At 68.1% G+C, this 55078-nt stretch carries 55 protein-coding genes and 1 tRNA gene (2 of these 56 only partly in view); 27 read left to right on the top strand and 29 right to left on the bottom strand.

Annotation, left to right across the window (positions count from 1 at the left end):
* The 3 genes from JCM7685_RS05825 to JCM7685_RS05815 form a co-directional block, all read right to left on the bottom strand.
* Positions 1-567, bottom strand: the 5' portion of a protein-coding gene (locus tag JCM7685_RS05825) for an SCO family protein (protein ID WP_074965951.1). 54 nt of this gene lie to the left of the window's left edge; the window shows 567 of its 621 coding nt (coding positions 1-567); it begins with the start codon at positions 565-567; the stop codon falls past the left edge of the window.
* Positions 554-1525, bottom strand: a complete 972-nt coding sequence (locus JCM7685_RS05820; RefSeq protein WP_074965950.1) for a DUF1775 domain-containing protein — start codon at positions 1523-1525, stop codon at positions 554-556. The genes JCM7685_RS05825 and JCM7685_RS05820 overlap by 14 nt, the downstream gene beginning before the upstream one ends.
* A gap of 74 nt (positions 1526-1599) precedes the next feature.
* The gene (locus JCM7685_RS05815) at positions 1600-2001 is read right to left on the bottom strand and encodes a hypothetical protein (protein WP_074965949.1); all 402 of its coding nucleotides are present in this window, start codon (positions 1999-2001) and stop codon (positions 1600-1602) included.
* A gap of 214 nt (positions 2002-2215) precedes the next feature.
* Between JCM7685_RS05815 and pdxY the strand changes: the two genes are divergently transcribed.
* On the top strand, positions 2216-3046 hold the full coding sequence (pdxY, locus tag JCM7685_RS05810; RefSeq protein WP_074965948.1) for a pyridoxal kinase: 831 nt from the start codon (positions 2216-2218) through the stop codon (positions 3044-3046).
* 76 nt (positions 3047-3122) lie between these two features.
* Here pdxY and JCM7685_RS05805 read toward each other — a convergent pair whose 3' ends face one another.
* The 5 genes from JCM7685_RS05805 to JCM7685_RS05785 all read right to left on the bottom strand — a co-directional run bounded on the left by JCM7685_RS05805 (position 3123) and on the right by JCM7685_RS05785 (position 10234).
* A complete protein-coding gene (locus tag JCM7685_RS05805) occupies positions 3123-5423 on the bottom strand; it encodes a Tex family protein (RefSeq protein WP_074965947.1) in 2301 nt (766 codons plus the stop codon).
* 214 nt (positions 5424-5637) lie between these two features.
* Complete coding sequence (locus JCM7685_RS05800) at positions 5638-6081, bottom strand: hypothetical protein (RefSeq protein ID WP_231964690.1); 444 nt, start codon at positions 6079-6081, stop codon at positions 5638-5640.
* A 325-nt stretch (positions 6082-6406) separates the two neighbouring features.
* Positions 6407-7588, bottom strand: a complete 1182-nt coding sequence (locus tag JCM7685_RS05795; RefSeq protein ID WP_074965945.1) for a calcium-binding protein — start codon at positions 7586-7588, stop codon at positions 6407-6409.
* A 785-nt stretch (positions 7589-8373) separates the two neighbouring features.
* Positions 8374-8458: transfer RNA gene (locus tag JCM7685_RS05790), tRNA-Leu, on the bottom strand.
* A gap of 48 nt (positions 8459-8506) precedes the next feature.
* Positions 8507-10234, bottom strand: a complete 1728-nt coding sequence (locus JCM7685_RS05785; RefSeq protein WP_074965944.1) for an NAD(P)H-hydrate epimerase — start codon at positions 10232-10234, stop codon at positions 8507-8509.
* Positions 10235-10390: 156 nt separating this feature from the next.
* On the opposite strand from JCM7685_RS05785, the gene JCM7685_RS05780 reads away from it, so the two are divergent.
* From JCM7685_RS05780 to gap, 7 genes are all read left to right on the top strand, one after another.
* On the top strand, positions 10391-10729 hold the full coding sequence (locus JCM7685_RS05780; protein WP_074965943.1) for a P-II family nitrogen regulator: 339 nt from the start codon (positions 10391-10393) through the stop codon (positions 10727-10729).
* A gap of 72 nt (positions 10730-10801) precedes the next feature.
* On the top strand, positions 10802-12208 hold the full coding sequence (gene glnA, locus JCM7685_RS05775) for a type I glutamate--ammonia ligase (protein WP_074965942.1): 1407 nt from the start codon (positions 10802-10804) through the stop codon (positions 12206-12208).
* Between the two features lie 263 nt (positions 12209-12471).
* A complete protein-coding gene (locus tag JCM7685_RS05770; protein WP_074965941.1) occupies positions 12472-13002 on the top strand; it encodes a hypothetical protein in 531 nt (176 codons plus the stop codon).
* A gap of 149 nt (positions 13003-13151) precedes the next feature.
* Complete coding sequence (gene purB / locus JCM7685_RS05765) at positions 13152-14468, top strand: adenylosuccinate lyase (RefSeq protein WP_074965940.1); 1317 nt, start codon at positions 13152-13154, stop codon at positions 14466-14468.
* 60 nt (positions 14469-14528) lie between these two features.
* The gene (locus tag JCM7685_RS05760; RefSeq protein WP_074965939.1) at positions 14529-15572 is read left to right on the top strand and encodes a flagellar motor switch protein FliG; all 1044 of its coding nucleotides are present in this window, start codon (positions 14529-14531) and stop codon (positions 15570-15572) included.
* 154 nt (positions 15573-15726) lie between these two features.
* Positions 15727-15870: a hypothetical protein gene (locus JCM7685_RS19825; protein WP_170848878.1), complete on the top strand. Its 144-nt coding sequence runs from the start codon at positions 15727-15729 to the stop codon at positions 15868-15870.
* Between the two features lie 249 nt (positions 15871-16119).
* Positions 16120-17121: a type I glyceraldehyde-3-phosphate dehydrogenase gene (gene gap, locus JCM7685_RS05755; RefSeq protein WP_074965938.1), complete on the top strand. Its 1002-nt coding sequence runs from the start codon at positions 16120-16122 to the stop codon at positions 17119-17121.
* Positions 17122-17190: 69 nt separating this feature from the next.
* On the opposite strand, the gene JCM7685_RS05750 is transcribed toward gap, so the two are convergent.
* Positions 17191-17505: an antibiotic ABC transporter gene (locus JCM7685_RS05750; RefSeq protein ID WP_074965937.1), complete on the bottom strand. Its 315-nt coding sequence runs from the start codon at positions 17503-17505 to the stop codon at positions 17191-17193.
* Between the two features lie 125 nt (positions 17506-17630).
* On the opposite strand from JCM7685_RS05750, the gene pyrC reads away from it, so the two are divergent.
* From pyrC to JCM7685_RS05710, 8 genes are all read left to right on the top strand, one after another.
* Positions 17631-18674 carry a dihydroorotase gene (gene pyrC, locus JCM7685_RS05745; RefSeq protein ID WP_074965936.1) on the top strand — a complete coding sequence of 348 codons (1044 nt, stop codon included), beginning with the start codon at positions 17631-17633 and terminating at the stop codon, positions 18672-18674.
* Positions 18671-19342 (top strand): orotate phosphoribosyltransferase, encoded by a 672-nt coding sequence (locus JCM7685_RS05740; RefSeq protein WP_074965935.1) that lies wholly within the window; start codon positions 18671-18673, stop codon positions 19340-19342. Before pyrC ends, JCM7685_RS05740 begins: the two co-directional genes overlap by 4 nt.
* 235 nt (positions 19343-19577) lie before the next feature.
* Positions 19578-21077, top strand: a complete 1500-nt coding sequence (locus tag JCM7685_RS05735) for a replicative DNA helicase (RefSeq protein ID WP_074965934.1) — start codon at positions 19578-19580, stop codon at positions 21075-21077.
* A complete protein-coding gene (locus JCM7685_RS05730; protein ID WP_074965933.1) occupies positions 21074-21436 on the top strand; it encodes a DMT family protein in 363 nt (120 codons plus the stop codon). Before JCM7685_RS05735 ends, JCM7685_RS05730 begins: the two co-directional genes overlap by 4 nt.
* A gap of 49 nt (positions 21437-21485) precedes the next feature.
* Positions 21486-22694, top strand: coding sequence for a multidrug effflux MFS transporter (locus JCM7685_RS05725; RefSeq protein ID WP_074965932.1), 1209 nt, complete (start codon positions 21486-21488; stop codon positions 22692-22694).
* Positions 22695-22755: 61 nt separating this feature from the next.
* The gene (locus JCM7685_RS05720; RefSeq protein ID WP_074965931.1) at positions 22756-24150 is read left to right on the top strand and encodes a helix-turn-helix domain-containing protein; all 1395 of its coding nucleotides are present in this window, start codon (positions 22756-22758) and stop codon (positions 24148-24150) included.
* A gap of 421 nt (positions 24151-24571) precedes the next feature.
* Positions 24572-25861, top strand: a complete 1290-nt coding sequence (locus tag JCM7685_RS05715) for a M23 family metallopeptidase (protein ID WP_074965930.1) — start codon at positions 24572-24574, stop codon at positions 25859-25861.
* Positions 25851-26360, top strand: a complete 510-nt coding sequence (locus JCM7685_RS05710) for a bactofilin family protein (protein ID WP_074965929.1) — start codon at positions 25851-25853, stop codon at positions 26358-26360. The genes JCM7685_RS05715 and JCM7685_RS05710 overlap by 11 nt, the downstream gene beginning before the upstream one ends.
* A 57-nt stretch (positions 26361-26417) precedes the next feature.
* Here JCM7685_RS05710 and JCM7685_RS05705 read toward each other — a convergent pair whose 3' ends face one another.
* The 4 genes from JCM7685_RS05705 to JCM7685_RS05690 all read right to left on the bottom strand — a co-directional run bounded on the left by JCM7685_RS05705 (position 26418) and on the right by JCM7685_RS05690 (position 29358).
* Positions 26418-27269 carry a DUF2189 domain-containing protein gene (locus tag JCM7685_RS05705; RefSeq protein ID WP_074965928.1) on the bottom strand — a complete coding sequence of 284 codons (852 nt, stop codon included), beginning with the start codon at positions 27267-27269 and terminating at the stop codon, positions 26418-26420.
* A 54-nt stretch (positions 27270-27323) separates the two neighbouring features.
* A complete protein-coding gene (gene coaD, locus JCM7685_RS05700) occupies positions 27324-27821 on the bottom strand; it encodes a pantetheine-phosphate adenylyltransferase (protein WP_074965927.1) in 498 nt (165 codons plus the stop codon).
* Between the two features lie 106 nt (positions 27822-27927).
* Positions 27928-28365 carry a CBS domain-containing protein gene (locus tag JCM7685_RS05695; RefSeq protein WP_074965926.1) on the bottom strand — a complete coding sequence of 146 codons (438 nt, stop codon included), beginning with the start codon at positions 28363-28365 and terminating at the stop codon, positions 27928-27930.
* A 99-nt stretch (positions 28366-28464) separates the two neighbouring features.
* Positions 28465-29358, bottom strand: a complete 894-nt coding sequence (locus tag JCM7685_RS05690) for a LysR family transcriptional regulator (protein ID WP_074965925.1) — start codon at positions 29356-29358, stop codon at positions 28465-28467.
* Between the two features lie 107 nt (positions 29359-29465).
* Here JCM7685_RS05690 and JCM7685_RS05685 point away from each other — a divergent pair, with 107 nt between their 5' ends.
* From JCM7685_RS05685 to JCM7685_RS05665, 5 genes are all read left to right on the top strand, one after another.
* On the top strand, positions 29466-30965 hold the full coding sequence (locus JCM7685_RS05685) for a CoA-acylating methylmalonate-semialdehyde dehydrogenase (RefSeq protein WP_074965924.1): 1500 nt from the start codon (positions 29466-29468) through the stop codon (positions 30963-30965).
* Positions 30966-31080: 115 nt separating this feature from the next.
* Complete coding sequence (locus tag JCM7685_RS05680; RefSeq protein WP_074965923.1) at positions 31081-32229, top strand: acyl-CoA dehydrogenase family protein; 1149 nt, start codon at positions 31081-31083, stop codon at positions 32227-32229.
* Complete coding sequence (locus JCM7685_RS05675; RefSeq protein ID WP_074965922.1) at positions 32226-33233, top strand: enoyl-CoA hydratase/isomerase family protein; 1008 nt, start codon at positions 32226-32228, stop codon at positions 33231-33233. Before JCM7685_RS05680 ends, JCM7685_RS05675 begins: the two co-directional genes overlap by 4 nt.
* On the top strand, positions 33230-34105 hold the full coding sequence (mmsB, locus tag JCM7685_RS05670; RefSeq protein WP_074965921.1) for a 3-hydroxyisobutyrate dehydrogenase: 876 nt from the start codon (positions 33230-33232) through the stop codon (positions 34103-34105). Before JCM7685_RS05675 ends, mmsB begins: the two co-directional genes overlap by 4 nt.
* Before the next feature lie 79 nt (positions 34106-34184).
* A complete protein-coding gene (locus tag JCM7685_RS05665) occupies positions 34185-34514 on the top strand; it encodes a hypothetical protein (protein WP_074965920.1) in 330 nt (109 codons plus the stop codon).
* Here the strand turns inward: JCM7685_RS05665 and recN are convergent.
* From recN to murB, 8 genes are all read right to left on the bottom strand, one after another.
* Positions 34511-36154 (bottom strand): DNA repair protein RecN, encoded by a 1644-nt coding sequence (gene recN / locus JCM7685_RS05660; protein ID WP_074965919.1) that lies wholly within the window; start codon positions 36152-36154, stop codon positions 34511-34513. The genes JCM7685_RS05665 and recN overlap by 4 nt on opposite strands.
* A 30-nt stretch (positions 36155-36184) precedes the next feature.
* Positions 36185-37027 carry an outer membrane protein assembly factor BamD gene (locus tag JCM7685_RS05655; RefSeq protein WP_074965918.1) on the bottom strand — a complete coding sequence of 281 codons (843 nt, stop codon included), beginning with the start codon at positions 37025-37027 and terminating at the stop codon, positions 36185-36187.
* A gap of 129 nt (positions 37028-37156) precedes the next feature.
* Positions 37157-38098 (bottom strand): UDP-3-O-acyl-N-acetylglucosamine deacetylase, encoded by a 942-nt coding sequence (lpxC, locus tag JCM7685_RS05650; protein WP_074965917.1) that lies wholly within the window; start codon positions 38096-38098, stop codon positions 37157-37159.
* Positions 38099-38324: 226 nt separating this feature from the next.
* On the bottom strand, positions 38325-39959 hold the full coding sequence (gene ftsZ / locus JCM7685_RS05645; RefSeq protein ID WP_074965916.1) for a cell division protein FtsZ: 1635 nt from the start codon (positions 39957-39959) through the stop codon (positions 38325-38327).
* Positions 39960-40173: 214 nt separating this feature from the next.
* Positions 40174-41508, bottom strand: a complete 1335-nt coding sequence (gene ftsA, locus JCM7685_RS05640; RefSeq protein ID WP_074965915.1) for a cell division protein FtsA — start codon at positions 41506-41508, stop codon at positions 40174-40176.
* 21 nt (positions 41509-41529) lie between these two features.
* On the bottom strand, positions 41530-42549 hold the full coding sequence (locus JCM7685_RS05635; protein WP_074965914.1) for a cell division protein FtsQ/DivIB: 1020 nt from the start codon (positions 42547-42549) through the stop codon (positions 41530-41532).
* The gene (locus JCM7685_RS05630; protein ID WP_074965913.1) at positions 42537-43460 is read right to left on the bottom strand and encodes a D-alanine--D-alanine ligase; all 924 of its coding nucleotides are present in this window, start codon (positions 43458-43460) and stop codon (positions 42537-42539) included. Before JCM7685_RS05630 ends, JCM7685_RS05635 begins: the two co-directional genes overlap by 13 nt.
* Before the next feature lie 116 nt (positions 43461-43576).
* Positions 43577-44497 (bottom strand): UDP-N-acetylmuramate dehydrogenase, encoded by a 921-nt coding sequence (gene murB / locus JCM7685_RS05625; RefSeq protein ID WP_074965912.1) that lies wholly within the window; start codon positions 44495-44497, stop codon positions 43577-43579.
* Between murB and JCM7685_RS05620 the strand changes: the two genes are divergently transcribed.
* The gene (locus JCM7685_RS05620; protein ID WP_145981072.1) at positions 44496-44933 is read left to right on the top strand and encodes a hypothetical protein; all 438 of its coding nucleotides are present in this window, start codon (positions 44496-44498) and stop codon (positions 44931-44933) included. The genes murB and JCM7685_RS05620 overlap by 2 nt on opposite strands.
* Positions 44888-45496 (top strand): hypothetical protein, encoded by a 609-nt coding sequence (locus JCM7685_RS05615; protein WP_074965910.1) that lies wholly within the window; start codon positions 44888-44890, stop codon positions 45494-45496. The genes JCM7685_RS05620 and JCM7685_RS05615 overlap by 46 nt, the downstream gene beginning before the upstream one ends.
* Positions 45497-45504: 8 nt before the next feature.
* Here JCM7685_RS05615 and JCM7685_RS05610 read toward each other — a convergent pair whose 3' ends face one another.
* From JCM7685_RS05610 to JCM7685_RS05575, 8 genes are all read right to left on the bottom strand, one after another.
* Positions 45505-45870, bottom strand: a complete 366-nt coding sequence (locus JCM7685_RS05610; RefSeq protein WP_074965909.1) for a hypothetical protein — start codon at positions 45868-45870, stop codon at positions 45505-45507.
* A 6-nt stretch (positions 45871-45876) separates the two neighbouring features.
* On the bottom strand, positions 45877-46149 hold the full coding sequence (locus JCM7685_RS05605; protein ID WP_074965908.1) for a DUF2484 family protein: 273 nt from the start codon (positions 46147-46149) through the stop codon (positions 45877-45879).
* On the bottom strand, positions 46146-47558 hold the full coding sequence (gene murC, locus JCM7685_RS05600) for a UDP-N-acetylmuramate--L-alanine ligase (RefSeq protein WP_074965907.1): 1413 nt from the start codon (positions 47556-47558) through the stop codon (positions 46146-46148). Before murC ends, JCM7685_RS05605 begins: the two co-directional genes overlap by 4 nt.
* Entirely contained in the window at positions 47555-48658 is a 1104-nt protein-coding gene (murG, locus tag JCM7685_RS05595) for an undecaprenyldiphospho-muramoylpentapeptide beta-N-acetylglucosaminyltransferase (RefSeq protein WP_074965906.1), read from the bottom strand. Before murG ends, murC begins: the two co-directional genes overlap by 4 nt.
* A gap of 14 nt (positions 48659-48672) precedes the next feature.
* A complete protein-coding gene (locus JCM7685_RS05590) occupies positions 48673-49842 on the bottom strand; it encodes a peptidoglycan glycosyltransferase FtsW (protein ID WP_074965905.1) in 1170 nt (389 codons plus the stop codon).
* Positions 49843-49976: 134 nt separating this feature from the next.
* On the bottom strand, positions 49977-50366 hold the full coding sequence (locus JCM7685_RS05585) for a DoxX family protein (RefSeq protein WP_074965904.1): 390 nt from the start codon (positions 50364-50366) through the stop codon (positions 49977-49979).
* Positions 50367-50433: 67 nt separating this feature from the next.
* Positions 50434-50988 carry a DUF488 domain-containing protein gene (locus JCM7685_RS05580; RefSeq protein ID WP_074965903.1) on the bottom strand — a complete coding sequence of 185 codons (555 nt, stop codon included), beginning with the start codon at positions 50986-50988 and terminating at the stop codon, positions 50434-50436.
* A complete protein-coding gene (locus JCM7685_RS05575; RefSeq protein WP_074965902.1) occupies positions 50985-51194 on the bottom strand; it encodes a hypervirulence associated TUDOR domain-containing protein in 210 nt (69 codons plus the stop codon). Before JCM7685_RS05575 ends, JCM7685_RS05580 begins: the two co-directional genes overlap by 4 nt.
* 117 nt (positions 51195-51311) lie before the next feature.
* On the opposite strand from JCM7685_RS05575, the gene JCM7685_RS05570 reads away from it, so the two are divergent.
* The 4 genes from JCM7685_RS05570 to JCM7685_RS05555 all read left to right on the top strand — a co-directional run.
* Positions 51312-52175: an ATPase gene (locus JCM7685_RS05570; RefSeq protein ID WP_074965901.1), complete on the top strand. Its 864-nt coding sequence runs from the start codon at positions 51312-51314 to the stop codon at positions 52173-52175.
* A complete protein-coding gene (locus JCM7685_RS05565; RefSeq protein WP_074965900.1) occupies positions 52175-53101 on the top strand; it encodes a homoserine O-succinyltransferase in 927 nt (308 codons plus the stop codon). The genes JCM7685_RS05570 and JCM7685_RS05565 overlap by 1 nt, the downstream gene beginning before the upstream one ends.
* On the top strand, positions 53102-54010 hold the full coding sequence (gene ppk2, locus JCM7685_RS05560; RefSeq protein WP_074965899.1) for a polyphosphate kinase 2: 909 nt from the start codon (positions 53102-53104) through the stop codon (positions 54008-54010).
* A 168-nt stretch (positions 54011-54178) separates the two neighbouring features.
* Positions 54179-55078: the 5' portion of an ABC transporter substrate-binding protein gene (locus JCM7685_RS05555; protein ID WP_074965898.1), read on the top strand. Its footprint extends 144 nt past the window's final position; only the first 900 of its 1044 coding nucleotides appear in the window; the start codon lies at positions 54179-54181; its stop codon lies beyond the right edge, outside the window.

Raw genomic sequence — 55078 nt, 5'->3', positions numbered from 1 at the left:
ATAGCCGATCAGCCCGGCGTATTCGCCCCGGTCGTCGAAGAGCAGCATGGCCGAAGAATGGTCCATGCTGTAGCCGCCGCCCTCTTGCGGGACCTTGCGGGCATAGATGCGAAAGGCCTTCACCGCCTTGGCCACCTCTTCGGGCGAGCCCGAGACCCCGATCACCCCCGGCACCCAGGAGACGTAGTCCCGCAGCGCCTCGACCGAATCGCGCTCGGGATCGACGGTGACGAAGAAGACCCGCAGCTTGTCGGCGTCGGCGCCCAGGTCCTCGCGCCAGCCGGCGACGTCGCCCAGCGTCGTCGGGCAGACATCCGGACAATGGGTGAAGCCGAAGAACACGGCCGAGGCCTTGCCCTTCAGCGAGGCCTGGCTGAATTCGGTGCCGTCGGTGGCGGCCAGCCGGTAGTCGCCGCGCCCGAGGCTGGCGGTGCCGGCATCCGCCAGGTTGTCCAGCCGTGGCGAGATCAGCCCCAGCCAGGCGACCGCGCCCAGTGCCACCACCACCAGCGCCCAAAGCGCGTAACGCAGCTTGCGCAGCGAAAAGCCCCGTTCAGTGTCCGGCATGTTCCCCTCCTTGCCCGGCCTTGCCGCCCGCCTTCATCGGTCCGACGGTCATCGGCACCACGACCTCGCCCGCCTTCTGGAAGGTCAGGGTGACATCCACCACCTGGCCTTCGACCAGCGGCTGCTTCAGGTCCATGAACATGATGTGATAGCCGCCGGGTTTCAATTCGACCGCGCCCCCGGCGGGGATCGGCAGGCCGTCGGCCAGCCGGCGCATCTTCATCACGTCGCCCTCCATGGCCATCTCGTGGATCTCGGCGCGGCCGGCGACCGATTCGGCGCTGGCCGCGGTCAGCCGGTCCTCGTCACCGGCATTGGCGACGGTCAGGAAGCCGCCTGCGACCGGGGCGCCCGGGGGCGTGGCGCGGGCATAGACGCCGCTCAGTTCCAGCGCGCCCAGCCGGACCGGAGCGGCAGCCGGGGCGCCGGCATGGCCCGCATCATGGCCGCCGGCCGCGATCACGGTGACGCCGGGGGCCGGGTTCGGCACCTCTTCGCGGCCCGAGACGTCGCTCCAATCCGCCTTGGCCGAGGCGCATTCCTGCACCGTCGGGAAATACAGCACGGTCCCCGGCGCCACCTGCGGGCCGACCGTGCCGCGGATGACGAATTCGTCATACCAGTCGTCCTGCAGCGCGCCCCCGGACCAGACGACCTCGCGCGTGCCCTCGGTCATCTCGGTGCCGTGATTGTCGAAGGGATGGGCATAGGCGCCCTTCACGGTCTCCAGCGTCCAGCCGGCCTTGGGCATGGGCTTGGCGTTGTAGAACCCCTCGGGCAGCGCCACCCGCAGGCTCTGGGTGGCCTGGCCGTCGCAGCCATGGCCGATGCGGATCACCGCGCGATAGGCGGCGCCGGCCGGGGTCTGCGTCGCCTCCAGCGTGGCATGGGCCAGGGCGGGCGCGGCGGCAAGCCCCAGTGTCGCGGCGCAAAGCGCGCCAAACATGTGTTTCTGCATGATCTTCTCTCGTCGGATGGGATATGGCCCGCCGGCTTTGCGGCCGCGCGGGTCCTGTCGAAGGATGGTCCGGTTCAGAGAAGGGACGGCGGGCCGCGGGCCGGGGCGGCCAGGATCGCGGCCCGGTGCAGATGGCCGGGCAGTTCCAGGGACAGCGCCAGCCGCTGCGCCTGCGGCGGCAGAACCGGCACCTCGGGCGCCGCGCCGTGCAGCAGCGGCTGGCCGTGCGGGGTCCAGTCGCAGGCATGCCGGTCATGCGGCGCCTTCGAGACCGGCAGCAGGCTGCCGTCGGCGGCCATCACCGCCTCGACCAGGCCGTCGCCGGCGCAAAGCACCACGGTCACGCCGCCGGCGGCGTCGCGCGCCAGCATGGTACCGGGCAGGATCAGCGAGAACAGCAGGAAAGGCAGCACCGCCAGCCAGCCCGCAAGCCTGCGGGTGGTGCCGGTCGGCCTGTCTGCGGTCGATGCGCCCATGGTCCTGTCGCGAAATGTCCCGGCAAGAGACTGGCAGAAACCGCCGCGCGGGGAAAGGCGCAAACTGCCGCAGGCCGCCCCCTCTGCACGGCCGCTTGAGCCCGCCGCCCCTTGCGCTAATCTGGCCGCGACAGCCAAGCGAAAGGAAAGCCATGGCCCAGATCCCCCCGCCGGCCGGACGCACGCAAGCCGGCGGCATCGCCGGGCGCCGGCCATGAGCCTCGTCATCTCGATCCAGAGCCAGGTGGTCATGGGCCATGTCGGCAATTCGGCGGCGGTGTTCCCGATGCTGGCGGCGGGGCTCGAGGTGGCGCCGGTGCCGACGGTGATCTTCTCGAACACGCCGGACTATCCCACCCTGCGCGGCCGCCCCCTGCCCGCCGATTTCTTCGCCGAGCTGCTGCAGGGGCTCTGGGACCGCGAACTACCGCAGCGCGCGGCGATGCTGCTGACCGGCTATATCGGCTCGACCGAGGTCGCGCAGCTGCTGGCGGATTTCGTGGCGCAAGCGAAAGCCGCGAATCCGGGGCTGCGCTATTACTGCGATCCGGTGCTGGGCGACGAGCAGCCCGGCCTTTATGTCCCGCGCGAGATCGCCGATACCTTCCGCGACCGGCTGCTGCCGATGGCGGACATCGCCTCGCCGAACCCGTTCGAGGTCGCCTGGCTGGCCGGCCAACCCATCGCCGCGCTTGCGGACGTGCCGCACGCCGCACGCAAGCTGCGCATGGCGCCCGGGGCGCAGCTGATCGTGACCGGCTGCAGGCTGCGGGACACCGCGCCCGGCATGCTGGAAAGCGTCATCCACGGCCCGGGCGGCATCAGCCGCCACCCGACGCCGCATCTGCCCGTGGCCATGGCCGGGACCGGGGACCTGTTCGCCGGGCTGGTCGCCGCCGCCCTGGGCCGCGGCCGCAGCCTGCCGCAGGCGGTGGAATTCGCCCAGGAACAGACCGCCCGCGCCCTTGCCCGGGCAGCCGAGATGGAACGCAAGGAGGTCGTGCTCTCGGACCCCGGCTTCCGCGCCGCGCTGCTGGGTCTCTGATCCTCAGCGCTTCCCAGGAAGGGAACGCGGTCGCGCACCCATCGAGGGCGCGCGACCGCGCGGGGGCCTTGCCCCCCTACCCCTTGCGCAAGGCATCGAGCAGGGCCGCGCCCAGGGCGCCCGGCCCGCCCTGCCCCGGCGCCGCCGGTTTCGGCCCGCGGCCCGGCGGCGGCTTCGGCCCGCGCGCTTGCTGGGCCTCGCGCGCGCTGGCGCCGCCGTCCTTGCGCATGGTCAAGCCGATGCGCTTGCGGGCCTGATCGACCTCGGTCACCCGCACCCGCACCACGTCCCCGACCTTTACCACCTCGTTCGGGTCCTTCACGAACCGGTCGGCCAGCTGGCTGACATGCACCAGCCCGTCCTGATGCACGCCGATGTCGACGAAGGCGCCGAAGGCCGCGACATTGGTGACCGTCCCCTCCAGCACCATGCCTGGGCGCAGGTCGCCGATCGTCTCGACCCCCTCGGCGAAGCTCGCGGTGACGAAGCTGGGACGCGGATCGCGGCCCGGCTTTTCCAGCTCGGCCAGGATGTCGCGCACCGTGGGCAGGCCGAAGCTGCCGTCCACGAAGGCCTCGGCCCGGATGCCGGCCAGCGCCTGCGGCTGGCCCATGATCTGGCGGATGTCGCGCCCGCAGGCGGCGACGATGCGGCGCGCCAGGCCATAGGCCTCGGGGTGGACGGCCGAGGCATCCAGCGGCTCCTTGCCGTCCCGGACGCGCAGGAAGCCCGCGCATTGCTCGAAGGCGCGCGGGCCGAGGCCGCCGACCTTCTTCAGCGCGGCGCGCGAGGGAAAGGCGCCGTTCTCGTCCCGCCAGGCGACGATGTTCTGCGCCAGCGACGGACCCAGGCCGGCGACATGCGCAAGCAGCGGCGCCGAGGCGGTGTTCAGGTCCACTCCCACCGCGTTCACCGCGTCCTCGACCACCGCCTCCAGCGTCTTCGCCAGCTGGCGCTGGTCCACGTCGTGCTGATACTGGCCGACACCGATCGATTCGGGCGGCACCTTCACCAGTTCGGCCAAGGGGTCCTGCAGACGCCGGGCGATGGAGACCGCGCCGCGCAGCGACACGTCCAGTCCCGGAAATTCGCGCGCGGCCAGTTCCGAGGCCGAATAGACCGAGGCCCCGGCCTCGCTGACGATGACCTTGACCGGCGGCTTCACACCGGCGGGCAGGCGCTTCAGGACATCGGCCACCATGCGCTCGGTCTCGCGGCTGGCGGTGCCGTTGCCGATGGCGATCAGCTCGATACCGTGTCGGGCGATCACCGCGGCCAGCATGGCCTCGGCGCCATGCAGGTCGGATTTCGGCGGGAACGGGTAAAGCGTCGCGGTTTCGAGCAGCTTGCCGGTTGCGTCCACCGCCGCCAGCTTGACCCCGGTGCGGATGCCCGGGTCCAGCCCGATGGTCGGGCGCGGACCGGCCGGCGCGGCCAGCAGCAGGTCGCGCAGGTTGCGGCCGAAGACCCGGATCGCCTCGGCATGGGCACGGGCGCGCAGCTCGGCCATCAGCTCGATATACATGGTGTTCGACAGCCGCACCCGCCAACACCAGCCGGCCGTCTTGCGCAGCCAGGCGTCGCCCGGCCCCTCGCCCAGGCGGCCCAGGGCCGCGCAGACGATGCCTTCGGCGCGGGCGGCACCGGTCTCGGGCTCGGGGGCGATCTCGACAGTCAGCACCTCTTCCTTGGCGCCGCGCAGGATCGCCAGCGCCCGATGCGCGGGGATGCTCGCCCATTTCTCGGACTGGTCGAAATAATCGCTGAACTTGGCGCCGACCTGTTCCTTGCCCGCCACCACCTTTGCGGAAATCACCGCCTCGGCCTGCATGAACCGGCGCAGCAGGCCCAGCAGATCGGCGTTTTCCGACAGTTCCTCGACCAGGATGTCGCGGGCACCGTCCAGCGCGGCCTTCGCATCGGCGACCGATTCCGAGAGATAGGTCTGGGCCAGGTCCTCGGGCCGGGCCGAGCGATCCGCCTGTATGGCACGCAGCAGCGGTTCCAGCCCGTTTTCCCGCGCGACCGTCGCCTTGCTGCGGCGCTTGGGCTTGAAGGGCAGATAGATGTCCTCGAGCGCCGCCTTGGTCTCGGCGCCGGCAATGGCGCGGGCGAGATCGGCGGTCAGCTTGCCCTGGGCCTTGACCTGGTCCAGGATCGCCGCCCGCCGCGCCTCGAGCTCGCGCAGATAGGCCAGCCGTTCCGCGAGATTGCGCAGCTGGGTGTCGTCCAACCCGCCGGTCGCCTCCTTGCGATAGCGGGCGACGAAGGGCACGGTCGCGCCCCCGTCCAGCAAGCCCGCCGCCGCCGCGACCTGGGCGGGGCTGGCGTCGATTTCCTGGGCGATGATGCGGGCAATGCGGTCGGCTGCGTCCAATTCCGGCGTCCTCTGTTTCCTGGACTGCCAGTCATAGCGAAGCCCGGCCGGCACGCCAAGCGCCTCGGGCAGCGCCGGTTCGTGCAAGAGGCGCGAGCCGAAGTCGCCATGCGGACCGACCCGCCGCCGGCAATTGCTCCCGCGCCGGATCACGGACAAGGCGACGCATCAACGCAAGGCCGCCCGATCCCGCACCGGCGGGCGGGTCCGCGGCTCAGCTGAGCCGCATCGCGGCGCGCAACGCCTTTTCGAAGCCCGCGTCGAGCCGCGGCAGGCGCATGTCGCCCTGCGTGGTCTTCATCGCGCGCCACAGGTTCGCCACGGTCGACCAGTTCAGGTCGGCCTCCTCGGCCGTCTCGACCAGATGCAGTTGCCCCGCCAGGTGCCGGAAGGCCACGCCCGCCATCAGCGCATTGGCATGGGTCAGCACCTCGCCGGCCAGTTCGGGGTCGAATTGCGCTTCGGCCATCGAGAGGAAACCGCCGAGGTCCCGTTCGAGGAACAGGTTCTGCGCCTCGATCAGGTAGCTTTCGCAGATCGAGAAGCCCAGTTCGCACCAATCCGCGACCGAGCCAGAAAAGCCCAATCCGTCAATTCCAATGCCCGAGCTTTGCAGATGGCCGAAGGCCAGATCGCCGGCCGCTTGCGCGGCACCCATCACGGAAACATGCAGGGTCTTACCATTCATCAACATCGCACCACCAACCGAAAATTGAGACCGTTCAATGGAATACAATTAAAACGATCAGCAGTGCCGAGACCAGTTAACCTTTGGGACAGGTCCCATCGCCGCCCGATTTCTGCGGCAGGCGGTTGATATGTCTGGATTTAGCCGCGATGCAGCCCCATAGGTACCGATTCTTTCCGGTTGCATGAGGGTGGCCGCGACCTGGCGGCCGCAGTCGCGAATCCGGTCAGAAGCGCGGCGCAGCATAGCGCCGCCCTTCCGCAGCGAAGCCGCCGGGGGCATGCCCCCGGACGGATCAGAAGTCGAAAACGTTCGACAGCAGGATGGTGTCGCCGGTGTTGAAGGTCAGCAGCGTGCCGCGCGCAACCTCCGAGACGCTGTAGCTCATGCCGCGGTCGAACTGCAGGATGTCCAGCCCGACGTCGAAGGCGAGCACCGTGTCGTGGCCGAAACCGCCATGAAAAATCAACGTGTCGACATCGCCGTCGCCCGCCGTGTTCCAGTTGTAGAATTCGCCGTTGGCCGAGATCAGGTCGTTGCCGCGCCCGCCCTCGATGGTATCGCGTCCCTCTCCGCCTTCCAGCGTGTCGTTGCCGGCGCTGCCGGTCAGCCGGTCGTCGCCCCAGCGGGTGTTCCATTGGAACCCGATATTGCCGGTGACCTTGGCATTCGCGCCCGTCACCGTATCGTTGCCGTTATGCGTCCAACCTTGTTCTATTCCCTGGAAGCGCAGGGTCGAGACCCCGGAACTGGATCCGACGGTGGCGGTGCCGGCGAATGCGCCGTCGGCGCGGGTCGAAGCGATGTTGACCGAGCCGCCGCGCGCGCCGTCGCCATCGCCGTGTTCCCAGACCCAGACGTTGATCAGGTCGTGCCCGGGACCGCCATAGATCGTGTCATTGCCCGGATTGTGCCAATAGGCGTCGCCAAGGCCCCAGCGGATGTTCTCGTCCCCGGCACCGCCGTAGATCAGATCGTTGCCGGTCGAGGACTGGATGAAATCGTTGCCCGCGCCGCCCCAGATGGAATCGTTGCCGGGGCCGCCGTCCAGGATGTCGTCCATCGAGGTGCCGGTGATGATGTCGTGCCCGGCGCCGGCATAGATGGTCAGCCCGTGGGTGGGCGTGCCGAAATGCTCTGCCGTGACCATGGCGCCGGCCCCGCGGATGGTGTCGTTGCCGCTGGTGCCGTAGAACCGCTCGATCCCCTCGAATTTCAGGGTATGGGCGCCGACGCTGACCAGCCCGTCTTCGGTGGTGACGAAGCGGACCTGGGCACCGACGTTGCCCTGGATGTGCAACTGGTCGCCGCCGGTGCGGTCCAGATAGGGATTGGCGTCGTATCGCTCGCCCTGGTCGCCGCCGATGAAGGTGTCCCGGCCGCTGGGCGTCCAATAGAAGGTATCCGCGCCGACCAGACCCAGGATGCGATCATTCAGGGACGTGCTGTAGATGATGTCGTCGTTGTTTGTGGGCATGTGGTTTCCTTTCGGGGGCAGGGCTAAGCACGAGCGGGTTCCACCGGTAAAGTTCGCGCGCACCCCCTAGGCGCCATGGCGCCGAGGCCCGAACCACGATCCGGCAAGAAACTGCTGGCCCATCCATCTGCAGTGCCGCAGAGGCTAAATTGGACATATTAAGACCTGGTGAATCGGATTGAATTTCATCCTGGACGTGCGAAATCGCGTGTTTCCTGGCGGATTCGTGTGGTTTCGGTCGCAAAGCCGCCCGCGACAGGCAGGCTGGACGCGAATCACCCAGACAAAACATGTCAGTTCGGATGCGATGGGACGCAGGCAAGCAAATCGACCAGGATCGGCACCTCTTAGCGAGCGATACGAACGCTCTTCCCCCTCGCAGGTGCAAACGCAGCAGACTGTTGTAGCGATCGGTTGGATCCACCACCCATGAATGAGAAGCGGCAGACCCTCCGGTCCGCAGACCCGATTCATCTTCTTCGAGCAGGGATCTGTCCGCGGCTGATGGATAGGCTGATGCTCCATGGATGGCGATACACCACCGCCAAGCGGCCAGCCGAGGCGGCTCCGATACGGAAATCCAGTCCCTCACCGGACACAAGACGCTGACGATGGTCCAGGAATATCGGTCGCAAGCCAGCCGGAAGCGAGTCTCAAAGGCTGCGCAGACTCGTCGAGGACAGAACGGGGACGGAATGCGACAATGCTAAAATTCGTGTCCAAACCAAGCAACTCGCGCACCGAGATCATTGCGAGAGCCGTATAATTATCGTATGATTTCAAAATGGTGCGGGTGGAGGGACTTGAACCCCCACGCCTTGCGGCGCCAGAACCTAAATCTGGTGCGTCTGCCAATTTCGCCACACCCGCAACAGCGCGCTATCTAGCAAAGCCGCCGCCTGCATGCGAGGGGTAATTTCAAGCCTGCAACCCGCGCAGCACGGCCGGCAACGCCTCGGGCAGGTCGTCGGCGATCAGGCCGGGGCCGACTTGGCGCGCGGCCTGGGCGTGAAGCCAGGCGCCGGTCCCGGCCGCGTCCAGCGCCGGCAGGCCGCGAGCCAGCAGGCCGGCAATGATCCCGGCCAGCACGTCGCCCGCGCCCGCCGTGGCCAGCCAGGGAATGTCGAAGGCGGAATGGATCCGCGCTTGGCCGTTCGGGGCGGCGATCACCGTGTCGGGGCCTTTCAGCAGGACCAGGGCACCGCAGCGCTTTGCCGCATCGCGGGCGGCGTCCAGGCGCGAATAGAGCGGCCCGCGCATCTGGGCCAGTTCCTCGTGATAGGCTTCCGTCTCCATCAAATGCCGCCCCATCCGCGTCCAATCCGTCGCGGCGGCATCGCGGGTCAGTTCCGGCGGGCGCGGATGTTCGAGGCGGGCCGCGAGGTCGGGAAAGACGCGTGCGAACTCGCCCGCGTGGGGGGTCAGCACGCAATCCTCATGCAGCAGCGCCATCAGGTCGGGATCAGTGGACAGGGCGGTCAGGGCATCGGCGTCCAGCACCACCCCCCGTTTGGTCGCAAGGATAGCGGGCAGCAGCGCGGCGGCGCGCTCGATGCCGCAGCCGGGGCCGATGCAAAGCGCGTTGATCCGGCGGTCCTCCAGCATGTCGCGCAGTTCGGCCGGATCGTCTATGGCCCAGCGCATCAGCGCATCGGGCGGGCCGGCATGTTCCGGCAGCGCCTCGGCCGGCGGCGCCAGCGTCACCAGCCCGGCCCCGGCCCGCAGGGCGGCGCGGGCGGACAGGCGCGCGGCCCCGCCACGCGCCACGCCGCCGGCAAGGATCAGCGCGTGACCATGGCTGAACTTATGGTCGCCGCCGTCTTGCTTGCGCAGCCACCGCGCCCGCTTCCCATCCATGATCGGATCGCGGCGAGAATCGGCAATGGCGAAATCGGGCCAGATGGCTTGGATGGTGGCATAGCGGATGCCCCTCGACGGAGTTCCGTCCTCGTTCAGATTGCGGACCCGCCATGGACCCAGCCCGATATCGGCGATGACCAGCTCGCCGCAGCATTCCGGCCCGCGCTCCAACAGATGCCCCGGCTTGGGGCTTTCGAAGGCGACGGTCAGGCGGGCGCGCAAGTCGTGGTCGCCAGACCGGCGCGGCCGACCCGGAAAGGCGCCGCTGTCGAGACACAAGCCGCTGGGGCAATCCACCGCCACCAGCCTTTCGCGAAAGAACGCCCAATCGCCGCCCGAGCCGCCGAGATGGGCCAGGATCGCGGCGATCTCGCCCTCGGGCGCGCGGGTCAGGCCGGTGCCGAAGATCGCATCCACATAGACATCCGCACCGGGACCGGCACGCAGGTTATCCTCGGTCAGGGGCAGAATCGAGCCAAGCGCCAGCCATTCGGCCTTCATCCGCGCCGCGTCCGGGCCGGGAGCGTTGTCCATACCCAGCACGCGCAACTGCCAGCCCGCCCGCTGCAGGTGCCGCGCGATCACATAGCCGTCGCCGCCGTTGTTGCCCGGCCCGCACAGCACCACCGCCCGCCCCAGTTTGGGCCAGCGCAGCCGGATCTGCCCGGCCACGGCAGCGCCCGCCCGCTCCATCAGCGCGGCGCCGGTGACACGGCCGCTGGCCATGGCGGCGGATTCGATGGCGCGCATTTGAGCGGTGGTCAGGATTTCGCTGCCTTGAAGCATGGTGACTGCCTAAATTATCATCTCTCTGCACCGAATATGGGCATATCGGCCCCGCAAACGGGATCGGCCGCGCGATCCTGACCCTGCCCCATTTACCCGCATCATCAAACCCGCCAATCAGGGCGCAGACAAGTCGCGAGAGAGAAGGATCAGGCGATGAAGAAAGTCGAAGCCATCATCAAGCCCTTCAAGCTGGACGATGTGAAAGAGGCGCTTCAGGAAGTCGGCGTCCAAGGCCTTTCGGTCACCGAGGTCAAGGGCTTCGGCCGGCAAAAGGGCCATACCGAGCTTTATCGCGGCGCGGAATACGTGGTGGATTTCCTGCCCAAGGTGAAGATCGAGATGGTGCTGCCCGACGACCTGGTCGAGGCCGCCGTGGACGCCATCATCTCGGCCGCGCGGACCGAGAAGATCGGCGACGGCAAGATCTTCGTCCTGCCGGTCGAGCAGGCGATCCGCATCCGCACCGGCGAGACCGGCGACGACGCGCTCTGATCCCCGCATCGCATTCACCGATACCCTTCGCCCGGCGGCGGCGCCGGGCCGACTGATGGAGGAAGGACCCCTATGAAAGTCAACGACGTTCTGGATCTGATGAAGACGGAAGAGGTCGAATATGTCGACATCCGCTTCACCGATCCCAAGGGCAAGCTGCAGCACGTCACCCTGGTCGCCGACCTGGTGGACGAGGATTTCTTCGAGGAAGGCTTCATGTTCGACGGCTCGTCGATCGCCGGCTGGAAGTCGATCGACCAGTCCGACATGAAGCTGATGCCCGATGCCTCGACCGCCTATATCGACCCGTTCTATGCAGAGAAGACGCTTTGCGTGCATTGCAACGTGGTCGAGCCCGACACCGGCGAACCCTATGCCCGCGACCCGCGCGGCACCGCCGTCAAGGCCGAGGCCTATCTGAAATCCTCGGGCATCGGCGACGCGGCCTATTTCGGCCCGGAAGCCGAGTTCTTCCTGTTCGACGACGTGAAATACCAGATCTCGCCGCAGAAGGTCTCGTTCGAGATCGACGGCGCCGACGCCGCCTGGAACACCGACACCGCCTATGAGGACGGCAACCTCGGCCACCGCGCGGCCCACAAGGGCGGCTATTTCCCGGTCAACCCCATCGACGCCGGCCAGGACATCCGCGGCGAGATGCTGTCGACCATGAAGCGCATGGGCATCAAGGTGGACAAGCACCACCACGAGGTCGCCTCGGGCCAGCACGAGCTGGGCATGATCTTCGGCAGCCTGGTCGAGCAGGCCGACAACATGCAGAAGCACAAATACGTCATCCACAACGTCGCCGCCGCCTATGGCAAGTCGGCGACCTTCATGCCGAAGCCGATGAAAGGCGACAACGGCAGCGGCATGCATGTCAACATGTCGATCTGGAAGGACGGCAAGCCGCTGTTCGCAGGCGACAAATACGCCGACCTGTCGCAAGAGGCGCTGTATTTCATCGGCGGCATCCTCAAGCACGCCAAGGCGCTGAACGCGCTCACGAACCCCTCGACCAACAGCTACAAGCGGCTGATCCCGGGCTTCGAGGCCCCCGTGCTGCGCGCCTATTCGGCCCGCAACCGCTCGGGCTGCGTGCGGATTCCGTGGACGGAATCGCCGAAGGCCAAGCGTGTCGAGGCCCGCTTCCCCGATCCGTCGGCGAACCCCTATCTCGCCTTCGCCGCGCTCTTGATGGCCGGCCTCGACGGGATCAAGAACCGGATCGACCCGGGCCCGGCCTCGGACAAGGACCTCTACGACCTGCCGCCCGAGGAGCTGGCCGAGATCCCGACCGTCTGTGGTTCGCTGCGCGAGGCGCTGGAAGAACTGGACAAGGACATGGACTTCCTGCTGGCGGGCGACGTCTTCACCCGCGACCAGATCGAGGCCTATATCAAGCTGAAATGGGAAGAGGTCTATGCCTACGAGCACACCCCGCATCCCATCGAATACGCGATGTATTACAGCTGCTGATCGGCGCTGAAACCTTGCAAGAGTGCCGTCCCGAGAGGGGCGGCTTTTCCCATTCCGCGCTTTCCCGGCTGGCGCGGCCTCCAGCGTGGCATCCTGACAATTTTGGCATATTGCGCGAACGAATGGCAGGGGATATCCGTTGGCTATCCCCTTGATACATCGTGCCTCGCATCGCCAGAAAGCCTCCGCTATGAAAGAAAAATTTCCTTCTTCGCCGACACAATAACAGCGAGACGGAATTTTCTCACCGCTCGACCAAGCTGTTGTCGATCATCTTCCTGATCGTCGCGGCATGCTTGTGTTACATTGAATACAAGGTGCAAGGATTCTTCCGCACCAAGACGATCTCGATCAAACCGGATTTCCTTTCAGGCACGGCCGCCATCGCGATGCTACTGCCACTTTATGCACGCGGCATCCTGAAATGGAGCAAGTCGATCTATGGCTTGATCATGCTGGTTCTGCTGTGGACGGTCTACAGCAGCATAATCCAGATGGCCCTCAACGGAAAATCGAACATTCCCGAATACATGATTGCTTCTGCCACCCTGCTCTCATGGCTTGGCATCCGCGGTGTGGCCGGGTTTGCATGGGTCATCGCATTTTCCGCCTGCATCCTGTCCCTGATCACATCCAATGCGGCCATGGGTGGCTTGGGCTTCCTCTTCTTGGTTACCGCTTCCTCGGCTATGTCCTGCACACCGGCCTTGGCCCGGCCCAGTTCATGCATGAGGTCCGACAAGAGTTTCACGGCTTTTCCCATGAGTCGGTGCAGCGAATCTCCGAGGACGTGAAGGCGGCAGGCGACCTGGCCGAGGGCCTGTAGACCAGCGCGACGGATCGACAACGGGCCTTTGCGCTTCCGCCTCTTTGCCTCGCCCCCCTGCGACCTTGCTGCCCGCACCGCATCGCGCTAAATCGCGGCCAACCCAAGGAGGCCACGATGATCCCGCGCTATTCCCGCCCCGAAATGACCGCCATCTGGTCGCCCGAGACCAGGTTCAAGATCTGGTACGAGATCGAGGCCCACGCCTGCGATGCCCAGGCCGATCTGGGCGTGATCCCGCGCGAGAATGCCGAAGCGGTCTGGAAGGCCAAAGACGTGGAGTTCGACGTCGCCCGCATCGACGAGATCGAGGCCGTGACCAAGCATGACGTCATCGCCTTCCTCACCCATCTGGCCGAGCATATCGGCAGCGACCAGGCGCGTTTCGTCCACCAGGGCATGACCAGCTCGGACGTGCTCGACACCACGCTGAACGTGCAGCTGGTGCGCGCCGCCGACATCCTGCTGGCCGACATGGACCGGCTGCTGGCCGCGCTCAAGAAGCGCGCCCACGAGCACAAGGACACCGTCCGCATCGGCCGCAGCCACGGCATCCACGCCGAGCCGACCACCATGGGCCTGACCTTCGCCCGCTTCTATGCCGAGATGGCCCGCAACCGGAACCGGCTCGAAAAAGCCCGCTGGGAAGTCGCGACCGGCGCCATTTCCGGCGCGGTCGGCACTTTCGCCAACATCGACCCGGCGGTCGAGGAGCACGTCTGCGCCCGCATGGGCCTGCGCCCCGAGCCGATCAGCACCCAGGTCATCCCCCGCGACCGTCACGCCATGTTCTTCGCCACGCTGGGCGTCGTCGCCAGCTCGATCGAGAACGTCGCCATCGAGATCCGGCACATGCAGCGCACCGAGGTGCTGGAGGCCGAGGAATTCTTCAGCCCCGGCCAGAAGGGCAGCTCGGCCATGCCGCACAAGCGCAACCCGGTGCTGACCGAGAACCTGACCGGTCTGGCCCGCCTTGTCCGCATGGCGGTGGTGCCGGCGATGGAGAACGTGGCGCTGTGGCACGAACGCGACATCAGCCATTCCTCGGTCGAGCGCGGCATCGGCCCCGACGCCACCATCACCCTGGATTTCGCCCTGAACCGGCTGGCCGGCGTGGTCGAAAACCTGGTGATCTATCCCGAGAACATGTTGAATAACATGAACAAATTCAAGGGTCTGGTGATGTCCCAGCGGGTTCTGCTGGCGCTGACCCAGGCCGGCGTGTCGCGCGAGGACGCCTATCGCCTGGTCCAGCGCAACGCCATGAAGGTTTGGGAGCAGGGCGCGGATTTCAAGACCGAGCTGCTCAATGACCCCGAGGTGACGGCGGCGCTGTCGCCGGCCGAGATCGAAGAGAAATTCGACCTCGGCTATCACACCAAGCATGTGGACACGATCTTCGCCCGGGTCTTCGACGAAAACCTCCAGCATTAACCGCGCGTTCGCATATCTGTGCCAGATTGCCCCCAAGGACTTGTGAATCGGGGGCAATCCATGGGCGTTCCGGCAATCGGGGGACTACAGCTGACCCCGCGGCAGAAGGCGGCGGTGATCGTGCGGCTGGTGTTGGCCGAGGGCGACGACATCGACCTGGCCCGGCTGCCGCCGGGCCTGCAGACCGATCTCGCCCAGGAAATGGCGCTGATGGGCGTCATCGACCGCGACACCCGCAACGCCATCGTGGCCGAATTCTGCGACCGGCTGGAATCGGTCGGCCTGTCCTTCCCCGGCGACATCGACGGCACGCTTGACCTGCTCGACGGCCATCTTTCGCCCGACACCAGCGACCGGCTGCGGCGCATGGCAGCGCTGAACGGCGCCGGCGATCCCTGGGACCGGATCGCGGCGATGACGCCGACGCTGCTGGCCGAACTGGCGCGGACCGAGGCGGTCGAGATCGCGGCGGTGATGTTTTCCAAACTGCCGGTGCCGCGCGCGGCCGAGGTCTTTGCCCTGCTGGACTCCGACCTGGCGCGGCAGATCGCCTATGCGATGTCGCTGACCGGCGGCATCGAGGCCGAGGCGCTGCAACGCATCGGCAAGGCGCTGATCCAGGCCGCGGATGCGGTGCCGCAGCCGCCGCTCCAGGGCAAGGCCGGCGAAAAGGTCGGGGCGATCCTGAATTTCTCGCCCTCCTCCATGCGCGACAGCGTGCTGGCCGGGCTCGAGGACGACGACGCCGGTTTCGCCGGCGAGGTGCGCAAGACCATCTTCACCTGGGCGCATATCCCCCACCGGGTCGATGCGCGCGACATCGCCCGCCTCACCCGCGAGGTGGACAATGCCGTGCTGCTCAAGGCGCTCGCCGGCGCCAAGGGCGACGCGCGCGAAACGGTCGAGTTCATCCTGGGCGGCATCTCCAGCCGCCTGGCCGAGTCGATGCGCGAAGAGATGGAGGCGCTGGGCAAGGTCTCGACCAAGGATGCCGAAGAGGCCATGGACGCCGTGGTCGCGGCCATCCGCAGGATGGAGGCGGCGGGCGATCTGTTCCTGATCGCCCCCGACGCCGAGGAGGAAGAGGAAGACCCCGCCCCCTGACCGCCGCCTCCGGGCAGGTCCGGCCAGCCGCGTGGCGTGGACCGCAGCGGGACGGCTTGCCTGATGCACGGCTCTCGCCTAGCACGGGTGCCGAGGGCCCTGGGCGGGCCATGATGCGTCGCGGACCAGGGGCCGGGCAGTCTTGGAGAACGGCATGACAAATCAGATCGCCATCGCGCTGGGGCTGCTGATCCTCGGGCTTTTCCTGGCCGATGCGCTGCTGCTGCACTGGAACCTGCCGCTGTTCCTGGGCAAGCAGTTCGCCAGCCTGATCGAATATCTCAGCTTCTGGCGCTAGCCTATGCCCGCTTCGCCGTCGGGCGGAGGCCGATCGGCACGATTCGCGTCGCCCCACCCCCGCCGCCTGCGGATCCCTGCGGACGCGCCGCTGCGGTCCACCCTGCCCGACGGCCCGGCCCCAAGGTTGCGTCGCTAACATCCGGTTTCGGACCGGGATCGGCGACAAACCGGTCCGGGGCCATTTGCATTCCCCCCGTGATACGGGCTATTTGCAGCGCGAAACTTCATCAGCGGCGGAGGAACCCCCATGGCTGTCAAGGTGGCGATCAACGGCTTTGGTCGTATCGGTCGGAACGTGCTGCGCGCGATCATCGAATCGGGGCGCAATGATATCGAGGTCGTGGCGATCAACGACCTGGGCCCGGTCGAGACCAACGCGCATCTGCTGCGCTACGACTCGGTCCATGGCCGTTTTCCCGCCAAGGTGACGGTCTCGGGCGACTCGATCGACGTCGGCCGCGGCCCGATCAAGGTTACCGCGATCCGCAACCCGGCCGAACTGCCCTGGGGCGACATCGACGTGATCATGGAATGCACCGGCATCTTCACCTCGAAAGAAAAGGTGCAGCCGCATCTGTCGACCGGCGCCAAGCGCGTGCTGATCTCGGCCCCGGGCGAGAATGCCGACAAGACCATCGTCTTCGGTGTCAACGGCGACACGCTGACCAAGGACGACCTGGTGGTCTCGAACGCCAGCTGCACCACCAACTGCCTGTCGCCGGTGGCCAAGGTGCTGAACGACAGCATCGGCATCGCCAAGGGCTTCATGACCACGATCCACAGCTATACCGGCGACCAGCCGACGCTGGACACCATGCACAAGGACCTGTATCGCGCCCGCGCCGCCGCGCTGTCGATGATCCCGACGTCGACCGGCGCCGCCAAGGCGGTGGGCCTGGTGCTGCCGGAACTCAAGGGCCGCCTGGACGGCGTCGCGATCCGCGTGCCGACCCCGAACGTCTCGGTTGTCGACCTGGTGTTCGAGGCCAAGCGCGACACCTCGGTGCAAGAAGTCAACGACGCCATCCGCGCCGCCGCCGACGGCCCGCTGAAGGGCATCCTGGGCTATACCGACGAACCGCTGGTGTCCTCGGACTTCAACCACGACAGCCACAGCTCGGTCTTCCACATGGACCAGACCAAGGTGATGGAGGGCAAGCTGGTCCGCATCCTCAGCTGGTACGACAACGAATGGGGTTTCTCGAACCGCATGTCGGATACCGCCGTCGCCATGGGCAAGCTGATCTGAGATCTGCGCCAGCGACATGCAGACGCGCCCCATTGGGGGCGCGTTTTGCATTCCAGGCCTCGGCGGCGATCAGTTCTTGCGCGACAGCCGCTTGACGTTGGCCTTGGTGCGGCGGCGATAGGGCCGCAGCGCCGCCGCCATGACCTTGTCGGCGCGGTCGCCGCGCCCGGCGGCGCGCAGCGCGGCATGCATGGCCTCGGTCGCGGCATTGGCCTTTTCGATGACCATGCGCTGCGGCTCCTCGGCATCCTGGCGCACAAGGCCCATCATCCCGGCGGTGCGCCACGCGATCACCATCTGCGATTCCCAAGCCATGCGCGCCATCTGCTGCCAAAGCAGAAGCGGCGCCTGCATGCTGGTCTGGTTCATCAATCCGAACACCATCCGAATCCCTTCGAAAGAGCGGTAGGTAATAAAATTGCGCCTTGGCTGGGCAATTGCCAAGTGCTTCTTTGGTCCTGCCCGATTGCCCTATGGCTTTGCAGCCACGCCCGGTATACAGCGACGACATGACCAAATCGCTTACGCTTCGACGCCCCGACGACTGGCACCTGCACCTGCGCGACGGTGACATGCTGCAGGCAGTGGCTTCATATTCCGGCCATTTCGGCCGGGCGATCATCATGCCGAACCTGGTGCCGCCGGTCGTGACCGGGGCGCAGGCCGCCGCCTATCGCGACCGGATCCGGGCCGCGCTGGGATCCAAGGTGACGTTGCGTCCGCTGATGACGCTCTACCTGACCGAGGCGACCGATCCTGCCGACGTGGTCGCCGCGCATCGCGACGGAATCATCTCGACGGTGAAACTCTATCCGGCCGGGGCGACGACCAATTCCGCCTCGGGCGTGCGCGACTTCGACAAGGTGCGCGGCGTGCTGGACGTCATGGCCGAGGCCGGCATCCCGCTGTGCTTCCATGGCGAGGTGACCGACCCCGCCGTCGATATCTTCGACCGCGAGGCGGTGTTCATCGACCGCGTGCTGGACCCGATCCGCCGCAAGACGCCCGGACTGCGGGTGGTGATGGAACATATCACCACCGCGGACGGCGTGGATTACGTCAGCGCGAACGAGGACATCGGCGCGACGATCACCACCCATCACCTGGTCATCAACCGCAACCACATCCTGGTCGGCGGCATCCGTCCGCATTACTACTGCCTGCCGGTCGCCAAGCGCGAGACGCATCGCTTGGCGCTGCGCAAGGCGGCGACCTCGGGCGATGCGCGCTTCTTCCTCGGCACCGATTCGGCGCCGCATCCGGACCGGGCCAAAGAATCGGCCTGCGGCTGCGCCGGCTGCTTCACCGCGCCGAACACCATCTCGATCCTGGCCCAGGTCTTCGAGGAAGACGGCGCGCTCGACCGGCTGGAGGGCTTCACCGCGCTCAACGGCGCCGGCTTCTACCGCCTGCCCGCGAACGAGGACCGCATCCGGCTGGTCCGGCGCGACACACCCGCGCCCTATCCGACCCACATCAACGCCGGCGACGAGACCGTCACCGTCTTCGACCCCGGCTTCCCGCTCTACTGGCACGTCGAGGATCCCGCATGACCCTGCCCTTCCCCCCGCGCGAGGAGATCGCCCGGCTGACCGCCCGCATGCTGCTGGAAATCAAGGCGGTGCATTTCAACGCGGCCGAGCCCTATACCTATGCCTCGGGGCTGAAGGGGCCGACCTATATCGACTGCCGCAAGCTGATCAGCTTCCCGCGCATCCGCTCGACGCTGATGGACTTCATGGCGGCGACCGTGCTGCGCGACGCGGGCTTCGACGCCTTCGACAATATCGCCGGCGGCGAGACGGCGGGCATCCCCTTCGCGGCACTGGTCGCGGAACGGCTGGAACTGCCGATGACCTATGTGCGCAAGAAGCCCAAGGGATACGGCCGCAATGCCCGCATCGAGGGGGCGATGACCGAGGGCCAGCGCGTGCTGCTGGTCGAGGACCTGACCACCGACGGCGGCAGCAAACTGAGTTTCGTCGACGCGATCCGCGAGACCGGCGCGACCTGCGGCCATACCGCGGTGATCTTCTATTACGACATTTTCCCCGAGACCACGCAGCGCCTGGCAGATCACGGCGTGCAACTGCACCATCTCTGCACCTGGTGGGACGTGCTGGCCGAGGCCAAGACCCAGGGCTTCTACGACAAGGCGACGCTGTCCGAGGTCGAGAGCTTCCTCACCGATCCCCGCGCCTGGCAGGCCGCGCATCCCTGATCCGGACCCGCCTTCGCGCGTATCTCCTGGCAGCACCGCAGCATGGGTATTTGAAAAACGGAAAGACGAGCCTCGGCGGTGGCTCCTTTCCGTTTTCCAAATACCCATGCTCCCTTGCCAGCGGTGCAAGGGGCGGCAATTTGCTCACAGCATATCCACAGCATATCCCGATGGACCCCGCGGCGTGGAAGGTGGATAACAGCCCCCACCCGAGTCGCATGCCGGAGACCATGGGATGAGCGAATTGCGCGCCCTCGAAATCAGGAAGCCCGGCGAGATCGCCGAAGCCGCCGCCGGGCAGGCCGTGCCCTTCTCGATCGAGGCCGAGCAGCAATTGCTGGGCGCGCTCCTGACCAACAACGAAGTTTATGACCACGTCTCGCGCATCATCCAGGTGCGGCATTTCTACGACCCGGTCCATCGCCGCATCTACGAGATCTGCGCCGAGCGCATCGCCAAGAACGCGCTGGCGAGCCCTGTGACAATCAAGGCGTTCATGGAGAACGATGCCGGCCTGAAGGAACTGGGCGGCCCGGCCTATCTGGCGCGGCTGGCGGGGGCGGCGATCTCGTCCCATGCCGCGCGCGACTATGCGCAGATGATCCGCGAATTCGCCCTGCGGCGCGAGTTGATCGGGCTGGGGCAGGACATTGCCTCGCGCGCGGCCATCGTCTCGGTCAACGATTCGGCCGAGGACCAGATCAAGGAAGCCGAGCAGGTGCTCTATAAGCTCGGCGAGCAGGGTGTGGCCGAGCGCGGCTTCCAGAGCTTCCTTGCCGCCGTCACCGGGGCACTGAACGCCGCCAATGCCGCCTTCAGCCGCGGGGGCGGGCTGTCGGGGATCTCGACCGGGCTGGTCGATCTGGACGGCAAGATGGGCGGGCTGAACCGCTCGGACCTGATCATCCTGGCCGGGCGCCCCTCGATGGGCAAGACCTCGCTGGCGACCAACATCGCCTTCAACGTCGCCAAGGTGCACAAGACCGGCGAATTGCCCGACGGCAGCCACGGCACCGTGGCGGGTGGCGTCGTCGGATTCTTCAGCCTCGAGATGTCGGCCGAGCAGCTGGCCGCGCGGATCCTGTCCGAGGCGGCCGAGGTCCCCAGCGAATCGATCCGGCGCGGCGACATGACCGAGGACGAGTTCCGCCGCTTCGTGAATGCCGCGCATGATCTGCAGAACTGCCCGCTCTACATCGACGACACCCCGGCGCTGCCGATCAACCAGCTGGCGGCGCGGGCGCGCAAGCTCAAGCGCACCATGGGGCTGGATCTGCTGATCGTGGACTATCTGCAGCTGCTGCGCGCCGCCACCGCCAAGGACAGCCGCGTGAACGAGGTCTCGGAGATCACCCAGGGCCTCAAGGCCGTCGCCAAGGAGCTGGACATTCCCGTCATCGCCCTGTCGCAGCTGTCCCGCCAAGTCGAAAGCCGCGAGGACAAGCGGCCGCAGCTGTCCGACCTGCGCGAATCCGGCAGCATCGAGCAGGACGCCGACATCGTCATGTTCGTCTTCCGCGAGGAATATTACCGCGAGCGGGAAAAGCCCGCCGACCACGACCTCGACAAGATGGCCAACTGGCAGCAGATCATGGAAGCCTGTCACGGCAAGGCCGAGGTCATCATCGGCAAGCAGCGCCACGGCCCCATCGGCACGGTCGAGCTGTCCTTCGAGGGTCGCTTCACCCGCTTCGGCAATCTGGAAAAACATCGCAGCTGGGATCGGTCCGAATGAACCTGCCCGTGCCTTTCGTGACGGTCGGCCTGCTGATCCTGTCGAACCTGTTCATGACCGTCGCCTGGTATGGCCATCTGAAGTTCAAGACTGCACCGCTGATCACCGTGGTCCTGATCAGCTGGGGCATCGCCTTTTTCGAATATCTGTTGCAGGTGCCGGCGAATCGCTTCGGCTACGGCTATTTCAGCGCCGCGCAGCTGAAGACCATCCAGGAGGTGATCAGCCTTTCGGTCTTCGTGCTGTTTTCCTGGCTCTGGCTGGGCGAGAAGCTGACCTGGAACATCGCCCTGGGCTTCGGCTTCATCTGCTTCGGCGCCTTCCTGATCTTCCACCGGTTCGGAGGCGCCGCGCATTGAACCTCGCACCGGCGGTTGCCTTTGCCTGCCGGACGGGCAATCTGACGCCATGACCACCCCGACCCATCCCGCCGCGCGGCAACCGCATCTGATCACGCTCGTCTCGATCTCGGCGACGGGCGCGCTGTCGATGAACATCTTCCTGCCCTCGCTGCCCGCCATGGCGCGGGATTTCGGCGTGGAATACGGCTTCATGCAACTGTCGGTCTCGGCCTTCCTGGCGGTCAGCGCCGTGCTGCAACTGCTCTGCGGGCCGATCAGCGACCGTTTCGGGCGCCGGCCGGTGGTGCTGGGGTCCTTCGCCATCTTCCTGCTGGCGACGCTGGGCACGCTGATGGCCCGCGATCCGGGCTGGTTCATGGCCTTTCGGCTGGTGCAGGCCGTCGTCACCACCGGCTTCGTCATCAGCCGCGCCGTGGTGCGCGACATGGTTCCGGCCGAGCAGGCCGCCAGCATGATCGGCTATGTCACCATGGGCATGTCGCTGGTGCCGATGATCGCGCCGACGCTGGGCGGGGTGCTGGACGAGACGCTGGGCTGGCGCGCCAGCTTCGTCGCCATGGGCGTCGCCGGCCTCGGGGTCATGGCGCTGTGCAGCTGGGACCTGAACGAGACCGCGCGCGGCGGCGGCGTGCCGCTGCGCCAGCAGATCGCGACCTATCCGGTGCTGGCGCGGTCGCAACGCTTCTGGGGCTATGCGCTGGCGGCGACGCTCAGCGCCGGGTCCTTCTATGCCTATCTGAGCGGCGCCCCCTTCGTCGGCCAGGTGGTGCTGCACCTGTCGCCGGCCGAGGTCGGCTATTGGTTCGCCGGCCCCTCCATCGGCTATGCGCTGGGGAATTTCCTGTCGGCGCGCTATTCGACGCGGATCGGCATGAACCGGATGATCCTGGCGGGGGCGCTGATCTGCTCGGCCTTCCTGCTGGCGGCGCTGCTGGTGGACCTGGGCGGCGGGCTGACGCCGCTGGTCTTCTTCGGCGCGGTGGGTTTCATGGGGCTGGGCAACGGCATGCTGCTGCCCAATGCCAACGCCGGCATGATGAGCGTGCGGCCCGAGCTTGCCGGCACCGCCAGTGGGTTGGGCGGCGCCATGGCGGTGGCGGGCGGCGCCGGGCTGGCCGCGCTGGCCGGGGCGCTTCTGCATGACGATACCGGCGCGGCGCCGCTGCTGATCATCATGGCCGGTTCGGCCATGGCCTCGATCCTGTTCATCCTCTGGGTGATGATCCGCGAGCGGCAGGTGATCCGGCGCGGCTGATGCCTCTTGCCGGGATGCCTTTGCAAAGCGTATCCCTGTCTTTGCAAAGACAGGAAGTCCGATGGCCACCCAAAAGATCTATGCCGGCGTCGCCCTGCGCGAGACACGCTCGCGCGCCGGGCTGACGCAACGCGCCTTCGCCGACCGGCTGGGGGTCTCGCTGCCCTATCTGTCGCAGATGGAGAACAACCACCGCCCGGTCTCGGCCGGGGTGCTGCTGAAGCTCGCCTCGGAATTCTCGGTCGATCTGGGCGCCATGGCGGTGGGCGATGCCGAGCGCATGGTCATGGACATGGCCGAGGCGCTGGCGGACCCGCTGTTCGACAGCGCGCCGCCCCGCGCCGACCTGCGGCTGGCGGCGACCAACGCCCCGGCGCTGGCCCGCGCCTTCCTGGATCTCTACCGCGCCCATCGCGAGGGGCAGGAGCGGCTGGCAGCGATGGACGAGGCGCTGGGGGCCGGCGCCCAGAACGCCACCCCCTCGCCCTGGGAAGAGGTGCGCGACTTCTTCCACTATTGCGACAATTACATCGACGCGGTGGATCGCGCGGCCGAACATTTCGCCCGCCTGCGTCCCGGCCTGCACCCGCTGGAACGGGCCGTCGCCGGCCTCGCCGAGCGCGGCATCGAGGTGACGCAGGCGGAACTCGGCTCGGGCGCGGTCTATCTGCGCGCCGGCAAGCGCATCACCCTGAACGCGGCGGCCGAGCCGGCGACCCAGGCCTTTCAACTTCTGCACCTGCTGGCCCTCGAAAGCCGCGGCGACCTGCTGGAGGCAACGCTGGAACTGGCGCGCTTCCGCAGCGCCTCGGCCCGCGACATCGCCCGGCTGGGGCTGGCGAACTATTTCGCCGGCGCGGCGATGATGCCCTATGCCCGCTTCCTGGAGGCCGCACGGACCGAGCGGCACGACCTCGAACGGCTGGCGCATCTGTTCCACGCCTCGCTGGAACAGGTGGCGCATCGGCTGTCCACCATGCAGCGCGGCGGCGACCGCGGCGTGCCGTTCTTCTTTGTCCGCGTCGATCAGGCCGGCACCATCACCAAGCGCCATTCCGCGACCCGGATGCAGTTCGCCCGCTTCGGCGGCGCCTGCCCGCTGTGGAACGTGCACCAGGCCTTTGAAACGCCGGGGCGATTCCTGCGCCAGTTGGCCGAGACGCCCGACGGCAAGCGCTACCTGCTGCTGGCCCGCGACGTGTCGAAGCCGGCCGGCGCCTTCGGCGCGCCGGTGCGCCGCTTTGCCATCGGCCTAGGCTGCGAGGTCGGCCACGCCCGCGATCTGGTCTATGCCGACGGGCTGGACGTCGGCAATCCGCAGCTGTTCGAGCCGATCGGAGTGTCCTGCCGCATCTGCCCGCGACCCGCGTGCCATCAGCGCTCGGTGCCGCCGGTGGACCGGCATATCCGCATCCCGCAGGACCGGCCCGGCCCCCTGCCCTATGAGATCGCCTGAAACCGCCGCAAACGCCGCAACTCCGTCCGGGTTCCCGCAAGAAGCGGACTGCGCGGCAGAATCGCAACGGCGGGGGTCGCGAAAGCCCTGCCGCTGCCCGCCAGCCCGGCAGGCGCGACCGCCTAGGCAGAAAGTCGCAGGCAGTCATCCCTCCGGGTTGCCCGCAAGAGTTTTCCGGCGCGATACCATCGACTTGGCCGGAACAAGGCGCATTTCAATCGATGATTGATAGCGCCGTCCCAAGGGGACACCGGCGGTTATCCACCCGTCCTCCGCCCCCGGATCGGCGTCAATCCGCCCAAGGGTTGAGCATATATTCCAGCAATGTTGCGCTTTGAGCACAGGTCGGATTTACCCGGCGCAGCGCCGCGACCGCCCCTCTGCCGGGCCGGACCGGCGGAAACAACATGGACCCGGGACATTGCGCATTACCCATAGCCTGAATTCGGTGCTCGAGCGCTGGCTGCCGGAGCAGCGGCTCTTCCTGAAGTCGGACAAGACCACCCGCTTCCTGCGGCTGCGTCCGGCGACCCAATTCATCGCCCTTGGCGGCATCGCCCTGGTCTTTGGCTGGAGCATCATCGCCAGCTCGATCCTGGTCATCGACGCGGTCAGCGCCGGGTCGTCGCGCGATCAGGCCCGCCGCTCGCAGACCGCCTTCGAGACCCGGCTGACCGATCTTTCCGCCGAGCGCGACAGCCGCGCCGCCGAGGCCGCCGCCGCCCAGGCCCGCTTTACCGTAGCGCTGGACCAGGTGTCGCGGATGCAGTCCCAGCTTCTGGAATCCGAGGCGCATCGGCGCGAGCTGGAAACCGGGCTCGGCGCCGTGCAGACCAGCCTGCAAGACGCCGTCAAGGCCCAGCATCAGGCCGCGGCCCAGGGCCAGGACCCCGACGCCGCCCCCGCCATGCGCACCGCCGAGTTGCAGGCGGCGCTGGACATCCTTTCTGGCGAGCTGAAGCAGGCCGCCTCGGACCGCGCCGATGCGGTGCAAGAGGCGCAGGACGCCCGCCGCATGGCCGAGGCGGTGACGCTGGAGCGCGACCAGATCGTCGCCCGCAACGACAAGATCCTGGCGCAGCTCGAAGACGCGGTCTCGGTGTCGGTCAAGCCGCTGGACGACATGTTCCGCAGCGTCGGCATGAACCCGGACGAAATCCTGCGCACGGTGCGGCGCGGCTATTCCGGCCAGGGTGGGCCGCTGAACCCGATCGGCTATTCCTCCAGCGGCAATGCCGAGATCACCCAGGGCGAAGCCAAGGCCCAGGAGATCATGATCACGCTGGACCAGATGAACAGCTATCGCATCGCGGTCGAGAAGATGCCGCTGGCGATGCCGGTGCAATCCACCTTCCGCTACAGCTCGCCCTTCGGCCGCCGCTGGGGCCGCTCGCACGAGGGCATCGACATGGCCGCGCCGGTCGGCACCGCCATCTATGCCACCGGCGAGGGCACGGTGATCTGGGCCGGCTGGCAGCGCGGCTACGGCAATCTGGTCAAGATCCAGCACGAGCTGGGCACCGAAACCCGCTATGGTCACATGTCCAAGATTCGCGTGAAGGTCGGCCAAAAGGTATCGCGCGGCAGCCGGATCGGTGATATGGGAAATACCGGCAGGTCGACCGGCTCGCATCTTCATTATGAAGTCCGTGTCAACGGCCGCGCCGTGGATCCCATGAGCTTCATCAAGGCAGCCCAAAATGTTTTCTAAGACCCGTGTGACCGAACCCGGCCCCCGCACCCAGCCGACGCCCGAGCCCGAAACGCGCAGCCTTGACACCACCTACGACATTCCCGCCTCGGCCCCGGCCGCGCGCAATCGCACCGCGCCTTCGGTCCTGTCCCCGGACCTGACCGTCACCGGCAATATCCAGACCCAGGGCGACATCCAGGTCGAGGGCACGGTCGAGGGCGACATCCGCGCCCATCAGCTGGTCGTCGGCGAAAGCGCCACCATCCGCGGCGAGATCGTCGCCGAAGAGGTGGTGGTGAACGGCCGCGTCGTCGGCCGCGTCCGCGGCCTGAAGGTGCGCCTGACCGCCACCGCCCGCGTCGAAGGCGACATCATCCACAAGACCATCGCCATCGAATCCGGCGCCCATTTCGAGGGTTCGGTGCAGCGCCAGGAAGACCCGCTTGCCAATGGCGTGACGCCGAAACTGGCGCCGCCCGCCGCGCGCCCGGCCCCGGCCGCCGCCAGCGCCGATTGATCCCTCATCCTTCGCGAGCCTTTCGGGGCGGCCTTCGGGCCGCCTTTTGCATGCGGCTCAGCCGTCCGGCATCAGCCGGCGATACATGTGCCAGCTGGCGTGGCCCAGCACCGGCAACGCCACGAAAAGTCCCAGGAACATCGGCAGGATGCCCAGGAACAGCAGCGCCGCGATCACGAAGGCCCAGACCAGCATCACCCCGGGATTGGCGGCCACCGCCTGGAAGCTGGCGATGATCGCCGAGACCAGATCGACCTCGCGGTCCAGGATCAGCGGCAGCCCGACCACGGTGATGGAAAACAGCACCGCCGCGAAGCCGGCGCCGATCAGCGTGCCGACGGCCAGCATCGCCAGCCCGCGGCCCTGCAGCAGCAGTTCCGGCGACGAGGTGATGTTGGTCAGCGACGACACGCCCATGAACAGCGCGAAGGTGGTATGGGCAACGAAAACCCAGAACATGAACATCAGCAGGATGACCATGGCCATCGAGGGCACCTGCCGGTCCTTCTGCGCCACCACCACCGACAACACCTCGCGCCAGATCAGCGGCTGGTCGGCTTCGATCCGGCGGCTGACCTCGTAGAGCCCGACCGCGGCGAAGGGCGCGATCAGCGGAAAGCCGACGACGAAGGGCATCAGCCACCATTCCTGCCCCGCCGCCGAGGCCACCGCCGTCAGCACCAGCCCGCCCAGCACATAGAAGGCCGCAAACAGCAGGCCGAAGGCCGGGGCGCGGCGGAAGTCCTGCCAGCCGGCACCCAGGGCGGCGCCGATGGCGCCCAGTCCGACCACTTCGGGAAAGGGCACCTCGTCCGGGCCGGGATCGGGCATCGGGTCGGGCATGGGTGGCCGCTCCGGCTCGGGGATGGGCAGGGGAATGGGCTTGGGGTCCGAATCGGTCACGACCATCTGCTCCTCCTTCAACGCCGGGAAGGTTAGCAGGGAAGCGGTAAAGAAAAAGCCTCAGCGCGCAAAGCGCTGCGCCAGGGCCTGGTTCACCGCCGGCGAGACGAATTTGGACACGTCCCCGCCCAGTCGCGCGATTTCCTTGACCAGTTTCGAGGCGATGGCCTGGCGCCGGGCATCGGCCATCAGGAAGACGGTCTCGATGCTGGCGTCCAGCGCCCGGTTCATGCCGACCATCTGGAATTCGTATTCGAAATCCGCCACCGCCCGCAGACCGCGCAGGATCACCGTGGCGCCGACGTCGCGGGCGCAGTCGATCAGCAGGTTCTCGAACGGATGCACCACGATCTCGCCGCTGGCGCGGGCGGCGACGATGCGGTCGCATTCCTCGCGCACCATGGCGACCCGGTCCTCGAGCGGGAAAAGCGGGCCCTTGTCGCGGTTGATGGCGACGCCGATCACCAGCCGGTCCACCAGTTCCAGCGCCCGCTGGATGATGTCGAGATGGCCCAGCGTGATGGGATCGAAAGTGCCTGGGTAAAGCCCGATGCGCATGATGGGTGCTTCTCCTCGCCGCCTTCCCGCAGTCAAACAGGGTTTTGCGAGGCTATGCAAGGCCTTGTCCCGCCGCGGCGTTGCGCGCGGCGGGACGGGGACGGGCTCAGTTGCCCATGATCATCCCGGTCAGGGCCTCTTTCTCGGCCGCCAGTTCCTTGAGCCGGGCCGAGATCACGTCCCCGATGGACACCAGTCCCACCATCTCGCCCGAATCGTCGACCACGGGCAGGTGGCGGAAGCGGCCCTGCGTCATCAGGTTCAGCACGTCCAGCCCGCTGCTGCCGGTGGTGCAGGTGATCAGCTTGCGGGTCATCAGCTCGCTGATCGGCAGGTCCAGCACCGAGGCGCCCCGCCTGCCCAGCTCGCGCACGATGTCGCGTTCCGACAAGATGCCCAGCGGCACCTTGCCGTCGTCGGAAACCACGATCGCACCGATGCGCTTCTCCGACAGCAGCCGGGCGGCATCCGCCACCGTGGCGTCGGGGGCGACGGTGAAGATTTCGCCGCTGGCTTTCATCGACAGGATCTGGTTGACGAGCATCTATTCCTCCTTGATCGGGCTGGCATGGGCTTGCCCCTGCCCTCTCAGGGTTGCCTCAACCCGCGCTTGCGTCAAGCCCCCCCTCTGTCGCACCCGACCTCAGGGGGACAGCTGTGCCTGAAGCCGCGCCACTTCGGCGCGGATGCCCTGCGCCAGCACATCCGCCAGCCGGTTCATCCGCTGCGAGCGGCGGTCGTCCTGGTGCCGGATCAGCCAGAAGCTGCGGGTCAGCGACAGCCGGTCGGTCAGGATGCGCCGCACGCCGGGGCAGAAGGGAATGGCGAAGTCGTGCACGATGCCCAGGCCCGCGCCGGCCCGGATCGCCTGCATCTGCACGGAAACGGAATTCGAGGTCAGCTGCGCCCAGTCCGCCCCGGTCTCGGCCAGATAGTCCAGTTCGCGGTCGAAGATCATGTCGGCGATATAGCCGATCATGCGATGGCCGCGCAGGTCCGCGAGCCCGCGGATCGGCGGGTGGGCGCGCAGGTAGTCCTCGTGCCCGGCCAGGTGCAGCCGATAGTCGGTCAGGCGCTGCACCACCAGCCGCCCGGCCTGCGGCTGCGAGACCGCGACGGCCATGTCCGCCTCGCGCCGCGACAGGTTGAAGACCCGCGGCAGGGCCACGATCTGGATTTCCAGCCCGGGATGCGACTCGGCCATCCGGGCGCAGACCTGCGGCAGCAGGTAGTTCGCGCAGCCGTCCGGCGCGCCGATGCGCAATTGCCCGATCAGGTCGCCGGGGCCGGTCAGCGCCTCCTCGGCGCCGGCCGAGGCCAGCTCCATCGCCTCGGCATGGGGCAGCAGCCGTTCGCCCTCGGGGGCCAGCGCATAGCCTTGCGGCGTTTTCAGGAACAGCTTCGCGCCCAGCCCCTGCTCCAGCCGCGCCACCCGGCGGCCGACGGTCGAGGCGTCGATGCCCAGCCGGCGGCCGGCGCCCGACAAGCTGTCCGCCCGCGCCACCGCCAGAAAGATGCGAAGGTCGTCCCAGTCCATCGCCACCCTTGCAAAAATGCAAAACCCTTTTGCCAGACTTCCTCTTTTTCCGGCAATGCTGCAAGTCTATGATCCATCCGAGATATGAACCCGCGGAGGCACCCCCCATGGAAGAACTGAGCCACTGGATCGACGGCAAGGAAGTCAAAGGCACCTCGGGTCGCTTCAGCGATGTGATGAACCCGGCCACCGGCGAGGTGATCGCGCAGGTGCCGCTGGCCACGCCTTCCGAGCTGGACGCCGCCATCGCCGGCGCCGCGCAGGCGCAGGTCGCCTGGGCCGCCACTAACCCGCAGCGCCGCGCCCGGGTGATGATGAAGTTCGGCCAGCTGATCCAGGACAATATGGAGGCGCTGGCCGAGCTGGTCTCGCGCGAGCATGGCAAGACCCTGCCCGACGCGCGCGGCGACGTGCAGCGCGGCCTGGAGGTGATCGAGGTCTGCATGGGCGCGCCCGCCATGCTGAAAGGCGAGTTCACCGACAATGGCGGCCCCGGCATCGACCTTTATTCCATGCGCCAGCCGCTGGGCGTGGTCGCGGGCATCACCCCCTTCAACTTCCCCGCCATGATCCCGCTGTGGAAGATGGGCCCGGCGCTGGTTTCCGGGAACGCCATGATCCTGAAGCCGTCCGAGCGCGTGCCCTCGACCTCGATCCTGCTGGCGAAGCTGGCGCAGGAGGCCGGGCTGCCCGATGGCGTGCTGCAGGTCGTCAACGGCGACAAGGAGATCGTGGACGCGATCCTGGACCATGAGGTGATCCAGGCGGTGGGCTTCGTCGGTTCCACCCCCATCGCGCAATATATCTATGGCCGCGCGGCGGCGAACGGCAAGCGCGCGCAATGCTTCGGCGGCGCCAAGAACCACATGATCATCATGCCCGACGCCGATCTGGACAAGGCGGCGGATGCGCTGGTCGGCGCCGGTTTCGGCGCGGCGGGCGAACGCTGCATGGCGATCTCGGTCGCGGTGCCGGTGGGCGACAAGACCGCCGATGCGCTGGTCGAGCGGCTGATTCCCAAGATCGAGAAGCTGAAGGTCGGCCCGTATACCGCCGGCGAGGACGTGGATTTCGGCCCGGTCATCACCGGCGCCGCCAAGGAGCGCATCGAGCGGCTGATCGCCTCGGGCGTGGACCAGGGCGCAACGCTGGTCGTGGACGGCCGCGGGCTGAAGATCCAGGGCTATGAGAACGGCTTCTTCTGCGGCCCGTCGCTGTTCGACAACGTCACCCGCGACATGGAGATCTACAAGGAAGAGATCTTCGGGCCGGTGCTCTCGACCGTGCGAGCGCAGAGCTATGACGAGGCGCTGAACCTGGTGATGGACAACGACTATGGCAACGGCACCGCGATCTATACCGCCGACGGCGACACCGCGCGCGACTTCGCCAGCCGGGTGAATGTCGGCATGGTCGGGATCAATTTCCCGATCCCGGTGCCGCTGAGCTATTATTCCTTCGGCGGCTGGAAGAAATCGGCCTTCGGCGACCTGAACCAGTACGGGCCGGACGCCTTCCGCTTCTATACCAAGACCAAGACGGTGACGGCGCGCTGGTTCTCGGGGATCAAGGACGGCGTGGCGCTGAACTTCAAGGCTATGGACTGACGGCAAAAGGGGGCTCTGCCCCCACGTCCCGCCGGCCCCTCGACGGGGTCGGCGGGACGTTCCCCCGGGATATTTCCGCACAAAAGAAGCCGGGCCGCAGCGAGGGGAGGGGAAAGTGGATTTCGCATTGACCGACGAGCAGCAGGCCATCTTCGACATGGCCCGCGACTTCGGAGCGGCCGAGATCGCGCCCGAGGCCCGCGGCTGGGAACAGGCCGGCACCATCCCCCGCGCGCTGTGGGACAAGGCCGCGGGGCTGGGCTTCGGCGGGCTTCTGGTGGCCGAGGCCCATGGCGGTGCCGGACTTTCGCGGCTCGATGCCACCCTGGTCTTCGAGGCGCTGGCCATGGCCTGTCCGTCGGTCGGGTCCTTCCTGTCGATCCACAACATGTGCGGTGGCATGATCGACCGTTTCGGCGACGCGGCCAGCCGAGCGCGCTGGCTGCCGGGCCTGTGCCGGATGGAGACCGTGTTTTCCTATTGCCTGACCGAGCCCGGCTCGGGCTCGGACGCCGCCACCTTGCGCACCCGGGCCGAGCGGGTGCCGGGCGGCTGGAGGCTGAACGGCACCAAGGCCTTCATCTCGGGCGGCGGCTACTCCGACGCCTATCTGGTCATGGTCCGCACCGGCGGCGAAGGCTCCAAGGGTATCTCGACCCTGGTGGTCGAGGCGGACACGCCCGGCCTGAGCTTCGGCGCGCCCGAGCGCAAGATGGGCTGGAAGGCGCAGCCGACCGCGCAGGTGCAGTTCGACGACTGCGTCGTTCCCGAGGAGAACCTGATCGGCGAGGAGGGCCGTGGCTTTTCCTATGCCATGGCCGCGCTGGACGGCGGTCGGCTGAACATCTCGGCCGGGGCCTTGGGCGGCGCGCAGGCGGCGCTGAACGCGACTCTGCGCTACATGGCCGAGCGGCGCGCCTTCGGCCAGACGCTGGACCAGTTCCAGGCGCTGCAGTTCCGCCTGGCCGAGATGGAGACGGCGCTGCAATCCTCGCGCATCTTCCTGCGCCAGGCGGCCTGGAAGCTGGACCGCGGCGACAGCGATGCAGGCAAGTTCTGCGCCATGGCCAAGCTCTACGTGACCGACCGCGCCTTCGAGGTCGCCAATCAATGCCTGCAACTGCACGGCGGTTACGGCTATCTTGCCGATTACGGGATCGAGAAGATCGTGCGCGACCTGCGCGTGCACCAGATCCTGGAAGGCACCAATGAGATCATGCGGCTGATCGTCGGCCGCGCCTTGCTGGCGGAGCGTGACCGATGACCGAGATGATCGTCCGCAAGGACCGCCGCGCCGGGCGCCTGACCCTGAACCGCCCGCGGGCATTGAACGCGCTGAGCCACGACATGGCGCTGGCGATCGACACGGCACTGCGGGAATGGCAGCATGATCCCGAGATGGCGCTGGTCGTCATCGACGCCGAGGGCGAGCGCGCCTTCTGCTCGGGCGGCGACATCGCCGCGGTCTATCGCGCCGGGCTCGCGGGCGAGCACCAGCGCGGGCGTGCGTTCTTTCGCGACGAATATGTCATGAACGCCCGCATCGCCGGCTATCCCAAGCCCGTGGTGGCCTTCATGCAGGGCTTCGTCATGGGCGGCGGCGTCGGCGTCGGCGGCCATGCCAGCCACCGCATCGTCGGCGAGACCACCCAGGTCGCGATGCCGGAATGCGGCATCGGCATGATCCCGGACGTCGGCGGCAGCTGGCTGCTGGGCCATGCGCCGGGCCGCTGCGGCGAATACCTGGGGCTGACCGGCGCCCGCATGGGGCCGGGCGACGCGATCTTCACCGGCTTCGCCGACAGTTATATCCCCGAGGCGGAATGGCCGGCGCTGAAGGAGCGGCTGGCCGAGACCGGCGCGGTGGCGGTCATCGCGCCCCATCCCCGCCCGCCGGCACCGCTGGAGGGCCGCGACCTTTCGGCCTTCGGCGGTCCAAGCGTGGCCGCGATCATCGCCGCGCTGGAGGCTGCGGGAGAGGAGACAGCGCTGGCGGCGCTGCGCCGCAACTCACCCTTGTCGATGGCCGCGACGCTGGCTCTGGTACGTGCCGCGCGTGGCGATCGCGACCTGCGGGAGAGCCTGGCCCGCGAACTGCGCTTTACCGCCCGCGCCACCGCCGAGAGCGATTTTCTGGAAGGCGTGCGGGCGCAGCTGATCGACAAGGATCGCGATCCGCGATGGTCGGCCGATGCCAGCGCCGCCCATGTCGCCGCCATGCTGGCGCCGCTGGGACCCGACGAACTTGGCTGGGAGGAAAGCACATGAAGATCGGATTCATCGGGCTGGGCCATATGGGTGGGCCGATGGCGGCCAACCTGGCCCGGGAAGGGCATGCGGTCGCGGGCTTCGACACCGCGGCACCGATGCCCGAGGGCGTCGCCCGGGCCGACAGCGCCGCAGCAGCCGCCGCCGGGGCCGAGGTGGTCGTGACCATGCTGCCGAACGGCGCCATCCTGCGCGGCGTGGCCGAAGAGACGATCCCGGCCATGACGCCCGGCGCGGTGTTCTGCGACTGCTCGACCGTGGACGTGGACAGCGCCCGGGCGGTGGCGCAGCAGGCGCGCACGGCAGGGCTGGGGACACTGGATGCGCCGGTCTCGGGCGGGACGGCCGGGGCGGCGGCGGGGACGCTGACCTTCATGGTCGGCGGCAGCGCCGAGGATTTCGACACGGTGCGGCCGCTTTTCGAGATCATGGGCCAGAAGGCGGTGCTCTGCGGCGATCCGGGGGCGGGCCAGGCCGCGAAGATCTGCAACAACATGATCCTGGGCGCCACCATGATCGTGACCTGCGAGGCCTTCGCCCTGGCCGACAAGCTGGGGCTGGACCGCACGAAGATGTTCGACGTGGTCTCGACCTCCTCGGGCTACAGTTGGTCGATGAACGCCTATTGCCCGGCGCCGGGCGTGGGGCCGGTCTCGCCCGCCGACAACGGCTATACGCCCGGATTCGCGGCGGAACTGATGCTCAAGGACCTGCGGCTGAGCCAGCAGGCCGCGGAATCGGCCGATGCCGACACGCCCATGGGCCAGTTGGCGGCCGCGCTCTATGCCCGCTTCGTCGAGGAGGAGGACGGAAAGGGCAAGGATTTCTCGGCCATGCTGCCCAGATTCGAAAAACGGCACCGCGACAGCTGATTTCGCGGCTTCGTGAGGGAGCCGAGTGCCGGGCCGGCGCGTTGACTCGCAATCAACGACGTCGTGCCGGGTTGCAATCATGCTGCGCCATCGCCCTCGCCTGTTCCTTGCCGTCGCCCTGGCCGCGGCGCTCGCCTCGGTCGGACTGGCCGGGCAGACCGAGCGCGGCGCCGGAGCGAATGGCGCGGCGCTGGTGGCGGCCGAGACCGCGTCGGGCGCGGCGGTGCGGGTGGGCGACCGGGTGGACCTGCGCCGGCTGCATCGCATCACCCGGCCCGGGCTTTACGGCATGAGCCACCCGCCCACCGGCAGCCGCTACGGCATCGTCAATGGCAATCTGATCCGCTACGATCCCCGGAACGTACGGGTGCTGTCGATCATCCGGCAGGTGGACCGGATCGTGGACTAGCCTTGCAGCAGCGCCCGCGCCGCCTCTTTCGCGGCCGGGGTGATCTCTTCTCCGGCCAGCATGCGGGCGATTTCGTCGATGCGCTGGCTTGCACTCAAGGGCGCGACATTCGACGTGGTCATGCCGCCCGAGACCGATTTCGCCACCCGGAAATGATGGCCCCCCAGTGCGGCGACCTGCGGGCTGTGGGTCACGACCAGCACCTGCGCCCCCTCGGCCAGCCGGGCGAGGCGCCGGCCCACCGCATCGGCGGTGGCGCCGCCGACGCCGCGGTCGATCTCGTCGAAGATCAGGGTCAGGACGTCGTTGCCGCGCGCGAGGCAGACCTTCAGCGCCAAGAGGAAACGCGACAGCTCGCCGCCCGAGGCGATGCGGTCCAAGGGCCCCGCCGGGGCGCCGGGATTGGTGGCGACGGTGAAGGCCACCGCGTCGCGCCCCTCGGGGCCGGGGTCGGCGGGGGTCACCAGCGTTTCGAACATCGCGCGCTCCATCTTCAGCGGCGCGAGTTCGGCCGCCATCGCGGCATCGAGCCGCTCGGCGGCCGTGGCGCGCTGGTCCGACAGGGCGGCGGCGGCGCTGTCATAGGCGGCGTCGGCCGCCGCCACGGCCTCGCGCAGGCGCACCAGGTCGCCTTCGCCCGCGTCGATGCGTGTCAGGCGGGCGCGCAATTCGTCGGCCAGACCGGCCAGGTCGTCGGCCAGCACGTCATGCTTGCGGGCCAGCGCACGCAGGGCGAACAGCCGCTCTTCGGTCGCTTCCAGGTCGCGCGGGTCGAAATCCATCGCCTCCAGCGCCGATTCGACGCCGGCCTGCGCCTCGCCCAGCTCGATCAGCGCGCGTTGCAGCGCGGCGGCCGGGGCTTCCAGCCGGCCCTCGGCCCGCTCGGCGGCGGCATCGAGCCAGCGCGCGGCATCCAGCATCGCGCCCTCGGCCCCCTCGCTGCCCAGGGCCTGCAAGGCGCGCGATACGTCCTCGCGGATACGCTCTGCGCCCTGCATGGCGCGGCGGCGGGTATCCAGTTCCGCCTCCTCGCCGGGCTGCGGGTCGAGCTTGTCCAACTCGGCCACGGCATGGCGCAGGAATTCCTCCTCGCCCTTCGCGGCGGCCAGGGCGGCTTCGGCCCGCTCCTGCGCCGCCCGCGCCTCGCGCCGCGCCGCCCAGGCCGCGCGCACGGGACCCAGGTCGACGGCAGCAAAGGCATCGAGCAGCAGCCGGTGGCCGCGCGGGTTCAAAAGGCCGCGGTCGTCATGCTGGCCGTGCAGTTCCACCAGCGTTTCCGACAAGAGCCGCAGCACCTCGCCCGAGGCGCGGCGGTCGTTGATCCAGCCGGTCTTGCGGCCGTCGCCGCCGTTCACCCGGCGCAGGATCAACTCGTCCGAGACGGGGAAGCCGGCCTCGTCCAGCAGCGTGCGGGCGGGATGGCCGGCGGGCAGGTCGAAGACGGCGGTGACCTCGCCCTGGCTCGCGCCCTGCCGCACCAGGTCGGCGCGGCCGCGCCAGCCCAGCACGAAGCCCAGGCAGTCGAGCAGGATCGACTTGCCGGCCCCGGTCTCGCCGGTCAGCACGTTCAGGCCCGGCCGGAAATCCAGATCCAGCCGGTCGATCAGCAGCATGTCGCGGATTTCAAGCGAACGCAGCATCACCCCATCCTGCCACGCGTGACGCGCGGGCTATAGCCACTTGCCCTGGATCACCTGGCGATAGACCCGGGTCAGCCAGCTGTCGCCGCGTGCCTCGGGCTTCAGCCCATGGCCGCGCAGTTGCGCATAGGCGTCCTCGTAGAAGGGCGAGGACTGGAAGTTGTGGCCCAGGATCGCGCCCGCCGTCTGCGCCTGGTCGTTCAGGCCCAGCGCCAGATAGGCCTCGACCAGCCGCATCAGCGCCTCGGGCGTGTGGGTCGTGGTCTGGTATTCCTCGACCACCACGCGGAAGCGGTTGATGGCGGCGGTGTAATGGCCGCGCTTGAGGTAGTAGCGCCCGATCTCCATTTCCTTCGCCGCCAAGTGGTCGAAGGCGAGGTCGAACTTCAGGATCGCCGAGCGGGCATATTCGGTATCGGGATATTGTTCGATCACCTCGCGCAGCGATTGCAGCGCCTGGAAGGTCAGGCCCTGGTCGCGGCCGATCTCGTCGATCTGGTCGTAATAGGAAAGCGCCAGCAGGTATTTCGCATAGGCCGCGTCCTCGTCGCCCGGATAGGTGTCGATGAAACGCTGGGCGGCGCCGCGCGCCTCTTCGTAGTCGCGGGCGCGGTGATAGGAATAGGCCTGCATGATCAGCGCGCGCTTGGCCCATTCGGAATAGGGGTAAAGCCGCTCGACCTCGGTGAAATACTTCACCGCGTCCTTGGGCTTGCGCGTGTTCTCAAGCTCGTATTCGCCGCGCTTGTAGATTTCCTCGGCGGTGAAACTCTCGAATGATTCCGGCGCTTTGCTGGACCCGCCGCCACAGCCGGCAAGCAGGCCGACCGACAGCACAGCCGCGACCACGGAACCCGATCTGATGCCTGTCATTCCACCCTGCCCGTCAGAAATTCATGCCGCCGCCCGGGCAGTCGGCCCGCTTGGCCCGGTCGTCCTAGCACAGAAAATCTGGCTGCGCAAAATGCCAAAACCGGAAAATCTGCGGCGCGGCCGTCACCGTCAGGCGACGGCCAGCTGCCGGACCTCGGACGCCATGCGCGCGGCCGACGCGATCACCCCCGCCCCGGGCTGGCGGCTTTCCATTTCGGGGGTCAGGATCACCCATTCCCAGGCGTCCGGCCGCGCGAAAAGCGCGCGCAGCAGCTTGTTAGTCATCGCATGGCCGGCGCGGTGGCCGGTATAGCGCGCCAGCAACGGCGCCCCGGCCAGCGCCAGGTCGCCCATCGCATCCAGCATCTTGTGGCGCACGGCCTCGTCGCGGTGGCGCAGCCCGCCGGGCGACAGCACCTTGTCGCCGTCGAAGACCACGGCGTTCAGATAGGTGCCGCCCAGCGCCAGCCCGTTCTGCTGCATCCGCACCACATCCGCCTGCCGGCAGAAGGTGCGGCTGTCCATCAGCTCGTGCACGAAACTGCCGTTGGCCATGTCGAGCCGCTTTTCCTGGTGGCCGATGGCGGCATCGGTGAAGTCGATGTCGAAATGGATTTCCAGATGGTCGGCGGGGGACAGGCGCGCAAAGCCCTCGCCCTGCTGCACCTCGATCTCGCGCAGGATCCGGACGGCGCGCAGCGGCGCCCCGGACTGCTGGCGCAGGCCGGCCTCCATGATGCCCTGAACGAAGGGCGCGGCGGAACCGTCCAGGATCGGCACTTCGGGACCGTTCACCTCGACCACGGCATTGTTGATGCCGGTGCCGGCCAGCGCCGCCATGACATGCTCGACCGTCGAGACGGTGGCGCCACGGCCGTTGTCCAGAAGCGTGCACAGCTGCGAGGGCGTCACATGGTCCCAGCGCGCCGGAATGCGGGCGCGGTCCAGGTCGGTGCGGACGAAGACGATGCCATGATCCGCCGGCGCCGGCAGGATCGCCAGCCGCACGGCCGCACCCGAATGCAGTCCGACGCCGCGGAACTGGGCTTTCTGAGCGATGTTGGTCTGCATGATCTTGCCTGCCGATTCTTACTGAATACCGTCGCCGCGAGGGTTTTCCGGCGGCGTGCCATCCAGTTAGGCACGCGCCGCCCCGGTCTCAACTAACGAATTGTAACGGCATGAAACAATCCCCGCCGCGGCGCGGAAGGAATCCGCCCATCCTGCCCAAGAGGCTGATTCAGAAAAAGAAAAAGGACCGCCGAAGCGGTCCTTTCCAAGTCCATTTGTGATCGCCTCAATTCGCCTGGCGGCGCAGGAAGGCCGGGATCTCGACATTGTCGCCGGTCCGGTCGGGGCTGGCCAGATCGTCGAAGCCGGCATCGAATCCGCCGCTGCGGCGGGCCTGGACGCGCTCGCTGACGCGTTCGGCGATGGTCGAGGGCGCGGGCTTCTCGGCCTGTTCGCCATGGCCCGAGATGCGTTCCAGCATACGGCTGAGACCGGCCATGCGGCCAGGACCGCGCGGCGCCTCGGCGGGCTGGGGCTGCCCCGCCGGCCGGCCCTGGGCCGCGGCGGCGGCCGCCTGGCGCTCGGGCGCCTTCTGCACGGCGGCGGCGAGGCGCTGCATCACCGCATCCGACGGCGTGCCGGCCGGGGCCTGCTGGCCGCGGCTGGGGGCGACGAAGCCGCCGGCATCGCCGTTCAGCGGATCGCGCGCCGGTGCGGCCGGGGCAGCGGCCTGGCGCAGGTCCGGCTGATAGGCCGGGCGCGGCATGTCCTCTTCCTCGTAGCGCGCGGCGGGGACCGCGGGCTGCACGCGCGCGACCGGTGCGGCCTCGACCGCGGGGGCTACGCGGCGCGGCGGCGGCAGGTCTTCCTCGACCGCCTTATGCGCGACGGCCGGATTCTGGGTCAGCGGTTCCTTCATGCCGCGGCGCGGGGCCGGCAGCTCCGCCGCCGAGGCGTCGATGCCGGTCGCCACGACCGAAACGCGGATGGTGCCTTCCATCGACGGATCCAGCGTCGAGCCGACGATGATGTTCGCATCGGGATCGACCTTCTCGCGGATCTTCTCGGCCGCCTCGTCCATTTCGAACAGAGTCAGGTCGTAGCCGCCGGTGATGTTGATCAGCACGCCCTTGGCGCCGTTCAGGCTGATTTCGTCCAGCAGCGGGTTGGCGATGGCCTTCTCGGCGGCCTGCACGGCGCGGTTCTCGCCCGAGGCTTCGCCGGTGCCCATCATCGCCTTGCCCATCTCGTCCATCACCGCGCGCACGTCGGCGAAGTCGAGGTTGATCAGGCCCGGGCGCACCATCAGGTCGGTCACGCCCTTGACGCCCTGATACAGCACGTCGTCGGCCATGGCGAAGGCTTCGGTGAAGGTGGTCTTTTCGTTGGCGAGGCGGAACAGGTTCTGGTTCGGGATGATGATCAGCGTGTCCACGACCTTCTGGAGCGCCTCGACGCCCTCGGCGGCCTGGCGCATGCGCTTGGTGCCTTCGAACTGGAACGGCTTGGTCACCACGCCGACGGTCAGGATGCCCATCTCGCGCGCGGCCTGGGCGATGATCGGGGCGGCGCCGGTGCCGGTGCCGCCGCCCATGCCGGCGGTGATGAAGCACATGTGGGCGCCCATCAGGTGATCGACGATGTCCTCGATGGTTTCCTCGGCGGCCTTGGCGCCGATCGAGGGTTTCGCGCCGGCGCCCAGCCCCTCGGTCACCTTGGGACCGATCTGGATGCGGCTGTCGGCTTTCGAGGATTGCAGCGCCTGGGCGTCGGTGTTCGCGACGACGAACTCGACCCCTTCCAGCTGCTTGTCGATCATGTTGTTGACCGCGTTGCCACCCGCACCACCGACGCCGAAGACGGTGATGCGCGGCTTCAGTTCCTGGTCATCGTTGAGCATCAGGTGGATTTGCCGTTCCATGTCTCGCCTGCCTTGTTTGTTGTGCCGGACATGTGCGCCCGGTCGAATCCCCTATGCGGGCCAGCCTAGCCAGATTCGCCCGCAGCGTCACCCGAAAAACACAGTTCGGACACCAAATATGGCGGTATTGACCGGTGTTTTAGGCGGTATCTTGCCCATTCTCCAGCATGTGGTGGGGACGCCCGTCCGCACCACCGCATCGGGTTTTTCGCAACTACCAGTTGCTGCGAAACCAGCGATAGGCCCGACGCAGGCTGCGCGCCGGATAATGTTCGGCGGGCATGTCGAAATCCCACCATTCGTCCTGCGGATGGGCGGTCAGCAGCGCCAGCCCGATGGCCGAGGAAAACCCCGGCGCGGTCGCGTTATGCGGCAGGCCCTGGATGCGCAGCGGCCGGCCGATGCGGACGTTCTGGCCCAGCATGCGCGCGGCCAGCGCGTCCAGCCCCGGGATCTGGCTGCCGCCGCCGGTCAGCACGATCTGGCGCGAGGGCATCGAATCGAAGCCCGCCGCGTCCAGGATCCCGGCGACGTTTTCCAGGATCTCCTCGACCCGCGGCCGCATGATGCCGATCAGGTCGGCGCGGCTGCCGCTGCGGCGGTCGGTCTCCCAATCGCCGGTCTCGCCGCCCAGCTCGATCATCTCGCGGTCGTCGCGTCCGGTGGCCTCGACGCCGCCGTGCAGCGTCTTCAGCCGCTCGGCCACGGCATGGCTGACGCGCAGGCCCTTGGCGATGTCCTGGGTGATCAATTCCCCGCCGAATCGAACAGCATCGGCGAAGATCATGTGTTTCTTGATAAAGACGGAAACCCCGGTGGTGCCGCCGCCCAAGTCCACGCAGGCCGCGCCCAGCTCCTGCTCGTCCTCGACCAGCGCCGCCAGCCCCGAGGCGTAAGAGGCCGAGGCCACCCCGGCCAGCTCCATGTCGCAGCGGCGGATGCAGTGCACCAGGTTGCCGGCGGCGTCGCCGTCGATGGTCAGCACATGCATGTCGCAGGCCAGCCGGCCGCCGGACTGGTCGCGCGGGTCCGAAAGCCCCGAGCGGCCGTCCAGGGCGAAATTCACCGGCTGGGCGTGCAGCACCTCGCGGCCGCGGCCGAAATCCGGCACGTCGCAGGCGGCAAGCACGCGGGCGACGTCGCCCTCGCCCACCTTGCCCGAAGGCAGCGCGATCTCTCCGGCCAGCCCATAGCTTGCCGGCCGCGCGCCCGAGATGCAGGCGATGACGTGATCGACACGCACGCCCGCCACCTTCTGCGCCGACTGGATGACGGTGCGGATGGCGCGCTCGGTCTCGGCCATGGTCTCGATCTCGCCATAGCGCAGGCCGCGCGAGCGGGTGGTGGCGGTGCCGATGACGCGGAAATTCGACTGGCCGGCCATGGGGCCGACCCCGTCCGTCTCGCGGAACTGGCTGGGGCCGTCGAATTGCAGCACGAGGCAGGCGATCTTCGAGGTGCCGATGTCCAGAACCGCGATGACCCCGCGCTGCATGGCCTGGCGGCGCATGCTCCGCATCGCCCGCTGCCCCTCGTACAGATCCTTCATCTCTGCTGCCCCTTCAAGCTGTTAGCCGCTTTTCTTCTTGCCGTTTCCCGATGTCTTCTTCGCCGTCTCGGCGGCGATGGCCTTGCCGTCCGGACCCAGTTCGGGCTGGCCCCGGGCGCGGCGGATGGCGTTCTGCGCCTCCAGCCCCAGTTGCACCACCGGGCGCTGCTGCTGGCGCAGGTCCACGACCGACAGGTCGCGGTCCAGCATGTGCTGGGCGCGGTCGATGGCGATGGCGCGCTCCAGCGCCGGCAGCGCGCCGTTCTCGGGCAGTTTGATGCGCTGGCCGCGGTCCAGCACCACGTCCCAGCGCCGTTCGCCCATGCGTTCCAGCCCGCGCAGGCGCGGCAGGATCGGCCCGGCGGCGTCGATCAGCGCCAGCGCCTCGGCCGCGGCGCGGTCGGCGCCCTCGCCCGAGATGATCGGCAGGTCGCCCCGCACCTCGCGCGAGGTGACCGAGGCGACGCGGTGCCCGGTCTTGTCCAGCAGCTCGATGCCGCGGGCGTGGCGCCACAGCAGCGCCGGCACCCGTTCCGTCACCACCGCCGACAGCACGCCGCCGGGCTTGATGCGCAGGTCCACCGCCTCGACCGCATCCAGCTTCAGCACCCGCTCGCGCAGCTTTTCCAGGTCGATGTCAAAGCTCGACGCCGGCAGCTCGACCGGCAGCATCGCCCGCAGCCCCTTGTCCACCACCGGCGAGGCGCCCTCGATGGTCATCATCTTGACCAGGAATTCGTCGCGGTTCTGCACCCGGTCCACCAGCGCGTCGAGCCCGCCGGTCAGATGCGCACGGCGGGTGTCGTCCGACAGCCAGATCCCCGCCACCAGCGCCGCCAGAAAGGCCGGCAGCCCGACATGCACCAGCCGCCGCACCAGCGGCCGCAGCATCATCCGGTTCAGCCGATAGGCCAGCCGCGACGGCGCCGGGTCCTTGCGCACCGGGCGCGGCTGCTGCGACGGCGCGGGCCGCGCGGGCGCATGACGCACCGGCGCCGGCCGGCCGGCATCCTGACCGCGATGGAAGTTCAAGCCCTGCATAGCGCCTCCTCGACGATCCAGCGGCAGAGCGCGGGAAAGTCCATGCCGACATGCGCCGCCTGCTCCGGCGCCAGCGAGGTCGGCGTCATCCCCGGCTGGGTGTTGGTTTCAAGGATGATCAGCCCGGCCAGGCCGCGCGATTCGTCCCAGCGGAAATCGCTGCGCGACAGGCCGCGGCACCCCAGCGCCTGATGCGCCCTGACGGCGAAGTCGCGGCAGGCGGCATCGATCTCGGCCGGGATCTCGGCCGGGACGACGTGGCGCGAGCCGCCGGGCTTGTATTTCGCGTCGTAGTCGTACCAGCCCTCGGTGACGATCTCGGTCACGCCGAGCGCCCGGTCGCCCAGCACGGCGACGGTCAACTCGCGGCCGGGGGCATAGGTCTCGACCATGACCCGCGCGGGCATCTGGTCCGAGAGCTGCGGCGGGGCGTTGGCGGCCTCGTGGACGATATAGACCCCGACCGAGGAGCCCTCGTCATTCGGCTTGACGACATAGGGCGGCGGCAGGACGTGGCGGGTGCACACCTCGGCCGCGTCGGCGATGACGCTTTCGACGACAGGAATGCCCGCCTCGCGAAACGCCTGCTTCGCCCGGGACTTGTCCATGGCCAGCGCCGAGGCCAGCACGCCGGAATGGGTGTAGCGCAGCCCCAGCCACTCCATCAGGCCCTGGACGCAGCCGTCCTCGCCCCAACGGCCGTGCAGCGCGTTGAAGACCACGTCCGGCGCGGCATCGACCAGACGCGCGGGCAGATCCCTGCCCGCATCCAATTCGACGACTTCATAGCCCGCCTGCCGCAGCGCCTTCGCGCATTCCCGCCCGGACGAGAGGGAAACCTCGCGCTCGGCCGAGGGTCCGCCCATCAGGACCACGACTTTCGGGGCTGTCCTGCTCGACCTGCCCGCCAATTTTGCCTCATTCTCCCGGTTTGTCCGGGTGTTTATCTCGGCAGGATAGCGGGTTGCGCAGAATCGCAAAAGTCCCTTTTCGCGTCTGGGGCGAGATTTCCGGGGATAACGGCGGGTTACGGCTCACCCACGCGGATGACTTCCCATTGCAGCTCATGCCCCGAGCTTTCGCGCACCCTGTCGCGGACCAGCTCGCCCAGGGATTCCAGCTCTGCTGCCGTGGCGCCTTCGGCGTTCAGCAGGAAATTCGGGTGCTTTTCAGACATTTGCGCCCCGCCCAGACGATGGCCGCGCAGCCCGGCGGCATCGATCAGGCTCCATGCCTTGAGCTCATGCGAGTCGTCGGCACGGCCGGTCGAGGAAAAGCCGGCCGGGTTGCGGAAGGTCGAGCCGGCCGAGCGGTCGCGGGTCGGCTGACTGGCGTCGCGGCGGGCCAGCTGATCGTCCATTTTCGCAGCCAGTTCAGCGGGTTCCCCCGAGGCCGCGCGGAAGGTGGCGCGGGTCACCACCCAGCCCTCGGGCAGATCGGCGTGGCGATAGGCGAGGTTCAGCGCATCGGCGGGCAGATCGTGGATGCTGCCGTCACGCGCCACGACCCGAACCGAGACCAGGTGGTCGGCGACATAGCTGCCATAGCAGCCGGCATTCATGCGCACGGCGCCGCCGATGCCGCCGGGAATGGTGCGCAGGAAGGTCAGGTCGCGCCCGGCCTCGGCCGCCTTGCGGGCGACATGGGCGTCCAGCGCGGCGGCGCCGGCGATGACGGTTTCCCCCGCGATTTCAATGGTGTTGAATCCGCGGCCCACCCGGATCACCACGCCGCGGATGCCACCGTCGCGCACGATCAGGTTCGAGCCGACGCCCATCGGAAAAACCGGCACGGCGGGGTCGAGCGCGGCGAGGAAATCGGCCAGATCTGCCTCGTCCGCGGGCTGGAACAGCCAGTCGGCGGGGCCTCCGACGCGCAGCCAGGTCAGGTCGGCGAGCGGGCGGTTCGGGGTCAGGGCGCCGCGGGGCGTGGGAAGCGTGTGGCTCATGGCTCGCGTGGTTAATCACCGTTGCGCGGGGCGTCAATCGGCACGGATTGCCGGGACGTTGCAAGAGTTCACCGGTGACCGCCATGCGACCGGAAGCTTTCGCGAAGGTGATCCGCCCACCGAAGTGCAGCGCAAGCTGGCGATGCTGATCTATGAGATCGTCTGGGCCGAAAAATTCCAAGGGCTTGGACGGGACGACGAGCTTGCCCGGACGCTGGGCAGCGTCGTCGACTCGGTTTGCGCGACCTTGCGCCAGGAGGCCTATGACGGCATCGCCGCCTTTCTGGAGCGCAAGTCATTCTTCGCCGCGATGCCGCATGCCGCGCCTGCCGGCGGCGCAGACACAGCGGTTTCCGAACCTGCCGAAACCCTGACAGAAAGGCTGCGGACATGCCTGAAGCAACCCAAACAGGCGCCGTCACCCGGCGCGGGCTGATATCGGTCGCGACGGCCAGCGCGGCGATCCTGGGGCTGGTGGCGCGCGGCCAGGCGCAACAGGGCGATACGTCCCTGCCTTTCCTGCCCGCCAGCGATCCGCTGAACGAGACGCAGGATGCACAATGTGCGCTCGCGCAGGCGATCAAGGCCGCCGCCGTGAATGCGAAGCAGATGGTCGAACTGCTGCAAGCGGCCGCGACCCGCCTTGCCATGGCCGTGAGCGAAATCACCGCGCTTCTGTCCGGGGCGGACGCGGCAGAGCTCGCCAATCAGCCGCTGCCCATTCCCAAGCGGTTCGCCGAGCAGATCAAGACCATCCTCGGCGCGACGCCCGACGCGCCCGGCTTGGGCGAGATCGAGACCCAGGCCGATTACCTGCTGGCGCTGCGCGTGGCGGCGGATCAGGCAGCCGGGATCCTTGCGGCGATCATCGAGAGGCAGAAGAGCCGCGACAGGCAAGACGCACCCCTGGCCGCGTGGGACAACGAAACGCTGCGCCTGTTCGAGCTGGTCATGGCCATGCAGTTGCTGAACGCTTCCGCGGTCGGCTTCAACACCTGACCGCCACTCTATTCCAGCGCGCTGAGCAGCACCGCCAGGGCCGCAAGCCCGCCGATCACCCAGACGTCCCAAGCCGCGGCGGGCGACGCGCCGGCCGTGGCGGGGCGCAGCCGATCCCAGAGCCAGCGACCGGCCGCCCCCAGCGCCAGACCGCCGGCGGCGATCAGCATGAGCAGGCACAGCAGCGCGCCGATGATCCCGGCAAGATAGCCGCCGGTCTTGGCGCCTCCGATCAGATAGCAGGCACCGGCCGAGCCGAGCAGCAGCGCCAGTTGCAGCGCGAGCGGCGCCCAGCTGCGGGCGGCGGCGCGGATCGCGCCGATGCTGACGGTCAGCGCCACCGCCACGGCGACGATGAGCCAGACGATCTCCATGCCGCCTCAGCGCAGCCCGCGTTGCGCCGGCGCGCGGCGGCGGCGGGTCTCGAACGGCGGCCAGACCAGCAGCGACAGGCCCAGCGACAGGAACAGCACGCCGAAGCCCGGGCCGCAGAGATAAGTCAGCCAGCCCAGCACCGGCACGCCGCACAGCACCAGCGTCCACAACGCGGCATGGCGCCAGCGCAGCCGCACGAAGGGCAGCAGGCAGGCCAGCACGCCCCACAGGACCGCGCAAAGCGCCGCGACGAACGGGTGGCCGACCAGCAGCATCATGCGGCCTGCCCCAGCAGCCGCTCGGGCAGGTTGTTGGCCCAGGCCGAGATGGTGCCGGCGCCAAGGCAGACCACCATGTCGCCGGGCCGGGCCTGTTCGCGAACCAGGCGCTCCAGGTCGCCCTCGTCCATCACCGCGCGGGCGTGGCGGTGGCCGTGGGCGATCAGCCCCGCCACCAGATCGTCGCGCGAGGCGCCGGGGATAGGTTCCTCGCCGGCGGAATAGACTTCGGCGATGGCGACCACGTCGGCCTCGTTGAAGCAGGTGCAGAAATCGTCGAAGAGGCCGGAGAGCCGGGTATAGCGGTGCGGCTGGTGCACGGCGATGACCCGGCCCTTGGTGGCCTGGCGCGCGGCTTTCAGCACGGCGGCGATCTCGACCGGATGGTGGCCGTAGTCGTCGATGATGGTGACGCCGTTCACCTCGCCCACGCGGGTGAAGCGGCGGCCGACGCCGCCGAACTTGGCCAGCGCCTCGCGGATCTGGGCGCGCTTCATGCCGAGATGGCGGGCGACCGCGACGGCGGCCAGCGCGTTCGAGACGTTGTGGTCGCCGGGCATCGGCAGGGTGCAGTCCTCGATGACCGGGGCGTCTTCCTCGCCCTGCAGGGCAATGTCGAAATGCGCGATGCCGTTTTCATAGCGCAGGTTTATCGCGCGGATGTCGGCCTGGGCGTTGAAGCCGAAGGTGACCACGCGGCGGTCGGTGGTGCGGCCGACCAGCGCCTGCACCTCGGGGTGGTCGGTGCAGCAGACGGCAAGGCCGTAGAAGGGGATGTTCGAGACGAAATCCTGGAAGCCCTTGCGCAGCGCGTCGAAGCTGCCCCAGTGCTCCATATGCTCGGGGTCGATGTTGGTCACGATGGCGATGGTCGCCGGCAGGCGGTTGAACGAACCGTCCGATTCGTCGGCCTCGACCACCATCCATTCGCCGGCACCGGCGCGGGCGTTGGAGCCATAGGCGTGGATCACGCCGCCGTTGATGACGGTCGGGTCGAAGCCGCCGGCATCCAGCAGCGTCGCGACCATGGTGGTGGTGGTGGTCTTGCCATGCGTGCCGGCCACGGCGACGTTCGAGCGCAGGCGCATGAGTTCCGCCAGCATCTCGGCCCGGCGCACGATGGGCAACCCGCGGCGGCGGGCTTCCTCAAGCTCGGGGTTGCCCTTCTTGATCGCGGTCGAGATCACCACCACGCCGGCCTCGCCGATGTTTTCCGCGCGCTGGCCCTCGAAGACGGCGGCGCCCAGCTTCTCCAGCCGGTCGGTGATCTTCGAGCGTTTCGCGTCCGATCCCTGCACGGCATAGCCCAGCGTCATCAGCACCTCGGCGATGCCCGACATGCCGATGCCGCCGATGCCGATGAAATGGATGGGGCCCAATTCGCCCGGAAGTTTGGTCGCTGCGTTCATCGGGATAGGTCCGTTACTAGATCTGCAAGGCGCTGCGCCGCATCGGGGCGGGCGAGCTCCAGCGCCGCCGCTGCCATTCGGGTGGCGCGGGCGCTGTCGGAAAGGATGTCCCGGATGTCGCGCGCGAGGCTTTCGGCGTCAAGCACGGATTCGGGCAGAAGCACCGCCGCACCGGATTCCGCCAGGGCACGGGCGTTGGCGGTCTGATGGTCGGCGGTGGCTGCGGCATAGGGGATCAGGATCGCCGGGCGGCCGATCACGGTGATGTCGGCGATGGACGAGGCCCCGGCCCGGCTGACCACCAGCTGCGCCTGCGCCAGCCGCGTCGGCACGTCGTCGAAGAAGGGCCGCACCGTGGCGGCGATGCCGGCCGCCCGATAGGCGGCGGTGACGCGCTCGGCATCCTCGGCCCTCGCCTGGTGGCTGACAACAAGGCGGGGGCGCATGTCCTCGGGCAGGCTGGCGATGGCTTCGGGCACCACGTCGGAAAGCACGCGCGCGCCCTGGCTGCCGCCGATGACCAGCAGGTTCAGCGGCCCCTGGCCCGGCGGGACATAGGGCGCGCCGGCCTGGTCCAGCACCGCCCGGCGCACCGGGTTGCCGGTGTGGATGCCCTCGACCCCCTCGGGCAGGCGCGTGGGCCAGGTGCCGCAGGCGACGCGGCTCACGCGGCGGGCGAAGGCCATGTTGACCCGACCCATGACGCCGTTCTGTTCGTGGATCATGCGCGGGATGCCCAGTGCCAGCGCCGCAGCCATGGCGGGAATGGTCGGATAGCCGCCGAAGCCCACCACCACCGCCGGGCGGTCGGCGCGAAAGCGGCGCATCGCGGTCAGGATGCCGGTGCCGATGCGAAGGGGCACGGCGAGCTTCGCCAGCGCCCCGCCCCGCGCGGTGGTGGCGGAGCTGACGACCTCGCGCGCCACCTCGGCCGGGAAGGCGCCGGCATAGCGGGCGCCGCGTTCATCGGTGGACAGCTTCACCCGCCAGCCGCGCGCCAGCAGCACCTCGGCCAGCGCTTGCGCCGGAAACATGTGGCCGCCGGTCCCGCCGGCGGCGATCAGGCAAAGCGGCCCGCCTTGCGACGATGCCGCGCTCATCCCCGGCGCCTTCCTCATCCCCGGCCCCGCCCCAGCACGTCGCCGATGCGCCCCTGCGGGCGCGAGCGGGTCAGGGCCAGCAGCATGCCCATGGCGATGCCTGAGGCGATCACCGAACTGCCGCCATAGCTGACGAAGGGCAGCGTCATGCCCTTGGCCGGCAAAAGCCGCACCGCCACGCCCATGTTGATCAGCGCCTGCACGCCGAAGGCGCAGGCAAGGCCGGTGCCGCCGATGCGCGCGAACGGATCGCGCTCGTCCTGCAGGCGCAGCAGCGAGCGGATGACGATGGTGGCGTAAAGCGCGATGATGATCAGCACCAGGATCAGCCCGTATTCCTCGGCCGCGACGGCGATGATGAAGTCGGTATGGGCGTCCGGCAGCGACCATTTGACCGAGCCCTCGCCGACGCCGACGCCGAAGAAGCCGCCCTCCTGGATCGCGTTCCAGGCATAGCCGAGCTGGGTGCGCGGATCGACCTCGGCCGCAAGGAAGCCGTTGATGCGGCGGGCGAAATGCTCGGAGGCGCCATAGGCGAAGAAGCCGCCGACCGCCGCCAGCCCCATGACGCTGCCCAGTAGATACAGCGGCGCCCCGGCGATGAAATACATCACGCACCAGGAAAACAGCACCAGCGAGGCCTGGCCGAAGTCGGGTTGCAGCGCCAGCAGCACCACGACCACCGCGGCGATGACGAAGGAATAGATCTTTCCGGGCGGGCCGCCGACCTCCTGGCTCGAGGCCATGAACCAGGCGCAGATGGCGATGAAGCACGGCTTCAGGAATTCCGAGGGCTGCACCGACATGCCGCCGGGCAGGCGCAGCCAGCGCACCGCGCCCTTGCCGAAATCGGTGCCGATGAAGGGCAGCGCCATCAGCACCACCAGCGCGGCCAGGAAGCCCAGCACCCCGATCCGCCGCACCATGCGCGGCGAGAAGGTCGAGATCACCAGCATCGCCACCAGCGCCATGGCGCCGAACACCGCCTGCCGGGTCACGTAATAGAACTGCGGAAGGCCGTTCTTTTCGGCCAGCGGCACCGAAGCCGCCAGCCCCAGAAGAAGCCCCACCGCGAACAGCCCCAGCACGCAGGCCAGGGACCATCGGTCCAGGGTGCGCCACCAGCGGGGAAGAATCGGATCACCAGCCCGCACGGGCGTGGTGCCAAAGACCATCTCGGTCATGGGTTACCGCCGTCACTGCCTCGTTTGTCGTCGCCCGTTTTCCGGGTCTGGGGCGAATCATAGCGCGATTGTGCCCGGCGCGCCACAGCGGATTGGTTAACGCTGCGGAATGGACCGGGACGGCGCCCGATTCGTCAGGGCAGCCAGCCCAGCACGCCCGCCGGCGCGCCGCCGAACAGCGCCAGCGCCCCGCCGCCCGCCGCCGCCAGCGCGAAATAGCCGCCGGCCATCGTCACGTTCTTGAGCAGCTCGGTCGCATTGCCGCGATGTTCCAGATAGCCGGTCACCAGGCACCACAGGCCCAGAAGCAGCGCCGCCGTGCGGACGGGATAGCCCAGCACGACCGCCAGCCCGCCCAGAAGCTCGCAAAGCCCGACCAGCCAGGCCAGCGCCTTGGCGTCGGGTATACCCATGGCGGCGATCATCGGCGCGATCTTCGCCTCGCCGCCCCGCAACTTGAGAATGCCCCAGGCGATGAAGGGCACACCCAGAAACAGCCGCGCGATGAAAAGTCCGGTTTCCATTTCCTGCCCTCTTTTCCGGCGGTGCCTGTGCCCATTTCGCGCCAGCAGGTCGCGATAGCAACGTTTTTTACCCATCGCCCCCTGCTGCCGGCGCCGGATAGGTCACGCCGCCGTCCGGCTGCGGCTGGGCGCCGGGGGTCAGGCGCGCGGGCTCGACCCGGCCCGGGCCCATGATGTGGAACACAGCGAATCCGCGCACGATCAGGTGATCGGCGACGATGCGGCGATGGCAGCGCCACCAGACCGCCTCGGCGCACATGATCGCGCAGGCCCGCATCCGCCCCTCGGCCAAAAGCCGGCCGAGCCCGGCGCGGAACGCCTCGGACTGCGCGTAATCGGCGTAATTGTGAAAGCTGCGGTTCTGCCAAAGCCCGTCCACGTCCGGCGGCACCGCCTTCGACCGGCCGCGCAAGCCGCCCAGCGCCGCGATATGGCCGTAAGAGAGGCCGGCCTCGGCCATCGCCCCCGCCAGCCGCGCGCCGTCGAATTGCGGATTGGCCCGCGACATCGGCAGCTTGCGGACATCGGCGACATGGCCGACGCGATTCTCGCGCAAAAGGGCGATGAACGCATCGATCGTGCGGTCGGAATGACCGATGGTATAGAACGGCAGGGTTGTCATTCCAGCGTCAGCGCGCTGCCCTTGTGGGCGGCGATATGGTCGGTTTTGTCGCTCTTGATCTCGTATTGCGGGTCCTCGGGCGAGGCGCGATGCGTATGGCCCTTGTAGTCGAAATCGCTGGTATGCACCTTGATGACGGTGCCCGAGACCCGCCCCGCCTCGGAGTTCCAGCTGACGTGGTCGCCGATCCTGAATCGCGGCGTCATCGCCGGTGCCTTTCCTGTTGCCTGCCGCCAGCCTAGCGCATCCGCGGGACACAGGCCCCCTTTTCCTTGACCCGGCGCGGGATTAACTATCGCGGCAGCCCGGCAGAAGGATGGCCCATGCTTTACGAGACCGCAGCCGCATGGCTGGCCGCACCCAGGAAGCGCGTGCTGTTCTTCGGCATGTCCGGCCTGGGCAAGACCTATCTGGCCTCGATGCTGCGCGGCTCGGGGGAATGGTTCCATTACTCGGTCGATTACCGCATCGGCACCCGCTACATGGGCGAACTGATCGCCGACAACTTCAAGCGCGAGGCGATGAAGGTGCCGTTCCTGCGCGAGCTGCTGCTGTCGGATTCGGTCTATATCGCCAGCAACATCACCTTCGAGAACCTGGCGCCGCTGTCCACCTATCTGGGCAAGCCCGGCAGCGAGACCCGGGGCGGGCTCTGCTTCGAGGAATACATGCGCCGCCAGGGCCAGCACCGCGCGGCCGAGATCGCGGCGCTGCTGGACACCGCCCATTTCATCCGCCGCGCGCAAGAGCTTTACGGAGTGGGCAATTTCGTCTGCGATTCCGGCGGCTCGGTCTGCGAGGTGGTGGACCCCTTCGCCGCGACCGACCCGGTGCTGGACGCGCTGGAACGCGACCTGCTGCTGGTCTGGATCAAGGGCTCGGACGCGCATACCGAGGAACTGGTCCGCCGCTTCGACCGCGCGCCGAAGCCGATGTATTACCAGCCCGATTTCCTGGATCGCGCCTGGACCGACTATCGCGTCGAAAAAGGCCTGACCGGGGACGAGGTCAATCCCGACGATTTCATCCGCTGGACCTATGCCCGCGCGCTGGCCCATCGCCAGCCGCGCTATGCGGCCATGGCCCGGCGCGGCGTGACCATCCTGGCCGAGGACGTGGCCGGGGTGAAGACCCCCGACGACCTGATCCGGCTGCTCGCCAGGGCCATCGAACGAAAGGAAGCATGATGCCCATCACCCTGCCCAACGACCTGCCCGCCTTCGACATCCTGTCGAACGAAGGCGTCATGGTCATGTCGCCGGGCCGGGCCGCGATGCAGGACATCCGGCCGCTGCGCATCGGCCTGCTGAACCTGATGCCCAAGAAGATCCAGACCGAGAACCAGTTCGCCCGGCTGATCGGCGCGACGCCCCTGCAGATCGACTTCCAGCTGATCCGCATGTCGGACCACGAAAGCCGCAACACCGCCGCCGACCACATGGCCGCCTTCTATCGCAGCTTCCGCGAGGTCGAGGCCACGGGCGAGAAGTTCGACGGGCTCATCATCACCGGCGCCCCCATCGAGCACCTGCCCTTCGAGGCCGTGACCTATTGGGACGAGCTGACGCGCGTGTTCGAGTGGACCCGGACCCACGTCCATTCCACCTTCGGCGTCTGCTGGGGCGGCATGGCCATGGCCTGGCATTTCCACGGGCTGGAAAAGCACGCGCTGGAGCGCAAGGCCTTCGGCTGCTTCCGCCACCAGAACCTGGCGCCCTCCAGCCCCTATCTGCGCGGCTTTTCCGACGACGTGCTGGTGCCGGTCAGCCGCTGGACCGAGGTGCGCCAGCCCGAGGTCGACGCCTGCAAGGGCCTGCGCACGCTGATCGCCTCGGACCAGGTCGGGCCCTGCCTGCTCGAAGATCCAGGGCGGCGGGCGCTTTATGTCTTCAACCATTTCGAATACGACAGCACCACGCTGAAGGACGAATACGACCGCGACGTGGCGGCCGGAAAGCCGATCAACGTGCCGGTGAACTATTATCCCGACGACGACCCGTCCCAGGCACCGACGAACCGCTGGCGCAGCCACGCGCATCTGCTCTACGGCAACTGGATCAACGAGATCTACCAGACCACCTGGTACGACATCTCCCGCATCGGCGAGGGTTGAATGGCGAAGAAATCCGAAGCGAAGACCCTGTCCGAGACCCACCCCGACCTGCCTTATGTCGGGGCGATCAGCCGCTTCCTGGACAAGGACGCGCCCGAGGACCTGCGCAAGGCGGTCAAGGCGGCGGACAAGGACCGCATCCTCGACCCCTCCTATCCCTATGCCGAAGAGATGAAGGGCAAGGAATACGACGACGCCATGGCGGGGCTGCAGCTGCAGCTGGTGCGGCTGATGCGCGACGTGATCCACACCGGCAAGCGCATCGTGGTGCTGTTCGAGGGTCGCGACGCCGCCGGCAAGGGCGGCACCATCGAGCGGGTGCGCGAGAACCTGAACCCGCGTTCCGCCTATATCGCGGCGCTCCCGAAACCCAGCGAGCGCGAGGCGGCCGAGTGGTATTTCCAGCGCTACGTGGACTGGCTGCCCGCCCGGGGCGAGATCGCGCTCTTCGACCGCAGCTGGTACAACCGCGGCGTGGTGGAAAAGGTCTTCGGCTTCTGCACCGATGCGCAGCGCGAGACCTTCTTCCGCCAGCTGCCGCATTTCGAGAACATGCTGGTCGACGACGGCATCACCCTGGTCAAGCTGTGGCTCGGCGTCGGCCGGGCCGAACAGCTGCGGCGCTTTCTCGACCGCGAGAAGGACCCGCTGAAGCAGTGGAAACTCAGTTCCATCGACGTGGACGGGCTGGCGCGCTGGGACGACTACACGGCGGCGATCCACGACACGCTGGCGCGCAGCCATTCCGGCATCGCGCCCTGGACGGTGATCCGCTCGGACGACAAGCGGCGGGCGCGGATCGCCGCGATCCAGACCATCCTGCGCGCGGTGGATTTCGCCGGCCGCGACGATGCGGCGATCGGCCTGCCCGATGCGCAGATCGCCGGCCCGCCGGACCTGCCGGGATAAGCCGCCGGCGCCGGCCTGTTGCGGCCGCGGCGCGATCCTGCCCTAAAGCCGCGCCGGCTCCCCGCACGCGGCGTCGGCCTGGATCGCGCGCGCTCGCCCAAGGCTTGCAGGGCTGGAAGAGGCCCGCTAGCGTCGGCGCAGACTGCCACGCATCCCGAAAGGCCCCCGATGAAACTCCTGCGCTCCTCTGCCCTTGCGCTGCTCCTCGCCGGCACCGCCGCCCATGCTGCCGACCCCGAACTCACGGTCTTCGACTGGGCCGGTTTCGAGGAGCCGGTGATCTTCCAGGGCTATATCGACAAATACGGCACCAGCCCCACCTTCGCCTTGTACGGCGACGACGACGAGGCCTATCAGAAGCTCGCCTCGGGCTTCAAAGCCGACGTCGCGCATCCCTGCTCGCAGATGGTGTCGAAATACCGCGACGCCGGGCTGATCGAACCCTGGGACGTGTCGCGGATCCCGGCCTTCAAGACGCTCTATCCCAAGTTCCTGGATTCGCCGATCTTCAAGGACGACCAGGGGGTCTGGTATATCCCCACCGACTGGGGCGCGACGGCGATCGCCTATAACAAGGACACCGTCCCGGCCGAGGACGTGGCCAGCCTGAACGTCTTCACCGACCCGAAATACCAGGGCCGCACCAGCCTGCCCGATTCGGCCGACGACGTCTGGGCGCTGGCCTATCTGGCGACCGGCACCACCGACTGGACCAAGGTCACGGACGAACAGTTCAAGGCCGCCGCCGACTGGCTGCGCGCGGCGCATCAGAACGTCGCCGCCTATTGGGCCGACCCGGCCGAGCAGGCGCAGCTGATGGCCTCGGGCGCGGTGGACGTGGCATGGTCCTGGAACGACGGCGTGGTGCTGCTGGAAAAGGACGGCTTCCCGGTCGGCTTCCAGCGCGCCCCCAAGGAAGGCAGCTCGACCTTCTTCTGCGGCTTCATCAATCTCAAGAACGGGCCGGGCAAGGAGGACAAGGCCTATGACTTCATCAACGCCTGGCTCGCCCCCGGCTCGGCCAAGGGGCTTCTGGACACGATCGGCTACGGCCATACCTCGACCGTG

This window comes from Paracoccus aminovorans (assembly GCF_900005615.1).
Lineage (GTDB): Bacteria > Pseudomonadota > Alphaproteobacteria > Rhodobacterales > Rhodobacteraceae > Paracoccus > Paracoccus aminovorans.
Note: the sequence above shows the minus strand (reverse complement) of the source record. Positions and strands in the feature narration are given on the sequence as shown.

What these genes read in the sequence shown, in the direction of transcription:
- murB (WP_074965912.1), bottom strand. Translation starts at nt 44,497, where the DNA reads ATGAGCCACACGCTTCCCACGCCCCGCGGCGCCCTGACCCCGAACCGC.
- JCM7685_RS05725 (WP_074965932.1), top strand. Translation starts at nt 21,486, where the DNA reads ATGACCACCCCGACCCATCCCGCCGCGCGGCAACCGCATCTGATCACG.
- murG (WP_074965906.1), bottom strand. Translation starts at nt 48,658, where the DNA reads ATGAGCGCGGCATCGTCGCAAGGCGGGCCGCTTTGCCTGATCGCCGCC.
- JCM7685_RS05620 (WP_145981072.1), top strand. Translation starts at nt 44,496, where the DNA reads ATGGCTCGCGTGGTTAATCACCGTTGCGCGGGGCGTCAATCGGCACGG.
- JCM7685_RS19825 (WP_170848878.1), top strand. Translation starts at nt 15,727, where the DNA reads ATGACAAATCAGATCGCCATCGCGCTGGGGCTGCTGATCCTCGGGCTT.
- ftsZ (WP_074965916.1), bottom strand. Translation starts at nt 39,959, where the DNA reads ATGGAACGGCAAATCCACCTGATGCTCAACGATGACCAGGAACTGAAG.
- JCM7685_RS05730 (WP_074965933.1), top strand. Translation starts at nt 21,074, where the DNA reads ATGAACCTGCCCGTGCCTTTCGTGACGGTCGGCCTGCTGATCCTGTCG.
- JCM7685_RS05675 (WP_074965922.1), top strand. Translation starts at nt 32,226, where the DNA reads ATGACCGAGATGATCGTCCGCAAGGACCGCCGCGCCGGGCGCCTGACC.
- JCM7685_RS05820 (WP_074965950.1), bottom strand. Translation starts at nt 1,525, where the DNA reads ATGCAGAAACACATGTTTGGCGCGCTTTGCGCCGCGACACTGGGGCTT.
- JCM7685_RS05565 (WP_074965900.1), top strand. Translation starts at nt 52,175, where the DNA reads ATGCCCATCACCCTGCCCAACGACCTGCCCGCCTTCGACATCCTGTCG.
- JCM7685_RS05610 (WP_074965909.1), bottom strand. Translation starts at nt 45,870, where the DNA reads ATGGAGATCGTCTGGCTCATCGTCGCCGTGGCGGTGGCGCTGACCGTC.
- ftsA (WP_074965915.1), bottom strand. Translation starts at nt 41,508, where the DNA reads ATGAAGGATCTGTACGAGGGGCAGCGGGCGATGCGGAGCATGCGCCGC.
- recN (WP_074965919.1), bottom strand. Translation starts at nt 36,154, where the DNA reads ATGCTGCGTTCGCTTGAAATCCGCGACATGCTGCTGATCGACCGGCTG.
- JCM7685_RS05590 (WP_074965905.1), bottom strand. Translation starts at nt 49,842, where the DNA reads ATGACCGAGATGGTCTTTGGCACCACGCCCGTGCGGGCTGGTGATCCG.
- JCM7685_RS05710 (WP_074965929.1), top strand. Translation starts at nt 25,851, where the DNA reads ATGTTTTCTAAGACCCGTGTGACCGAACCCGGCCCCCGCACCCAGCCG.
- murC (WP_074965907.1), bottom strand. Translation starts at nt 47,558, where the DNA reads ATGAACGCAGCGACCAAACTTCCGGGCGAATTGGGCCCCATCCATTTC.
- pdxY (WP_074965948.1), top strand. Translation starts at nt 2,216, where the DNA reads ATGAGCCTCGTCATCTCGATCCAGAGCCAGGTGGTCATGGGCCATGTC.
- JCM7685_RS05690 (WP_074965925.1), bottom strand. Translation starts at nt 29,358, where the DNA reads ATGGACTGGGACGACCTTCGCATCTTTCTGGCGGTGGCGCGGGCGGAC.
- mmsB (WP_074965921.1), top strand. Translation starts at nt 33,230, where the DNA reads ATGAAGATCGGATTCATCGGGCTGGGCCATATGGGTGGGCCGATGGCG.
- JCM7685_RS05575 (WP_074965902.1), bottom strand. Translation starts at nt 51,194, where the DNA reads ATGACGCCGCGATTCAGGATCGGCGACCACGTCAGCTGGAACTCCGAG.
- JCM7685_RS05720 (WP_074965931.1), top strand. Translation starts at nt 22,756, where the DNA reads ATGGCCACCCAAAAGATCTATGCCGGCGTCGCCCTGCGCGAGACACGC.
- JCM7685_RS05665 (WP_074965920.1), top strand. Translation starts at nt 34,185, where the DNA reads ATGCTGCGCCATCGCCCTCGCCTGTTCCTTGCCGTCGCCCTGGCCGCG.
- JCM7685_RS05605 (WP_074965908.1), bottom strand. Translation starts at nt 46,149, where the DNA reads ATGATGCTGCTGGTCGGCCACCCGTTCGTCGCGGCGCTTTGCGCGGTC.
- lpxC (WP_074965917.1), bottom strand. Translation starts at nt 38,098, where the DNA reads ATGCAGACCAACATCGCTCAGAAAGCCCAGTTCCGCGGCGTCGGACTG.
- JCM7685_RS05615 (WP_074965910.1), top strand. Translation starts at nt 44,888, where the DNA reads ATGCCTGAAGCAACCCAAACAGGCGCCGTCACCCGGCGCGGGCTGATA.
- JCM7685_RS05580 (WP_074965903.1), bottom strand. Translation starts at nt 50,988, where the DNA reads ATGACAACCCTGCCGTTCTATACCATCGGTCATTCCGACCGCACGATC.
- JCM7685_RS05735 (WP_074965934.1), top strand. Translation starts at nt 19,578, where the DNA reads ATGAGCGAATTGCGCGCCCTCGAAATCAGGAAGCCCGGCGAGATCGCC.
- pyrC (WP_074965936.1), top strand. Translation starts at nt 17,631, where the DNA reads ATGACCAAATCGCTTACGCTTCGACGCCCCGACGACTGGCACCTGCAC.
- purB (WP_074965940.1), top strand. Translation starts at nt 13,152, where the DNA reads ATGATCCCGCGCTATTCCCGCCCCGAAATGACCGCCATCTGGTCGCCC.
- JCM7685_RS05585 (WP_074965904.1), bottom strand. Translation starts at nt 50,366, where the DNA reads ATGGAAACCGGACTTTTCATCGCGCGGCTGTTTCTGGGTGTGCCCTTC.
- JCM7685_RS05655 (WP_074965918.1), bottom strand. Translation starts at nt 37,027, where the DNA reads ATGACAGGCATCAGATCGGGTTCCGTGGTCGCGGCTGTGCTGTCGGTC.
- ppk2 (WP_074965899.1), top strand. Translation starts at nt 53,102, where the DNA reads ATGGCGAAGAAATCCGAAGCGAAGACCCTGTCCGAGACCCACCCCGAC.
- JCM7685_RS05635 (WP_074965914.1), bottom strand. Translation starts at nt 42,549, where the DNA reads ATGCAGGGCTTGAACTTCCATCGCGGTCAGGATGCCGGCCGGCCGGCG.
- glnA (WP_074965942.1), top strand. Translation starts at nt 10,802, where the DNA reads ATGAAAGTCAACGACGTTCTGGATCTGATGAAGACGGAAGAGGTCGAA.
- JCM7685_RS05780 (WP_074965943.1), top strand. Translation starts at nt 10,391, where the DNA reads ATGAAGAAAGTCGAAGCCATCATCAAGCCCTTCAAGCTGGACGATGTG.
- JCM7685_RS05815 (WP_074965949.1), bottom strand. Translation starts at nt 2,001, where the DNA reads ATGGGCGCATCGACCGCAGACAGGCCGACCGGCACCACCCGCAGGCTT.
- JCM7685_RS05750 (WP_074965937.1), bottom strand. Translation starts at nt 17,505, where the DNA reads ATGGTGTTCGGATTGATGAACCAGACCAGCATGCAGGCGCCGCTTCTG.
- gap (WP_074965938.1), top strand. Translation starts at nt 16,120, where the DNA reads ATGGCTGTCAAGGTGGCGATCAACGGCTTTGGTCGTATCGGTCGGAAC.
- JCM7685_RS05760 (WP_074965939.1), top strand. Translation starts at nt 14,529, where the DNA reads ATGGGCGTTCCGGCAATCGGGGGACTACAGCTGACCCCGCGGCAGAAG.
- JCM7685_RS05740 (WP_074965935.1), top strand. Translation starts at nt 18,671, where the DNA reads ATGACCCTGCCCTTCCCCCCGCGCGAGGAGATCGCCCGGCTGACCGCC.
- JCM7685_RS05795 (WP_074965945.1), bottom strand. Translation starts at nt 7,588, where the DNA reads ATGCCCACAAACAACGACGACATCATCTACAGCACGTCCCTGAATGAT.
- JCM7685_RS05695 (WP_074965926.1), bottom strand. Translation starts at nt 28,365, where the DNA reads ATGCTCGTCAACCAGATCCTGTCGATGAAAGCCAGCGGCGAAATCTTC.
- JCM7685_RS05785 (WP_074965944.1), bottom strand. Translation starts at nt 10,234, where the DNA reads ATGCTTCAAGGCAGCGAAATCCTGACCACCGCTCAAATGCGCGCCATC.
- coaD (WP_074965927.1), bottom strand. Translation starts at nt 27,821, where the DNA reads ATGCGCATCGGGCTTTACCCAGGCACTTTCGATCCCATCACGCTGGGC.
- JCM7685_RS05705 (WP_074965928.1), bottom strand. Translation starts at nt 27,269, where the DNA reads ATGGTCGTGACCGATTCGGACCCCAAGCCCATTCCCCTGCCCATCCCC.
- JCM7685_RS05570 (WP_074965901.1), top strand. Translation starts at nt 51,312, where the DNA reads ATGCTTTACGAGACCGCAGCCGCATGGCTGGCCGCACCCAGGAAGCGC.
- JCM7685_RS05800 (WP_231964690.1), bottom strand. Translation starts at nt 6,081, where the DNA reads ATGGGTGCCGCGCAAGCGGCCGGCGATCTGGCCTTCGGCCATCTGCAA.
- JCM7685_RS05685 (WP_074965924.1), top strand. Translation starts at nt 29,466, where the DNA reads ATGGAAGAACTGAGCCACTGGATCGACGGCAAGGAAGTCAAAGGCACC.